Source organism: Texcoconibacillus texcoconensis (assembly GCF_014202575.1).
GTDB lineage: Bacteria > Bacillota > Bacilli > Bacillales > Salisediminibacteriaceae > Texcoconibacillus > Texcoconibacillus texcoconensis.
This window is the reverse complement of record NZ_JACHHB010000001.1, coordinates 346,029-403,699: the sequence shown is the minus strand read 5'-3', so window position 1 is coordinate 403,699 and position 57,671 is coordinate 346,029. Positions and strand designations below refer to the sequence as shown.

Below are 57,671 nucleotides of genomic sequence, written 5' to 3'. Positions count from 1 at the left end.
ATCAAGTTATTAAGAACAGTGGTCATCATTTTGATTGGTGTTGGGCTTTATGAATTATCGTCGTCCTCATCACAATTATTTGTGCGAGTTGGTGAACGATTTAATATTGAAGTTGACCAAATCCTTCTTCCGTTTCTCTCCAAATTAGTTAGGTTTGCTTTAATTGCTTTCATTATTAGTATCATTGCTAGTGAATGGGGATATGATGTCAGTGGTTTCGTTGCAGGGTTAGGTTTAGGTGGATTAGCTTTTGCACTAGCAGCACAAGATTCGATCAGTAATTTCTTCGGTGGAGTGATTATTATTACAGAAAAACCATTTACCTTAGGTGATTGGATTGAAGCACCGAGTGTGGAAGGGATTGTCGAAGATATTACGTTCCGAAGTACAAAAGTACGTACTTTCGCTGAAGGACTGGTAACAGTACCAAACTCAACACTTGCAAATGAATCGATTACAAACTGGACGAAAATGGGGAAAAGAAACATTACGTTTGATCTAGGTGTGACATATGATACACCTAAAGAAAAGTTAGAAGGTTGCGTCGAAAAAATAAAAGAATTATTAAAGACTCATGAAGCGATCGATCAAGAATTGATCATCGTTCGTTTTAATCATTTTCATGAGAGTAGCTTAAATATATTTTTATACTTTTTCACGAAAACAACAGCGTGGGAAGAGCATTTGCAAGTGAGAGAAGAGATCAATTTAAAGATATTGAAGATCCTAGAGGATGAAGGAGTTTCGGTTGCGTTTCCATCACGATCTATTTATTTGAATGATTCGAGACAACAAGAAACTGGCATTTCGGAATAAGAAGCTCTTACTTATAATAATAGGCTGTGCCGTAAGGGGGATTCCCTTTAGGCACAGCCTTTTTTAGTTTAAGACTGTCTTGTACTAGCGACTTCATTTTTAAAGGACGTATTTGCTGAAGTACTTCGATTACGAAGTTGTTTAATACCATCGGTTAGTTGATCATCAACAATACGAGCATCGTCAATATGCTTTTGAATGAGTTCCTTTGCTTCAGTGAAAATCTCTTGTGTTTGTTGAACGTAATTAGATACATCATGACTATACCCGTCCTGTTTTTCGATATATTTAAGCACGTTTTGGACTTCGTTTTGTACTTGTTCGGTTGATTGAAGGGCGGTTTCAATACTTTCAGATGTTTCACGACTTTTGGCGATACCGTTTTCGGCGACAGATAATGTACTTTTCGTGTCTTTTAATGCGCGTTCTGTCTCTGTTTGAATATGTTTGATCAAGTCATCAATTGATTTCGTGCTTTCTGCTGTGCTTTCTGCTAGTTTACGTACTTCATCAGCAACAACGGCAAACCCTTTACCGTGTTCGCCAGCGCGCGCTGCTTCTATGGAAGCGTTTAGGGCAAGTAAGTTCGTTTGTTCAGCAATGTCATTAATGACACGCACAATTCCTTCAATTTCTTTAGAACGTGAACCGAGTTGTTCCATACTATCTGATGTTTGTTTTGATTCTTCACCTATATGGTTAATCAGGTCTTGAACCTCTTTTACTGCCTCTTGACCTTCTTGGGATTTCTTTACCATTGTTTTTGCCGATTGAATCAACGATTGACCACTATTATTCATTGCAGATGCATTTTCATTTGATTGTTCTGAAATATCACTTACTTTTTCGAATTGTCCTTTTATTCTTTTCACGAGTTCATTAAGCATATCGTGTTGATCGTTTACATTTTCGTGTTGTGTGAGTGTGTGCGAAAGGTCGTCGGCGATCCTTTGCATAAACTCGTTTACTTGGTCGTTTTTTTCGGCTAACGCTTGTTCTAATTGACGAACTTGTGCTTTAAGTTGCTCGTTTTCTTGTTGTAACGTTGCACTGTTCTTCGTCGGTTTCTTAAATAGCATCACGGCCACCTCTACTTTTTGGAAATCATACATTAATTCGGACTTTATCACTACCGCTATAGTAACATAAATAGGGACTGATATATATAAATCACAAAAATGAACGATGTTATCGTCAAATCATGAATGATCATACCCGATAATTTTAGTATAATATAGTTGTCCATAAACGTGTCAGTGTCTTTGGAGACATTCGACCAACTTAGGATGGGGAATATGAATATAAAGGGGAGTTAGTCATTGAAAACAGAAGAAAATGTTGTAGTTTTTACAAGCTCAGGGTGTCCTTACTGTCAACAAGTTCTAGAAGCTTTAGAGGAGTGGGAAGTCAGTTTCGAAGAACGGAACGTAAGTCAGGATAAACGTTATTTTCAACAGTTGAGAGACCATAAATTACATGGAACACCTGCGACATTAAAAGGGGGAAGTGTCGTGCTTGGTTTCCAAAAAGAAAAGTTGCAGCGTTTATTAGAGGTGGCTGACCACCAATAATTTTAGGGGAGAAGTTCTTCTCCTCTATTGACTGCATCAAAGAAGGTGAAGTATGAGATATACATCGATTGATCATGTTCAACATGGTGAACGGCTAGCTAAGCATATTTATGCACAAGATGGTCGAGTTTTGCTAAATGAAGGTGTCACAATTACCGTTTCGTTAATAGCTAAGTTAAGAAACATGGGTGTAACAGCAATTTTCATACAAGATGAGCGATTTGCAGATGTAGAAATTGAGAATGTAGTATCCGAAAAAACGAAACAAGAGATGCTATCGACTCTGGCTGAATCTGTGAAATTCGTTCAAGAGGAAAAATCACTTAATGAAAAAGCTGTTTCGAGTGTAGCGAAAAAATTAATTGAAGAAGTTCTTCAAAATCAAGAACACCTTGTACATTTAAGTGATATTCGTACAGAGGATAATCAGCTGTTTGTCCATTGTGTTAATGTTTGTATCCTATCTGTCCTGATTGGTGTACAGGTAGGTTTATCTCATGAAAAATTGCACCAATTAGCCATTGGTGCATTATTTCATGATATTGGAAAAGTGGTTTCTTCACAACAAATCAAACAACCTTCTGGATACAATCAAAATATTGCTGACGAGGGTTATGATCACCATGCGTGGCATGGTTTTCAGTTTTTACGTAGGCTAAATGGAATTAGTACACTGTCTGCTCATATCGCCTTAACTCATCACGAACATATTGATGGTTCGGGGCAACCCCGAGGGTTAATAGGAACGGATATTCATTATTTAGCAAAGATTGTTGCCGTCACAAATAGTTACGACAGGCTCGTGACAAAAACAGGCGACGAGCAATCGTTGCTTCCGTATGACGCGAGTGAAAAAATCATGGGACTTGCTAATATTCATTATGATTACCAGGTTGTCTGGCGTTTCTTACGCTCTATTGCGTTGTACCCGACAGGGAGTCAAGTGAAATTAACTTCTGGGGAATATGGTGTGGTCGTCTCGCAACACCGCGGTTTGCCGCAAAGGCCTATTGTACGTACGTTTACAGAAAACCATAAGGATATCACGTTTGAAGAAATTGATTTAGCTAAACATCCGACGATTTTCATTGAACGCATGATCGTGTAGCGAGAGCTATGTCTCCTTATTTATCGGCATAACTTTTGTAACATCTCCAACAAAGAAACGACAGTTATAGTCGTTTCTTAAAAGGGTATAGTGTTATATAAGGGGGTTATGTCGATGAAGAAACGTGCTTTTTTCGTTATCATACCAATTGTGTTTTTGGCAACATTATTCATGTTTATTCGCTTAGATTTCATTTCTGCAGCTTCGACGTTTGATGTTGGTGTTTCTTCTAGTGAGCATGCTGTGGAAGTTGTTGATGAAAAAACGGATGCTGATATGATTGGTGCTCCTTTGTGGGATGAAGGTCGTTTAAATGGAAGTGACGTTACGCTGACACTCGGTGCGTCAAAGGATGATGTATTGAATAGGCGAGGAAGTCCAAATGAAACGGGAATGTATGCTGGTGGCATTTATATGGATTATCAAGATATTACTTACTTTATTAACCCCGAAACCGATCAAATGTCGGCAATGGCGATGAAACTTGAGGAAGACGAGGGGGAAGCATTGCGATCTTACTCAACACGATATGAGTCCTTACTACGTGAAAAAGGTATGAATGAAAAGGACGGATTATGGATGGAATCGTATCGTCATGGAGAGTTAGAATGGATTTTAGAGTCAGAAGATGAGTCAAGTCCACCAAAATGGGCATGGTTATTTGATAAATCCATTTCTTCACAAATAAATGTGTCGTAATTGATGTTCATCTGTGATGTAGGATAAGCTAATGTAAAAGGGCTTGTCCTTTTTGTTTAAAGAAATTTTTATTACATGGTGGTTACCGATTGCATTTTTTTCAACAACTCTCTATCATGTACCTTGAACCATTAAAGTTGTATATTAAAAGGAGGAGCAATCATGAACCAGATGGATGCTAATGAGATTATTAATTTTATTTCAAATAGTGAGAAAAAGACACCTGTGAAGGTACATATTAAAGGGAACTTAGAGAATATCGATTTCGGAAGTGAAACGCAATCGTTTATTCAAGGAAACACGGGTGTCCTTTTTGGTGAGTGGGAGCAAATTGAAGCGGCGATTAAAGATAACGAAAGTCAAATTGAAGATTATGTCGTAGAAAATGACCGTCGTCACTCTGCGATTCCTTTGCTCGATTTAAAAGGGATTAATGCGCGTATTGAACCAGGTGCGATCATCCGTGATCAAGTAACGATCGGTGACCGCGCAGTTATCATGCTCGGCGCTTCAATCAACATTGGTTCAGTGATCGGTGAAGGAACAATGATTGACATGAACGCAGTTCTTGGTGGAAGAGCAACAGTAGGTAAGAACTGTCACATTGGTGCTGGCGCAGTACTAGCAGGTGTAATCGAGCCACCATCTGCTCAACCAGTTGTTATTGAGGATGGCGTTGTCGTTGGTGCGAATGCTGTTATTCTTGAAGGGGTAACGGTCGGTGAAGGTGCTGTTGTTGCAGCAGGTGCGATCGTAACCGAAGATGTTCCAGCAAATGCCGTTGTTGCAGGTACACCAGCGAAAGTGATTAAGTATAACGATGAAAAAACACAAGAGAAAACAGAAATCAAACAAGAATTACGTAAACTTAACGACTAATAAATGATCATTGAGTGGGAGAAAGGAAGGGGAAACCGATGTCCGTGATGGATGAACAACAATTATTTGAATTAAGACGAGCTTTGCACCAAATCCCTGAATTAGGTTTTCAAGAAAAGAAAACGCAGGAACGCTTATTAACGGAGATAAGCAAGTTACCACAAACGCACTTAGAAGTTCAAACTTGGGAAACAGGGGTGCTCGTGCGTGTGCAAGGGTCAAATCCTACGGAGACGATCGGCTATCGAGCTGATATTGATGGATTGCCGATCAAAGAAGAAACCGGTTTTCCCTTTACTTCCCAACATGATGGGAAAATGCATGCGTGTGGACATGACTTTCATATGACGATCGCCATCGGAGTGTTGTCATTTTTTGCATCCCAACAGCCTGAAAACAATTTAGTATTCGTATTTCAACCAGCTGAAGAAGGTCCTGGTGGTGCCAAACCGATGCTAGAATCGGAATTATTTCAAGCTTGGCGTCCTGACAAAATGATTGCGCTTCATATCGCACCTGAGTATGAAGTAGGCACAATTGCAACTCGTCCTGGGCTGCTATTTGCAAATACAAGTGAGTTGTTTATTGATTTTTATGGGAAGGGTGGACATGCCGCAACCCCTCACCAGGCTAATGATATGGTTGTGGCTGCAAGTCACTTTGTGACACAACTACAAACGATTGTTTCGCGAAATGTGTCACCTCTAGACTCTGCAGTTGTTACAATCGGCACGATTTCAGGTGGGACGAAACAAAATATCATCGCAGAGCATGCTCGCGTTGAAGGAACAATACGGACGTTATCACAAACATCGATGCAACAAGTAAAAGAAAGAATCGAATCACTTCTAAGTGGAATGGAAGTCAGTTTCTCTTGTGAAACGAAACTTGATTATGGTGCGAATTACCTTCAAGTTTATAATCATGAAGAAGAGACGAATGCGTTTTTGCAATACTTAGAAGATCGTGGCGATGTTGATGTTGTCGTTTGTCGTGAAGCGATGACAGGCGAAGACTTTGGTTATTTCCTAGATGAAATTCCTGGATTGATGTTTTGGCTAGGGGTTCATTCGGAGTATGGTTTACACTCTTCAAAATTAGATCCACAAGAAGAAGCGATAAGTCAAGCTGTAAAGGTACTTACAGGATATCTATCTTGAATATGATGAAGCTGGTGTCAATGACGTTGTGAGAACGTGATAGACACCAGCTTTTTTGTAAATAGTAAAACGGGCGTTGAAGGTTTCAGTGGCATATTAATCGAGCCGATGTCGCTTTTGTGTATGAAATGTTGATTTTTGGTTAAGTTACAAAAGAAACGAACATTTCCATGAGGAGGATGATTACACATGGCGAGAGTCGGTGTAGAACAATCGCTTTCAGATGTCCAAGCAGCACTTCAAGAACGAGGGCATGATGTTGTTCCATTACAAAAACAAGGTGACGAAGAAGGCTGTGATTGTTGCGTACTAAGTGGACAAGACCAAAATGTGATGGGAATGCAGGATACATCCACTCAAAGTGCGGTCGTTAACGCAGACGGTATGAACGCTGAAGAAGTTTGTCAGCGAGTAGAACAATCATTACCACAATAAATTCATAGTCACAAAAAAGACTGGAAGCCTTACGAATACATGTTTCGTATAAAGGCAACCAGTCTTTGCTTTTGCGAATGTATTGATGTTATGAACGCTGATCTAATATAACGTGGTGTGGAAAAGGTATTTCGATACCATTTTTGTCTAGCGCTTCTTTGATCGCTTGTCTTAATTTACGTTCCACGGCCCATTGTTCCATATTTTCAGTTTTGGCGATGATTCGAATAATGACATCTGAATCGCCAAAATGTTGAACGCCGATGACATGAGGACCGTCGACGATTGTTTCATCATTTTCGGAAGCGGCATCACAAGCCGTTTGCATCACAGTGATGGCTTCATTAATGTTTTCTTTGTAAGCAATGCTAATGTCAACGAGTGCTTGCATCGTTCCACGAGAATGGTTACTCAAACTCGTAATTTCTCGGTTGGGAATAAAATGTACTGTGCCATTAAAACTTCTTATTCGTGTTGTACGTAGGCCGACTTCTTCGACAATCCCATCGACACCAGCTACTGTGATGTATTCATCGACTTCCAATTGTTTTTCTAGAAGGATGAAAAAACCTGTTACAACATCGCTAACAAGGCCCTGGGCACCAAAGCCGATAGCCAAACCGATGATACCGGCACCTGCGATGAGTGCGGTGACATCATAGTCAAACAAGCCGATAACGATCGTAATGAGGACGAACAGCAACGCATAACCAAAAACATTTTGCGCGAGTTTTTCCAACGTTTTATTACGACTGGTGGACATATTTCGCTGTTTTTGCATTCGTTCGAAGGATCGCGTGATCATTTTCTGAGCGATTCTTTTCACAATACCGTATACAATGAAAATAACGATGAGTTGTAAAAGAATTTTACCAAATTGCAACCCGATTGCAGTCCAATCAGGGCTATTAAACCATTGAGTCATACCTTTCTCTCCTTTGATAGTAACTGTGCTTGTTGTATGTTAACATAAAGCTAATTGTCGAACAAAGCTAGAGACATTTCGTTATGGTAAAAAATGTAATTAAGGGTCAATTTACCGCGGAATTTGAAAACTTTACGTTTTGAAAGCAATAAATTCGGGAATATTAATTTATGGTTAAGTGATCATTGAAAACAACTCATATACAACAAAACAATATAACAATATTATCATGATCTTGAAACGCTGATGATGATAACGATTTGACAGTTCATTTAGGAGGTATTACATATGGAAGATAAGCGCATGGTAGCTAAACAGGCCCCACGATTTGAAATGAATGCAGTGATGCCGAACAAAGAATTTGAAATAGTGAATTTAGAAGACCTAATGAAACAAGACAAATGGACCGTTTTATTTTTCTATCCGATGGATTTTACGTTCGTTTGCCCAACAGAGATTATAGCGATGAGTGATCGTTATGATGAGTTTGAAGATCTCGATACAGAAGTGATTGGTGTTTCTACAGATACCGTCCATACTCACTTAGCTTGGATTAATACTTCACGTGATAATAATGGATTAGGAGAGTTAAAGTATCCGCTAGCTGCTGATACAAACCATAGAGTTTCTCGTGAGTATGGTGTACTTATTGAAGAGGAAGGGGTCGCGCTTCGTGGGTTGTTTATTATTAGTCCGGAAGGTGAACTTATGTACTCTGTAGTCAATCATAACAACGTTGGACGTGATGTAGATGAAACATTGCGCGTTCTTCAAGCTCTACAATCAGGAGGGCTATGTCCGGCGAATTGGAAACCTGGACAAGATACACTATAATGTACGTCGGTGGTTTGATCCTAATCAATTGATCTCTATTGGTTAGGATTTTTGTATGGGCTGTTTCTAAAAAAGGGTTGAAGCTTTACACGCAAGGAAAACGTAAATTGCAAAAATACATCAACGTTGGTAAGATAAAAAATAATAAGAAACGTTGGTGGCGATAAATATGAATCAGCAATTTGCAGTTATTGGTTTAGGTCGATTTGGGGGAAGTATATGTACTTCTTTAAATGAACAAGGTATGGAAGTATTAGCGATTGATGTAGATGAAGAACGAGTATCGAAATACGCAAACGATGCGACACATGCGGTTATCTGTGATGCGACGGATGAAAAAGCGTTAAAAAGTATAGGGATTCGTAACTTTGATCATGTCATTGTTGCGATTGGTGATAATATACAATCCAGTATTTTAGCAACGCTGATGCTTGTTGAATTAGGTGTGAAACATATTACTGTAAAAGCACAAAATGATTATCACGAAAAAGTGTTAAATCGCATTGGTGCTCATCAAGTTGTCCATCCAGAGAGGGATATGGGTGTTCGTATTGCACATAATGTCGTTTCGAAAAATGTATTAGACTATTTAGAGCTCTCGGATGAATATAGCATTGTGGAGTTGCGTGCCGGTAATATCGTTGATGGGAAATCACTTGAAACGTTAGATGTTCGTGCAGAATACGGTTGTAATATTATGGCGATTAAACGTGATGAAGATGTTAATGTTTCCCCGCAAGCAGAAGAAAGGTTACAAAAAGGCGATGTTATTATTGTGATTGGTTCAGACAAAGATATCAATCGTTTAGAAAGTGCATTATTTGATGATACGAATGACGACGACTGACGTGATGGAAAAAGCTGACTTATAAAAGGACAACCTCCTTTTAAGTCAGCTTTTTTGTATGGTGAAGTTTAATTCAAATTAGACTTCCATAATAATAGGTAAAATCATTGGTTTACGTTTTGTTTTTTCGTATAAGAAAGGTCCAAGTAAGTCGGAAATTTCATTTTTAATTTCGGACCATTGTGTCATTTGACGATCCATTAATGTTTGTAAATGGCTATTAAGCATAGATTGAGCATCATGAATCAAATCACCAGATTCTCGCATGTAGACGAAGCCACGTGAAATGATATCTGGTCCTGATGCGACTTTAAAGTTTTTCATGTCGAGACTTACGACGACGACAACTAAACCTTCTTCGGATAAAATTCGACGGTCGCGAAGGACAATGTTACCGATATCTCCAATCCCGTTACCATCTACATAGATTGATCCGGAAGGTACTTTTCCAGATATTTTTGCTTCATCATGGTGTAATGCAAGAACATCACCATTATCCATAAGGAAGCAATGGTCCTCATCAACACCGCAATCTTGAGCAAGTTGTGCGTGCATTTTTAACATTCGAAACTCACCGTGAATCGGCATAAAATATTTTGGTTTCATTAATCTTAACATCATTTTTTGTTCTTCTTGTCCACCGTGACCTGATGTATGAATGTCATTGAGTGAACCGTGAATCACTTCTGCTCCAGCACGGAATAGCTGGTTGATCGTCTTACTAACACTCTGTGTGTTTCCTGGGATTGGTGATGATGAAAAAACGACGGTATCCCCAGGGATAATCTGAATTTGACGGTGTGTTCCGAACGCGATACGTGATAACGCGGCCATCGGTTCACCTTGACTTCCGGTACAAAGAATTGTCACTTGGTTATTTGGAAGTTTATTCAGTTGTGATGGTTCGATAAATGTGTTTTTTGGTGCCCGAATATAACCTAACTCTTGTCCAATTTTAATCGCTGCTTCCATACTACGACCGAAAACGGCGATTTTTCGTTGGGTTTTAACTGCAGCTTCAACGGCTTGTTGTAAACGGTGAATGTTTGAAGCGAAGGTTGCGAAAATGATTCGGCCTTCTACTTTTCGAAAGATTGAATCGATACTTTCACTGACCCGTCGTTCAGACATTGTAAATTCAGGAATTTCACTATTGGTACTATCGGAAAGTAAACATAAGACGCCTTCTTCACCGATTTTCGCCATTTTTGTTAAATTGGCTGGTTCACCTACAGGGGTGAAATCAAACTTGAAATCGCCTGTTTGAACAATGTTTCCAGAAGGTGTTTTTACGACAATGCCGTAAGAGTCTGGAATACTGTGAGTCGTTCGGAAGAATGTCACAGATGTTTTTTGGAATTTGATGATGTCATCTTCATGAATTTCGTGCAAAGCTGTTTGACGAAGTAATCCATGTTCCTCCAATTTGTTTCTTAGAAGGCCAAGTGATAAGCGACCACCATAAATCGGAATATTGACTTCACGGAGTAAATAAGGAATACCTCCGATATGGTCTTCATGACCGTGTGTAATAAAGAGCCCTTTAATTTTATCTTTATTTTTTACGAGATACGTGTAATCGGGTATAACGTAGTCAATACCGAGCAGTTCGTCTTCTGGAAATTTTATACCAGCATCAATTAATATGATTTCGTCTTGGAATTGAACGGCATACGTATTTTTACCGATTTCACCGAGGCCACCTAGAGCAAAGACCGCGGCTTGATGATTTTTCACATGTTTCATCGTTTATAAATTCTCCAATTTGAAATCTTCTTGTTTTTGTTCATATTCCAAAACTGAACCTGTTAACGCAGTAACGTACTCAATATTAATATCTCTATCTGCTAATTTTTTACGAGCATCTCTTTCACTTTCAGCCTCTAGGTAAAGCGATTCAGTTTCCTCGCGCACAGGCGCTTGGTCAAAGTTTGATTGATAAAATACTTTATAAATCATTGACATCTCTCCTTGTTGTTTATTTTATTTCACGTTAAATGAAAAGGGCTTATTTATCATTAACGGTCATTATAGGCGTCTTATGTATGACAAAATGAAATGTTTGTAATCGTGTCATAGTAGCTTTCACCATAGAAGGTACAAAATCATTGCAGTAACAAATCACAATCCTTCTTTCCAGATGTGAAAGAAGGACTGACGAAACTAATGCATATGAATTTTTCGGCAATAGTTCACGACAACGGTTTACTAATTTTTCTTTCCATCTCTTTAATATTTTAAACCCTCCTAATGACAGATTCAAGTCTGTCATTTTTTCATATGGAGAAATAAGTTGATTTTATTGTTTATTATTATGTTTGAGCATTGCTTTGACAAGTAAAGAAGCTTTCGTGTACGTTGAAACGAGAAAGTAAATACGTTTAGGTGTCAGTTTAACTTGATACTGAATATTGATAAGTTAGGGTGAGGGTAGAAGATGGACGAAATAAAAATTGTATTTCTAGATATCGACGGAACGATTCTAAATGAAGATAAACAAATACCTAACTCAACAAAACACGCAGTCTTTTCATTACAAGAAAAAGGGATTCATGTCGTAATCGCAACAGGACGAGCCCCGTTTATGTTTGAATGGATTCGTGAGGAACTAAACATCGATTCGTATGTCAGTTTTAATGGTTCTTATGCCGTGTATGATAATCAAGTTGTTTATGCGAAGCCTTTAGAAGGTGAGGCGCTCTTTCGTCTAGAACAGAAAGCTGAGCAGCAACACCATCCAATGGTATTCTTAGATGAAAAAGAAATGAAAGCAAATGATCAAGATCATTCTTGGATAAATGAAAGTATGAATGAGAGCTTAAAAATGGAACACCCACCTTACGATGCAACATTTCATCATGCGCGGTCAATTTACCAAGCGCTTTTATTTTGTGAACCAGAACATGAAGGTTTTTATTTTGGGGAAGAAAGAGAATTCGATTTTGTTCGTTGGCACGAAAAAGCTTTGGATATCTTACCACCGAGTGGGTCAAAAGCAAAAGGAATCGAAGTATTTATCGAACGTTTGGGAATTTCATCTTCAGAAATAGTAGCCTTCGGTGATGCATTAAACGACATCGAAATGATTAAATTTGCAGGTACAGGTGTCGCAATGGGAAATGCGATGGAAGAAGTGAAAGAGGTGGCTGACATCGTCACATATGATGTAAATGAGAATGGTATTTATGAAGGGGTGGTGAGGATCGGTTTGCTTTAAAGACTTAAGGGGCTGGTGGAAGAACAAAATGTTGAGTAAAGTCTGCCAACATTTTGTTCAAAGAGTGTCTGCCCCTGGACATTTGGGTGCATCTGACTAGGGTGTGTCAGTTGAGTTTGGATGAACAACAGCTTGTGGTGGAAGTGGTTCTTTATATGGGTCATCACTTTCGATGCGGTCGTAAAACATAATTCCATCTAAATGATCGATTTCGTGTTGGAAGACGATTGCAGGGAAACCGCGCAACCTTAATTTGACGTCTTCACCTTCGAGGGTACGGCCTGTAACGGTAATGCGAGCGTAACGGTGAACAATTCCTTTTACTGCACGGTCGACCGAAAGGCAGCCTTCGCCATCTTCTAAAAATGTCGTCTCCTTTGAATGGCTTCTAATTTTAGGGTTAAATAGTGCATATTCTATAAGGTTTCCTTTTTCATCGGTGGTACGTACAGCTATCATTCGTTTGCTGCAATTAATCTGAGGAGCTGCTAAGCCAACGCCAGGTCGAAGGCCATATTTTTCAGCTAATTCTTCATCTTGACTATGTATAAGAAACTCAAGCATTTGACGTAATGTTTCTTCCTCTTCTTTACTAGGTGGGAAGTTGACTTGTTCAGCTTTTTTTCGTAAAGTGGGGTGTCCTTCACGGATAACATCATCCATTTTAATCATGGAAACATCCTCCTTCTGTTCGTAAATATACATTTATTATCCTTAATCGTAGCCTTAACTCGAATAGAAAATAGCGTTGAGCTTTTTCAGACTACAAATCATGAATTCCTGTTAACTATCATATCCTAAAGCAAAAAAAATAGAAAGAAACGAGGGCAAATTTCCCTCGTTTCTTAGTGGGTTTTATTAACCTGCAAAGCGAGCGGCTCCAACAATCACAAGTAAAATGAAAAGAACGACGATTAACGCAAAACCTCTTCCTCCACCGTAACCGTACGAGGGAGCACCATATCCGTAAGCGGGGGCGCCATAACCGTACCCGTATCCGTGATCAAAACCATATCCGCAAGGGTCATAGCAGCAACCTACATCGTATCCGTAGTGCATGAGAAATCCTCCTTCATAGCATTTTTCGCTGATAACAGCGACGTAATAACATGCTATGCAGAAGCCGCTCAAGAGAGTGGATGAATACCTAATTCAATAAAAAGGGTTTAAGTTATTTTGCAAACGATTTGTTATGTTAAAATCATCTTGTAAAAATGTAAATTTTAAGATAATGTTTACTTGGTGACTAGCAAGTAATGTAATCAAGGGGAGGACACAAATGAAAGCGAATAAAAAAATATATGGAATCGTTGCGACTGCGTTTTTATTTACATTAACTGGATGTGGTAATGATCCAACAGAATCCATGTATGAACACCTTGAAGAAACTGTCTCTTTAGAGGCTGAATTTGCAGAACAACAACAACCTTTAGCTGAGGCAGAACAACATGAACAGGAATTGTATGAAGAGATGCTCGAGTTACCAACGATTGAAGAGATTGAGCCGATTGCAGATGAAGCCATTTCCTCATCTGAAGAGAGGTTAACAATGTTAGAAACAGAGCGTGAAAGTCTTGAGGGTGCATTTGAACAATTTCAAGAAGCGGAGACATATGTTGAGCAAATGGATGAAGAAGATCTTTTAGAACAGGCGGATGTACTCATTCACGCGATGGAAGAACGTTTTTCCGCATATGACGACCTCTATGAAGTTTATAAAGATTCAATTGAACTCGATCAACAGTTATATGAGATGATTCAAGAAGAAGAGTTAACGGTTGAAGAATTACAAGACCACCATGAAAAAGTAAATGAAGCATACGAAGAAGTAAATGAATTAAAAGATCAATTTAATGAATATACCGACCAGTATAATGAGGCAAAAGAATCTTTTTATGAAAAAGCAGGATTAGCAGTTACATATACATCTTGAACTACGTCAGCTTAACTGCAAATGAAATTTGAAAATGGTGATTCCTGCGAACACCATCATATTTATCAGTTATTTAGTAGGTTATCTGTGTCGTTCCTACTTATGAGCAACAATAAAACCTTAAAAAAGAAGCTATCATTGATTGAACGAATTAAAAAATGATGCTTTCCAAGCTAAAAAATAATGAGCGCATGTCATTTGGCATGCGCTCATTTATATGTCGTTGTAAATGTCCGACCAATATTGTGTATGTTTTTAATTAAGTATTATAACAGTTGGTTAGTAGATATATAACAGTTTCGAATGTTGTTTTCTTGGCATATACACTGCACCACTGTGAGAAAGTTGATTTATTGGAGTTTAAAACGTTGACGATTTAGTGAATGATCATGTAAACTGTACTCAGAAGTTAAAAGTGTACCATTGAAAAAACGATTTTTAGGTGCACAGTTTTTGAAAAAAAGTTTTTAAAGCGATATGATTAAACTGAAACATTACAGGGTATATAACAATTGTTGATGAAACTTGTCGATTTAGATCATGTAAATTTATCAATCAGGGTATTCTAACTGTGTAGATCCTGTAGATGTTTGAATCATCGCTGAAGCCAAATATAAGGCTTTCCTTCGACAATTTAGGAAGAGGTGAATGAAAAGATGGAAAAGAGTAAAACACTCGAACAAGTTGAAAATCAATTTGAAATGTTCCAAATAATGAATGAGGATGGAGAGATCGTTAACGAGGAAGCGATGCCTGAGCTTTCAGACGACGAATTAAAAGAGTTAATGAAGCGTATGGTGTACACACGAATTTGGGACCAACGCGCAATCTCGTTAAATCGTCAAGGGCGTCTAGGTTTCTATGCTCCTGTTGCTGGTCAAGAAGCTTCTATGATTGGCTCACAATATGCACTTGATGAGAAAGACTGGATTTTACCTGGTTATCGCGATATTCCGCAGATCGTATATCATGGGGTTTCATTAGAACAAGCATTTTTATGGTCGCGTGGACACTTCCAAGGTGGACAAATGCCAGAGGGCGTTAACGTCATGATGCCACAAATCATCATTGGTGCTCAGATCACGCAAACAGCAGGTGTAGCATTAGGTTTGAAGCGTAAGCAAAAAGATAACGTTGCGATCACTTACACAGGTGATGGTGGAGCATCTCAAGGTGACTTCTATGAAGGTATTAACTTTGCAGGTGCATACAATGCGCCAGGAATCTTCGTTGTACAAAATAACCAATTCGCAATTTCTGTTCCTGTAGAAAAACAATCAGCAGCAGAAACAATCGCTCAAAAAGCTGTGGCAGCAGGAATTCATGGTGTCCAAGTAGACGGAATGGATATTTTAGCTGTTTTAGCAGCGACACATGAAGCACGTAAGCGCGGTCTTGAAGGAAATGGTCCTTCATTAATCGAAACTGTTTGTTTCCGTTACGGTCCACATACAATGGCGGGTGACGATCCAACTCGTTATCGTTCGTCAGAAACTGAAGATGAGTGGGAAAAGAAAGACCCTCTTGTCCGTTTCCGTAAATACTTAGAAAACAAAGGACTTTGGTCCGAAGAAGCTGAAAATGAAACGGTTGAACAAGCGAAAGAAGATATTAAAGATGCGATCAAAAAAGCAGATGGGGCACCTAAACAGAAAGTGACAGACCTCATGGATTTAATGTACGAAGAAATGCCGCAGAACCTTAAAGAGCAATATGAAGAATTTGAAGCAAAGGAGTCGAAGTAAGCTATGGCGCAGATGACAATGATTCAAGCAATCACGGATGCGATGCGAAATGAATTAAAAAATGACGAGAATGTGCTTGTTTTTGGAGAAGACGTTGGTCAAAACGGAGGCGTCTTCCGTGCAACAGAGGGGTTACAACAAGAATTCGGAGAAGAGCGAGTATTTGACACACCCCTTGCTGAATCAGGTATTGGTGGTATGTCCGCAGGACTTAGTGTGACTGGTTTTCGTCCAGTAATGGAGATCCAATTCTTTGGTTTCGTTTTTGAAACGATGGACGCAGTTGTTGCACAAATGGCACGTATGCGTTATCGCTCAGGTGGTCACTACCATTCACCTGTGACGATTCGTTCCCCATTTGGCGGAGGTGTAAAAACACCAGAACTTCACGCAGATAGCTTAGAAGGTTTAATGGCGCAGTCACCTGGGGTTCATGTTGTTATTCCGTCTACGCCTTACGATGCAAAAGGATTATTAATCTCAGCAATTCGTGATAACGACCCGGTCGTATATCTTGAGCATATGAAGTTATACCGTTCTTTCCGTGAAGAAGTTCCTGAAGAAGAGTATACTATTCCTTTAGGAAAAGCAGACGTAAAACGTGAAGGTAAAGACTTAACAATTGTTACTTACGGTGCAATGGTTCATACATCACTAAAAGCAGCTGAGCAATTAGAAAAAGAAGGCTATGACGCTGAAGTCATTGACTTGCGTACTGTAAGTCCACTAGATGTTGATACGATCATCAATTCCGTAGAGAAAACAAACCGTGCAATCGTCGTACAAGAAGCGCAAAAACAAGCGGGTGTCGCAGCGAATGTTGTCGCTGAAATTAATGACCGCGCGATCCTAAGTTTGGAAGCGCCAGTAGTTCGTGTGACAGCACCGGATACTGTGTTCCCATTCGCAGCAGCAGAGGACGTATGGTTGCCGGATTATAAAGATGTTGTTGAAAAAGCAAAGCAAGTACTAGAATTTTAATTTAAAACGAACACTTATTTAAGAAACAACGTCGTTTAAAAGGGGCAAAGGAGTATCGAGATGATACGTTACTGTGCTCCTTTTGAACAGACACTACGAATATTTACGTTCTTAATTTAATCATGAACGTAGAAATGGAGGCGTTAATAGTGGCATCAAAAGATTTTAAACTCCCGGATATTGGTGAAGGTATTCACGAAGGTGAAATTGTTCAATGGAATGTTAAGGAAGGCGATGAAGTCAAGGAAGATGACGTGCTTTGTGAAGTTCAAAACGACAAAGCTGTTGTGGAGATTCCTTGCCCAGTAGACGGTAAAATTGAAAAGCTACACGTAGATGAAGGTACGACTGCGATTGTAGGCGATGTAATTATTACTTTTGATACAGATCAAGATATTCACCAAGAAGGTGAAGAAGAGGAAGAAACTGAAGATGTGAAACAAGACGAAGCTCCAGCAGCAGAAAAAGAAGAAGAGCCTGCGAAAACTGAACCTGTAGATACTACAGAGGTTGACGAGAATCGTCGTGTGATCGCAATGCCTTCTGTCCGTAAATACGCACGTGAAAAAGGCATCGATATTCGTAAAGTGAGTGGTAGCGGAGATAATGGTCGTGTATTAAAAGAAGATATCGACAACTTCGGAAAAGAAGGGACGACAGCTGAAGCTGAAACAGCTGAAACGCCAGAAGAAACTAGTGAACAAAAGGCACCTCAAGCTTATGTTCCAGCAAATGAAGAACTTGAAACACGTGAAAAAATGTCTGGTATCCGAAAAGCCATTTCAAAAGCAATGGTTAATTCCAAACAGACCGCACCTCATGTTACACTAATGGATGAAATTGACGTCACTGCTTTAGTGAGCCACCGTAAACAATTTAAACCAGTAGCAGAGGAAAAAGGAATTAAGTTGACATACTTACCTTACGTTGTCAAAGCATTAACATCTGCGTTGCGCGAATATCCAACACTAAATGCTTCTATTGATGACGCTACTGATGAAATTGTGTATAAGCATTACTTTAACGTAGGTATTGCTGCAGATACGGACAAAGGTCTTCTTGTACCTGTTGTTAAAAATGCAGACCGCAAATCTATCTTCAACATCTCAGCGGAAGTTAATGAATTGGCGACAAAAGCTCGTGATGGTTCACTAAGCGCTGATGAGATGAAAGGTGCTTCTACAACGATTACTAACATTGGTTCTGCTGGTGGTCAGTGGTTCACACCGGTTATCAACCACCCAGAGGTTGCCATCTTAGGATTGGGCCGAATTCAAGAAAAGGCTATTGTTCGTGATGGTGAAGTTGTTGTAGCTCCTGTTTTAGCGTTATCGTTAAGCTTTGACCATCGAATTATTGATGGGGCAACAGCTCAACACGCTTTAAATCACGTGAAGCGTTTGCTTCATGACCCACAATTATTAGTAATGGAGGCGTAATTTATGGTAGTAGGAGATTTTCCGGTTGAAGTCGATACGCTCGTCATTGGTTCAGGTCCAGGGGGATATGTTGCTGCAATTCGAGCAGCACAACTAGGACAAAAAGTAACGATCGTTGATAAGGGAACCTTAGGTGGTGTTTGTCTAAACGTAGGATGTATCCCATCCAAAGCACTTATCGAAGCGGGTCACCGTTATCACGATGCAAACAATTCCGCTGATATGGGTATCTCAGTTGGTGAAGTAAATCTTGATTTCGGAAAGGTTCAAGAGTGGAAGGGCTCTGTTGTTAACCAACTGACAAGCGGTGTTGAAGGTCTATTAAAAGGTAACAATGTAGATATTGTTCAAGGTGAAGCTTTCTTTGTTGATGATTCAACTGTACGTATTATGGATGAAAAATCTTCACAAACATATAAGTTTAACAACTGTATCGTTTCAACAGGTTCTCGCCCGATCGAGTTACCAACCTTTAAGTGGAGCGACCGCGTTCTTTCATCAACAGGCGCACTAGCGCTAGAGGAAGTTCCGGAAAAACTTGTTGTTATCGGTGGCGGTTACATTGGCGTTGAGCTAGGTTCTGCATATTCAAACCTAGGGTCTGAAGTGACGATCCTAGAAGGTGAGAAACGTATCTTATCTGGTTTTGAAAAGCAAATGAGTCAGCTTGTTTCAAAGCGCTTGAAGAAAAATAACGCAACGATCCATACTGAAGCGATGGCCAAAGGCGTTGAAGAAACAGAGAATGGCGTAAAAGTCACCTTTGAAGTAAAAGGTGAAACTCAAGAAGTTGAAGCCGATTACGTACTTGTTACTGTAGGTAGAAAGCCAAACACAGATGAACTTGGCTTAGAGCAAGCAGGTGTCGAGCTTGACGATAAAGGCCTTGTGAAAATCGATGACCAATGCCGCACTAGTGCTGAAAACATTTACGCAATTGGTGACATCGTGCCAGGTTTTCCATTAGCGCATAAAGCATCTTATGAAGGTAAGGTAGCGGCAGAAGCAATTTCTGGAGAAGCTTCAGCAATTGATTATACAGCGATCCCTGCGGTTGTATTCTCTGGTCCAGAATTAGCGAGCGTTGGTCTTACTGAAGAAGAGGCGAAAGAACAAGGTTACGATTATGTTGCTTCGAAGTTCCCATTTGCGGCAAATGGTCGTGCATTGTCCCTTAATGACTCTGAAGGCTTTATGAAGATGGTCACTCGTAAAGATGATGGTCTAGTATTAGGTGTACAAATTGCTGGTAAAAATGCTTCTGATATGATCTCAGAAGCGTGTGTAGCGATCGAAAGTGGTATGACAGCTGAAGATTTAGCTTTAACAATCCATGCACACCCATCTCTTGGAGAAATTACGATGGAAGCAGCAGAAGTTGCATTAGGTTTACCAATTCACATGGTAAAATAAGCGAAACAAAAGGAGCTAACACCGTTAAAGGTTAGCTCCTTTTTTCGTCTTCTAATTGAAATTCTTGCTTCAATACATTGATGATTGTTTGTGTCTTAATAACACCTTCCATCCTTTTTGCTTCTTTATTTTCTCTGTCGAGCACAAGAAGTGTAGGGAACGTATCAATATGAAAATGGTTAATTAGTCTGTCTTCAGAAGATGAGATGATGTTAACTTCAGGGATTTCATGGGGATAATTGTTTTGTAGGTTGATCAGTGCATCGTAATAATTGTTTTCTTTTTCTAAGTCATACTCGTGTGAAAAAAGCACTGTTGCTTTTTCTGAAGCTTGCTCATTAAGAAATGGATAATCATGTGAAATATCATCTTCATGAAAGCAGCCATCACTAAATATAAACGGAGAGATGATAAAAAAAATGAATAAATTTTTCATCGGCTTTCGGCAAGGGCTTTTACGTGACAAATAGTATGGGCGAGAGTTGAAAACGATTGTCAGTAATACTTTCCTGCCTTCTCCCCTTTCTGTTAGAGTATAGTACAAACTTCTAGCCAGCCACAATGATGTTTTATTAGTCATAGTTTATCATGAAAAGACGAAGATCACGGTTTCGTTATAGAATTGTTATATAAATGAAATGATTATAATACAATGATGATAAAAGCATCGTAGGGTCTGGATTCGGACATGCGTTCCGTTATTTCAGCCATATACGTCATTTTGAGGCGAAAGTCTGTTCCGTTAATTCTCTCTTTTGCATGTTATGAGGATGATTTTTTGCAAAAAGTGGAACCCATGTCCATAAAGCCTCAAAACAGCTTTTTTTAGCGAATAAGAGAATCAATGTCCAGATCGAACAAAACCATCAATGGATGTGACTGCATTTAGCAGACCTAGCGTTCTCAACGTTCATTTCTCCGAGTTACAAAAATCCGTTTTTAATAAAAAAGGTGACTCAGAGAAGAGTCACCCTAAATGATATTTATTCTTTTCGTGGTTTTCTTGGAGGGATTTTTTCTGTTCGCAATGCTTTCATTAAGCTAATAATCATAAATATCATGATGATCGTGAAAGGAAATGCAGCAATAATTGCTGCGGTTTGTAACCCTTCAAGTCCGCCAGACATGATAAGAATGGCTGCTGTTGAAGATTGAATAATCCCCCAAATAAACTTCACACTGTTAGGTGGGTGTAGACTCCCGTTTGTCGTTTGCATACCTAGAACAAATGTGGCAGAGTCAGCCGATGTAATAAAGAAAGATGCAATAAGTAAGATCGCAATTCCTGACATAATTGTACCTAGCGGATGGAAGTGCTGTAGCAATTCGAAGAGCGCCACTTCCTCACCGACCTCACCAATAACACCATGAATGTTTGTACCCAATTCACGCTCCAAATGAATAGCAGTTCCACCAAAAGCGGAGAACCAGAGGCCAGCGAAAATGGTTGGAACAGCAATGACACCTAGTATAAATTCTCTAATCGTGCGCCCTTTGGAAACACGAGCGATAAATGTTCCGACAAATGGTGCCCAAGCGATCCACCATGCCCAATAAAAGATCGTCCAGCCTTCGTACCAACCAGTGTCGAGACTGAATGAGTCAAGACGAAAACTCATGCCAATAAGGTTTTGTGCGTAGCTTCCAAGGGTCTGGGTGAAAGCATTCATAATGTAGTTTGTCGGACCTGAGAAAAGCATAAATAACATGAGAATAGCTGCAAGGTAAATATTAGCTTTACTTAAAATTTTAATACCGACGTTTAATCCTGTTTGTGCTGAGATCATGTAAAGAATCGTAATGATCACAATGATGATCATCTGTGTTGTCAACGTGTTTTCTAAACCTTCAAACATATAGCCTAAACCGCCGCCTACTTGCATGGCACCAAAGCCAAGAGAAGTGGCAACACCAAAAACAGTAGCAAATACAACAATGACATTTATCGTTGTACCGATGCCACCATGTATACGGTCACCAAGCAATGGTTCAAAAGCTGCGCTAAGGACTCCAGCTGATTTACGGCGAAATTTAAAATAAGCTAAAGCTAGTGCTACGACAGCATAAATTGCCCACGGGTGAATGCCCCAGTGGAAAAAGGAATATCGTAATGCTACTGCTGCTGCATCATCTTCTCCACGAATATTTTCTGCAGTTGGTGGGTCAAAAAAGTGCATAACAGGTTCAGCTGTACCCCAAAAGACAAGACCGATTCCCATTCCAGCAGTAAATAAGAATGAAAACCATGTTAAATAATTGTATTCAGGTTCATCGTCATCTTTTCCTAATTTAATCCGACCGATTGGACTAAAGACCAGGAAGATGGCGAACACAACAAACCCTGTTGCTGCTAATAAATAAAACCAACCAAATTGTTCGGTCAAAAATCCTTGAATAGCTCCCGTTGTATCCTCAAGATTGCCAGGAGCGAAGACGCCCCATAAAATAAATGCTAAGGCAATGAAAACGGAAATGAAAAAAACAGGAGTTAGTTTTTTCACGTTTTTGCCACCTTTCTTATGTAACTTCACGTAAAACGTTAAGATTCCATTTTTTTCGACACGCAACAACATTCATACGGTAACATATTCTTAACTCAATCTCAATAAAAGACACTAAATAGTCTATGTCACTTTTCGAAATGGGAAATTGTGTATGGCGTTTTCTTTGATGTGAAAGATCCATATATTCAGTATGTACTCTTACTCATTTACCATGCATGTAAAATTAGTGAAGTCATAGTTGGTTAGTTTCAGATGTAATGTGCGAGGTAAAAAGAAAATATGATAAAATACTCAAGGAAATAAGAAAGGTGAGATTTAAATGAATAGGATGCATTATTTGTTGTCTTTGTTTTTGGTTGTTTTGCTTTTAGGAGCGTGTTCTGATGGTGAAAGTGGAATGAATGAAAACAATCAAGAGAATGACACGATCGCTGAGAAGGAAGTAGAAGAGGAACATAGAGATGAAACATCCAAAGTTGAAGAGAATGACAATGAGCAAGGAAAAGAAGAATCTGAAGAAGAGCCCGACGAAAAAGAGGAGAAAGAACGGTTGTATGAATTGACAGATCAAGCAAGGATAGTGCCTATTGATGAAGCAGATGAAGAAGTCGTCTTATTGACAATTGATGATGCGCCTGACAATTATGCAGTGGAGATGGCTGAAGTCCTAAAAGAATACGACGCACCGGCCATTTTCTTTATTAATGGACATTTTATCAATGATGAAGAAGGGGAGAAAGAGTTAAAATCTCTACATGAGATGGGTTTTGAAATTGGTAATCATACGATGACACACGCCAACCTTGATCAAGATGGTTTATCTAGCAAAGAACAACGCAAAGAAATCGTTAACCTCAATGATAAAATTGAAGATATTATTGGGGAACGGCCAAGGTTTTTCCGTGCTCCCTTTGGTGCCAATACTGATACGTCGAATGAAGTCGTTAAAGAAGAAGGGATGCAGAGGATGAATTGGACGTATGGATACGATTATTTTGAAGAGTATATGGAAGCCGATGCTCTTGCAAGCAAAATGGTTGAAACAGAATTGCTAATTACCGGTGCGAATTTACTTATGCATGACCGTGAGTGGACACTTGAAGCTTTGCCGGATATTATCGAAGGGTTAAAAGAAAAGGGATATTCATTTGTAGATCCTGAAACGATTCAAGACAGCGAAGAAAATTCTTAAAAGGTAACATGGTAAAGGATGGTGAAAAAGAGCCGATGTTCGGTTCTTTTTTAGTTTGAAACTGAAATTAATCCATTTAAAAATCTGTTTATACCAACATAAGATCGTTGACGGTTTTCGACATGTTTTTTGTGTTGATTATGCTAAAGTGTATGGGGTGATGTTTCTACATAAAGGAGTCGATACTGTGAATGCGATCAATAAAATGGACTGTTTTGACCACCTTCGCTTACAGGTCGGTTTAGCATTTGATTATGCAAATAGTGAAGAAATTTTTATCAAAAGTGTAGCACGAACAATGTTTGAGGAAAGTAAAAAATGGTTTTTGGTTCACGTGTTTCAAGTTGGTGAGGTCGCGTTTGAAAATCTGCTTCCACAAGATGAGTCAATGGGATATTTAATGAATTATGAACGCTTTGGAGAAGGTTGCCTAAGTTTACACGCTATAAGAGGGGACATTGAAGTTCGCAACGAAAAAGAACATCAAGTCGTTTATTTACCTATTTATCACGGGCATCATCTGCAATATATTTTCGTATTATATGTAAATAAACAAGGGCCGAGCATTTGTGACGATGACCGGTCATTTTTTCAAGAAGTGACTCGTTTTATTGAAAAAAAATCTAAAGCTCTAAGAAAGAAGTTTTAAAAGCGATTTGAACGGGTATACCTTTTAAACATCAAGAAAAGGGGTGATGAACGTGTTTGAAGAACTTTACGAGGAAATGGAAAATGTGAATGTCCAGTTTGTTGGAATGAGCACAGAGACTGCTCGATATGATTTTGGGATTGTTTTTACGAACATGTTCTTTGGAAAACCTCTAGTCGTCTGCATGCAGACAGGTCGTTCAACCTTATTATGTTCCGACGAAGCAAATAGCGTCGAAGCAATTCAGCGAGCATTCCACATTGATGATTTTGGTGAAGCGACTCGTGTAGCGAAATATTTTCAAGAACGATTGCCAAGTATGCCATTAGCAACTCAATACTAAGTTTTGGAGGAGGACTGATTTAGAATCGATGAGGGGTTAACCTCATTATTCTAAGTCAGTTTTTTTGTGAAAAACTGTCTTCGAAAAAAGGATTCTTTTTCAACTAGTGTTCAAGTAACAACTTTTTTATGACCCATAACCCTCGGTATGAGTAAAATGTTTGTGGGAGAAGAGTTAGAATAAATTACCTTTCAAGCTTTACGAGAAAGTTTTGCTCAGTTAATGGCTCAAATTTTAATTGAGTATGGCGAATTAATTTCAGAATCAAGGGACAAGAATCGCTTTCAGTTAAAAGATAAAAGAAACCTACGTTTTGAATCTGTGTCACTCAAGATACCGTTCGATCAGAAAGAAACTCGCAAATTATGACGTGGACGGCTCATTTTTCGTCATGCGAAGGAGTGAAAGGCGGCGACTCCAGCGGGAAAAGCAACAATGGTTTTCTTGCGACGAGTAATCGCAGGAGCAGCTGAAGATCCCGCAGGGTGGGTTTCCCGAGGAAGCTGAAGCGTTGCCCGCCGAAAGCGTCCGTCTGTAACGGATTCGCATAGTACCTTATTCAAAATTTACAACCTTTTAGAAAACAGTAGAAAAGATAAAAGAAGGTTCTTCGTTAGAAAGCTCCCACAAATGGTTGACACAATCTAACCCTCGTCAAAATGATGTAAAAATTCTTGAATATGTTACACTGAAACTCTTTACCGATTAAATGTGTTATGCTATTATAAATATTGAGAAAACGCTTTCTTCTTGAGGAGGTTAAAAGATGACGGGGTGTATTGTTTGTAAAACGTGTGATCAAGTGATTGCCCATTATGAATCAGAGAAGGTTGCGAAATTGTACGCTGCATGTTGTGACCATTGTCAAAACGAAACAAATTCAAACTAAAATATTAAACGATTAGAGCCTGATTTCCCTAGAGCGAACAATGTGTTGTATAGATTTGTTTGCAAGATTCAGGCTCTTTTTTTTATGGAGAAAAAACAAAGCTTCCTTCTTCACTCTTGATAAAAAGGAAGGGATGCGCCTTTTGATAACCAGATCAGTTAACTTTTATTTTTTGTAATAAGCTGTTTTCTAAAAGCGGTGTGTATTTCAATAGCGGTTAAATAACAACAATCTATCATTTCAGACAAAAGGACTCCTTCCTCAAAAATTCGGTAGCATTTTTGAGGAAGGTGAATCGGACAAATTTCGTTAGAAATTAAGTGGTGGGACATTCATACAGAAAGTCCTGTTTTAAAAAAAATGGGTGGATTTTTTCTAATGTGTTACACTAAATCCCTTTACCAACTAAATGTGTTATGCTATTATGAAAAGTAAGAAAAGTAAACGCTTTCTTGAGGGGGTAAAAAAATGACAGGGTGTATTGTTTGTAAAACATGTGATCAAGTGATTGCTCATTATGAATCAGAGAAGGTTGCGAAATTGTACGCTGCCTGTTGTGATCATTGTCAAAACAAAACAAATTCAAAGTAAAATAGTAAACGATTAGAGTCTGATTCCCAGAGTGAACAATGTGTTGTAGAGTTGAACCTCTCAACTAAAATTTGTTTGCGGGTTCAGGCTCTTTTTTTTATCGAGAAAAGACTCCATTTATCATAATAAAAGAAAGTGATATGTGCCTTTTGTTAACCAATTCAGTTCACTACGGTTGCACTGATTTTTTAAGGGTCTCTCTTCACTTCATAAAAATGTTCACGAATGGGTCATTTAAATTTAGTAATCAGATGTTCGTGTTTTTCGTTTTACCTTATGAAATGAGAAAACCTTTTCCTATATTCATCAATTTGTTATCCTTTTTTTAAGTGATTAGCGTATATTATACATATACTATACCAAGTACACGTATTTCATTGAGTAGGAGGCATATGATGGGACAGAGTAACGAAATCCATTTTCCGATATCATCGGACTGGAGTACAGAAGAGGTCATTGATGTTGTGCAATTTTTTGAAGCGGTTGATCAAGCTTATGGAAAAGGGGTTGCAAAAGAAGACGTCCTTCATTTATACAGTAAATATAAAAAGGTCGTGCCATCGAAAGCGGAAGAAAAACAACATTTTCAACAGTATGAAAAGCAAGCGAATCAATCACCTTATCAAGTTGTAAAAAAAGCACGTGATGCAGGAGAAGCGGAAAAAATTAAGTTTTGAAGAGTGGGGACTTTAGTGGAAACCATCACGTGAACTACGCCACCTTAAATTCTAAGGAAATTTGGAGATAGAGGTTCTTGAGAACTCCAGTGTATTTACCAGTTATTGAACCAGGCTATATCGTAGTTTCTACAGGTGAAATCGTGGCAAAGCCTTTCTTGTCACAATCCTATATATTCAGTTTTCAAAGAACAACTTAAAAAGGCGATAAATGGGTGAAAAAGAGGGGGAGAACAATGACAAAGTTGAGTGAACAGGCTTCTTCATTAACCATTCGATCAGAGACGATTGAAGATTATACTGCAATTGCAAATTTGTACGCGGAGACGGGCGGTGTTGAAAGAGGGGCAGCAGTAGCTTTGCAAAGGTCTAATCCATATTATGACCCAAACCTTTCCATTGTAGCAGAATTAGATTATCAAATTGTTGCACATGTTCTCATTATACCGCAACTCTTTATTGTGAATGGTCAATGGGAACAAGGAGCAGTCATAGGACCAACTGCTGTTAGTGAACGTTTCAAAGAACAGGGGATCGTAGAGAATCTGATTCAATCTGCACACGACATTGTCCAGCGAAAAAGATGTACGTTTATTCTCGTACTAGAAGCAGAAGGGGAATATGGTCAATTAGGGTACCTGTCAAAAGTGTTCGGACATTCGCATGTCACAGTAGAGCGTCCAGCTGAACTTATTAATGAACGGTCACTTTCATTCCGTAAACCTAAATCGACTGATTTGCCACAATTGTCTGCGATGTGGGAGGAGACGTTTGCTGATGCGGGGTTAGCACTGTTCCCAGGAATTAACCTTACAGATTGGATAAGTCATGATAAACAAATGAATTCATTCGTTATTGAACAATGGGGGCAACCAATCGGTTATATTCGTTATAATGACAATGATATAGGTGATGTAAAGGCGTTGTGTGCTAAAAATGGTGAAGCGCTTAGTCTTATCATTGACGAATTGTTTGAAAGAAGCAACGCTCAACTGACTTCTCTGCGTTTGCCACTTCCTCAAAACCGTACAGAGTGGTTAGGTGATTTGAAATTTGAGGTAGATGTTCATGTTTTGAAATCAGGAATGATTTATCCGTTAACGGATGATGTTGAAGATTCAATTCAGCACTACATTGAAAATGTCCAAAATCGTAAAGAAAATCTAGGGGTCATTCAATGGCCGACTGCTTTTGATTTAATGAAAAGTTAAAAAGGAGGGGCTGTCCATCGTTTAATTAAACTGGACAGCCCTTTTATTATAGCTGTGTTTACTTAATTTTTTGAAAAGATTGTTGATAAAGTGGTTTTAATAACTGGAATGTTTCTGTGATATGTGCTGTTAAAGCTTTTCCATCCTTTAACACATCTTCCTTTCGATCAATTTGTTGACCAACTAAAAATTCAGCTTTTTTAACATCACGAAAGCGTTCTAGTGTCTTTTCATCTACTTGTCTTATAGGTGTTGAATCTTTTTGGGTATGGTCTAATGATACGACGAAAGATTCGGGAAGCTTTTGGATTTGTTCAAAATCATCGAGAAATTGTTGTGCAATAACTTGTTTATTTGGCAATTCGTAAATGAAAGCCAGCCAAATAAATAAGTGGTCGTCAAATAGTCCAACTTGAAAGTGAGGGTGTTTCTTATAACCTCGTTTATCATGGCAAAGCGATAACCAAGTATCATTTGGCGGGTTCACCTTTCTTCGTGCATGTTTTGCAATATGTAAAAACATTTCTTGCCCTAGTTCCATTGATAACTCATCAGCAAGCGTTTCCCCGAGTAAACGGAATTTTGGTTGTATTCGTTCGCGGATAGCATCCATACGCTCATCTAAACCTTCGATATAAAATGTGTCAAAATCGTGTTCTGTGAAGCCATTAAACGTCATCGTTAAGCTCCTTTCTTTTCTATGGTGATTGCTAACGTCAGTTTACCATAGAACGTCAAATGTCAAAACTTGTTTGCACGAAAACGTAAATAGAACTTAAAGTTTTAAAAAAAGCCTATTGTGGAAGAAAAAAATTATAAAAAGTATCGTTCTCTTGATGGCTATCATATGTTATAATTACAAAAACAAAGAAGTCTGAAAATTCCGCAAACTGTCCATGGGTGATTTTAACACTTTAAAAAGGGGTGAATGCGTGATGGAACAAGTGATTCAAACGTTCCAACGAAAAGATGGTGAGAGGCGTATTCCCGTGTTGAAAATGGAAATTGACTATGAATTGTTGACGTTACACGAAGCATTGCAATCAAATGATGAAACTCAAGTCGCAGAAAGCAAAGAAAAATTAGATTCACTACGAATTGAATTACTAAAACTTGAAGTATAGGGATAGATAGTGAACCGGAAACGGTTCACTTTTTTTGAAATTTAATTGGGGTGATGTATTATGAAATAACGAATGTTGACACTTTTTTTACATCGATCACCCATCTTTTTAAGCATATGTTCAGCAAAGCTAAGGCGCTTTAACCTTATCACAGTTTGCAGATGGTTTTCTAAATGAATTATACTTGGTTTAATCATGTTGGTTTTGAGGAGGAAGTTGAGTGAAAGATTATACATGGGACTACGTTTATGATAAAGCTGTACAACTTGTTCATGAAGCGGGTGACAGGATTCGTTCGTCTATGTCAGAGGTTCGTAAAGTTGAAACAAAATCCCACGTAAATGACCTTGTTACAGATATGGATCGGGCGATTGAAACTTTTTTTGCTGAACGTGTACAAGCAACATTTCCGACACACCATTTTCTGGGAGAAGAGGGTGCAGGGCATAATCTCGACGTGTCCTCGGGAACACTTTGGGTACTAGATCCGATTGATGGTACCGTTAATTTTGTTCACCAGCAATCGTTTTTCGCGATTTCATTAGCCGTTTTTCACGAAGGGACAGGAAAAATTGGGATCGTTTATGATGTCATGCGTGATGAGATATTTACAGCTCAACATGGTAAAGGAGCGTTTAGAAACAATGAGAAATTGCCACAACTAAAAAGTAGGCCTTTTTCTGAAACGATCCTAAGTTTTAATGCAGGTTGGATTTTGAAAGACCGGTCCTTAGAACAACTAATTGTAGATTGTAGAGGTGTACGTTCTTACGGTGTGGCAGCATTAGAGATGGCGTACGTGGCTTGCGGGAGGCTTGATGCTTATTTGAGTTACAATCTAGCCCCTTGGGATATTGCAGCGGGGATGATTATTCTCGAAGAAGTCGGGGGACGTTATATGACGCTCGAGGGAGAAGAGCTTACCCTTGATGGGAAAACCACTTTACTGGCGGCTGAACACGGTACATATGAGGGGGTTCTCGACCGGATGGCTAGGAGTCAGACCTATTGAAGGTCTGACTCCTTTGCTAAAGTGGCTTTCCTTAAACGAAAGCCAGTGCCGATAGCTAAGCAGGAGAAGATGATAGAAAATATCGTGATTGCAACACTGTGTTCTGCTAAGCCGATTCCAGTCCCGATGAGGCCGATGATTCCAGCACAAGCGAGTGTAAAAAAACGTCCATCAAATGATTTCATACACGCAACCTCCCTTTTCACCTAAAAGTTTACAAAAGAATTGCTAGAAATGAAAGAACATTTTTTTCAATAGAAAGCATGAAGATATGATACAATAGAAAAGTTGCGCTGGCCGTGACTCTCTCAGCGCTTGAAAAGGAGTCGATAAAATATGTCAAAAATTAATCACATTCGCAATATCGCAATTATTGCTCACGTAGACCATGGGAAAACAACGCTCGTTGATGAAATGCTTCATCAGTCGGGAACATTTCGTGAAAATGAACAAGTCGATGAACGAGCGATGGATACGAATGATTTAGAAAAGGAACGTGGTATTACCATTCTTGCGAAAAATACAGCATTAATGGTTGGTGATCATAAGATTAATATTCTTGATACACCAGGCCACGCAGACTTTGGTGGAGAAGTAGAACGAATTATGACACTTGTCGATGGTGTAATCCTAGTTGTTGACGCTTATGAAGGGTGTATGCCACAAACGCGATTTGTATTGAAAAAAGCGTTTGAACAAAATTTAACACCGATTGTTGTCGTTAATAAAATCGATAAGCCGCAAGCACGTCCTGAAGAAGTTGTAGATGAAGTGCTCGATTTATTTATTGAATTAGGCGCTGAAGAACATCAAATTGATTTTCCAGTCGTGTATGCTTCAGGAATCCAAGGTAAAGCATCCCTTGAACCTGAACTGCCTAATGACACGATCGACCCACTGTTCGATGTGATTATCAATGAAATACCTGCACCTGACCATGAAATTGAAGAACCATTACAATTTCAAATTGCTTTGTTAGATTACAATGATTATCTTGGAAGAATTGGTATCGGTCGAATCTTTCGAGGGAATGTGAGTGTAGGAGATCGGGTTTCACTGATTAAAAAAGACGGTTCTATTAAATCTTTCCGTATTTCAAAACTGTTTGGATTTAAAGGGTTACAACGCGTCGAAGTGGAACATGCTTCAGCTGGGGACCTTGTCGCTGTGGCAGGTCTTGACGACATTAATGTTGGTGAGACGGTATGTCCTGAAGGAGAAGAGGATGCCCTGCCACTTTTACGTATTGACGAACCGACATTACAAATGACGTTTTTAGTTAATAATAGTCCATTTGCTGGTCAAGAAGGCGACCATGTTACGAGTAGAAAAATTGAAGCGCGTCTTGACGAACAATTGGAAACCGACGTCAGTTTGCGTGTAGAAGAAACAGAATCACCGGATCGTTGGATCGTGTCTGGTCGTGGTGAATTACACTTATCGATTTTGATCGAGAACTTACGTCGAGAAGGTTTTGAATTACAAGTTTCAAAACCAGAAGTGATTAGAAAGGAAATCGATGGTGTCATTTCTGAGCCGTTTGAGAGCGTACAAATTGATGTTCCTGATGAGCATACTGGAGCAGTAATGGAAGGCCTAGGGGCACGCAAAGGCGAAATGATTGATATGATCCATCAAGAAAATGGACAAGTGCGTATGCACTTTATTGTTCCTTCTCGCGGTCTTGTTGGTTACCGAAATGAATTTTTATCACAGACTCGAGGATATGGAATGATTAACCATACATTTGATTGTTACAAGCCGGAAATTAAAGAACCAATCGGTGGGCGTAGACAAGGAGCGCTTATTGCAATGGAAACGGGGCAAGTGACGCCATATAGCTTGCAACAACTTGAAGATCGCGGTACGATGTTCGTTGAAACTGGTACAAAAGTTTACGAAGGAATGGTCGTTGGAGAACATACAAGAGATAATGACCTTTCGGTAAACGTTACGAAGGAAAAGCATGTAACAAATATCCGTTCAGCTACAAAGGATCAGACGGTAACGATTAAAAAACCTCGAATCCTTACGTTGGAGGAAGCGTTACAGTTTCTAGATGATGACGAGTATTGTGAAATTACACCAGAATCAATTCGCTTACGGAAAGAAATTTTAAACACGACAGAAAGGGAACGTGCAAGTAAGCGTAAGAAACTAAACAAGAGCTAAGCTGTTATAAAGGGGGGACGTAGTAATCATGGATGAAGAAAACCTACCCGAAGAGATTCCAGAACCAGATTTTACGTACTTTGCCGAATTGTTTGGCGCTCAAGATCCTGAACAGTTTGTGTTTGCATTTGCGATGCTTTACTTGATCGTCAATTTTTTAACGATTGTTGTATATAACTTAGGGTTTGCTCGTAAGTTACCGATTTTAAAAAATGTGATTATTTACGTTGTTTTACTATTCGGCAACATTTTTATCACATTCTTAGCCTTAACACTGCCAGTTATTGAATCGTTGTTTATCGCTGCTGTTGTCCTTGTTGTGTATAGGTTGCAGTTGAGGCGTCATAAAAGCGAAAAGCATGATGTACAAGGTTAGGTAAATAAAAGAGGCAGTCTCTATGCTGATCATAACACGCTTTATGCATGTTACAAACCAGTACGAGACTGCCTTTTACGTAGAATGAAAAAGTATACCAACATCATGTTTTGCTTCGATTATTTCACTATTAAAACCAATCATCTTCTGGTTCATCTTTTCCGTATTGTGTGAATTGCCCAGCGGATGTTCGTTCTTCCGTTTGCTTTCGAATCCGTTCGTGACAAACTGGACACATGTACGTATGAATAGGTCTATTCCGTAGTTTTTTAGCTAATGGTGAATCATCATCAATATTTTCAACGTTATCGCAAATTACACACTTTACTCTCATAGGTCACCTCACAAAGAAACGAGCTTCCCTTTTAGTATAACATGGAATCGTGTTATGTTCATTTTCTATTGAGGATTGAATTGAGGGAAAACTGATTGTAACTTTGATCATGATTTCGGGTTTTAATTCTTTTTGTTTCTAGGTATAGTAGTATTGAGAATATTAAAGGGGGATAATCTTATGGCGAACCGTGTAGAAACGACGTTGACGCAAGAACTCTTACCTTTGTTGCAACGCGACCGTTTTGTAACTGTAGCGACTGTGGATCATGAAACGGGAGGACCAAATATTTCGGCTATTTCGTGGGTTTATGCACCTAATGAAAAAACGATTCGATTTGCCATTGATAATCGGTCCCGTGTAATTGAAAATGTTCAAAACAACGATAGACTAGCTCTTGAATTAATCGGCAATGAATCTACATATTCAATTACTGGGAGAGCGAAAGTAGCTGTTAATACATTGGAAGATGTACCGTTGAAATTAGCGATGGTAGAAGTCATCGTCGAGGAAGTTCGAGATGTCATGTTTTATGGTTCGAGAATTAGTGCCGAACCAAAGTATGAAAAAACGTACGATAAAGAAGCCGCTGACAAATTAGACCAACAAGTTATGGAAGCGATAAAGTAATAAAGGAACGACGAAAGAGCCAAACACTTCAACAGTGCAAACGATGTTGAAAAGTGTTTGGCTCTTTGTTAATTATTGAACGATGTTCTTTTTGTTTCCTCGTCTAAGATTGTTTATTTGAACATATATATTAACTATGTAAGTCAAAATTATCGTTGTAAGTTTACGCATGGGGGAGGCGGAAAGGTGAAAACAATCTACGTTCTAGATACGAATGTACTTCTGCAAGATCCATTCGCAATGTTTGCATTTCATGAGCATGAAATCGTCATCCCTGCTGTGGTTTTGGAGGAGATCGATTCAAAAAAGCGGTACATGGATGAAATCGGACGAAATGCCAGGCAGGTGGCTCGCTTACTTGATACGCTTCGAGAAAGAGGGAAGATCCATGAGGGCGTTGTTTTAGACTCGGGTGGAAGAGTACGTGTTGAGCTCAATCATCGCTCGCTTGACGAACTTAACGATTATTTTATCGAGGTAACAAATGATCACCGGATATTGGCTGTCGCTTATAACATTCAGCGTGAGCAACGAGAGAGAAACGCTCACCCTGTTGTTCTCGTCAGTAAAGACGCACTTATGAGGGTGAAAGCGGATGTGTTAGGCTTAAAGAGCGAAGACTTTTTGAACGATCGCATCGTCCAGTTCGACCATATGTATAAAGGATATGAAGAGCGGTTTGTCACAGGAGAAAAGCTCGATTCATTATACGAAAAAAAGAGGATACCAACAAATGAAATTGTGACAGGCGATTTTCTTCCTCATCAATTTCTCGTTTTAAAAGATGCGACGGGAAGTTCAGCTTCTGCGATTGCAAAAGTGAATCAAGACGCAACAAAAGTTGAACTTTTAAAAAACAAAAGTTTAGAAGCTATTTGGGGGATCAAGCCACGAAATGTTCAGCAGCGGATGGCGATGGAGTTGTTACTTCGTGATGACCTTCCACTTGTTACACTAGTTGGAAAAGCAGGAACAGGTAAGACATTGCTTTCTTTAGCAGCGGGACTTTCTCAAACAGAAGACCATCATATGTATAATAAGTTGTTAGTGACGCGACCTGTTATACCAGTCGGAAAAGATATCGGCTTTTTACCAGGGGAAAAAGAAGAGAAGTTACGCCCTTGGATGCAACCGATTTATGATAACCTAGAATATCTGTTTAACACAAAAAGGTCTGAAGAACTAGAGAAGATATTAGCGGGTATGGGCTCGATTCAAGTTGAAGCACTCACATATATTCGAGGACGAAGTATACCAGATCAATTTATCATCATAGACGAAGCGCAAAACTTAACAAAGCATGAGGCAAAAACGATATTAACTCGTGTTGGAGAAGGAAGTAAAGTTGTATTAATGGGTGATCCTAAACAGATAGACCATCCGTATTTAGATGAATACTCAAACGGTTTAACTTATGTCGTTGAGCAGTTAAAGACGTTGTCACTATCAGGGCATGTGAAATTAGAGAAAGGAGAGCGTTCCTCATTTGCTCAATTAGCAGCTGATTGGCTGTAAGAGAAGAGAAACCTCTCCTTAGGTAGTTGCTACGCGATAAAAATGAACATTTGCTCATGACCTTTTTCTAAAGGAATGGAAACAAGTTTCTATGTATGGCTTTCCGGCGTGTTATTGATTTTCGTGTTTGACAATGAGCCTTTTGACATCAGTGATCGGTTCGTTAATATTACTTCCATCACCATAATAAAGGTGGATTGGCCCATCTTCTCGAAGAGCTTGTCCGTTTTTAGAAAAGCCAGCAATCATGTTACGGGCGACCTCTATTGAAACGTCAATCAATGTGCCGTCCTTTTTTTCAATTTGAACGTTCTTCGCGTCGGGGTGAGGAGTCGCACGATCAAAATAAACGTCTAAAGCCATGCCGTAGGATTTGTTTTCCATTTCCTTTTTATCCCCATATAACTTATTGTCATTGCTCGGTGAGTAAGCGCCTTCAATCCTTCCCGCACTCCACGCCTGAGCCATTTTTTGCGCTTCGTCTACATTTGTTTGTATATGCCCCTCTTGAAAAAATGTTTCTAAATTAATTTTACGTTCATCAAAAATCCAAACCCCAGGATCGATGGTAATTGTGTGAAGTGTGTCACCTGTAATTTCAACGATCATTTCCTCCATCTTTTCATTCCTCCTTTGTTGTTTTCTAGTATAAAGGGGATGAAACATTTTGTCACTGGGATAAACTAATGGTTGTAATCGTCATTCAGGGAGGATCGTTCAATGATTTGTCTTGACAGATTGATGTTGGAAGAGATGGTCCTAGAAGCAAAGAAGTGTTCTGTTGCGGGTGAAGTTGCTGACTACATCCCAGCATTAAAGAAAGCGAATAAAGACACATTAGCTATCGCGGTATTTGAGGGAGAAAATACATGTTCCATCGCTGGCGAAGTTGAAGAAAAATTTACATTGCAAAGTATTTCTAAAGTGTTATCACTGGCTGTAGCTCTAATGGACCGCGGTGAATCAACTGTATTTTCAAAAGTAGGGATGGAGCCTACAGGTGATCCATTTAATTCGATCATCAAGTTAGAACACTCACCGTCAAAACCGTTGAACCCGATGATCAATGCTGGTGCACTGGCAGTCACTTCATTAATTGTTGGGGACACGATGGAAGAAAAGTTAGGGCGCTTGCTAAGTTTTGTCCATGAATGTACAGGGAATCAGAATATAGGTTACGATGAAGAAATTGCACAATCGGAGTATGAAACGGCATTTTTAAATCGTTCACTCTGTTACTTTATGAAGCAACACGGTGTTATTGAAATTGAAGTCGAAGAATTATTATCTTTATATACAAAGCAATGTGCCATCGAAGTTACTTGTGAGGATTTAGCAAAGATTGGATATGTGATTGCCAATGAAGGAAAACATATTGAAACAGGACGCCAAGTGATTCCGCTTCATATAGCGAGAGTCCTAAAAACATTCATGGTTACTTGTGGAATGTACAATGCGTCTGGAGAATTCGCCATTCGTGTAGGGGTTCCTGCAAAAAGTGGTGTGTCTGGTGGTATGATGGCCGCTGTACCATATGGTCCTGGTATAGGAATATATGGTCCTGCTCTTGATGAAACGGGAAATAGTATTGCAGGTATGGCCTTGCTAGAAGCGCTTTCTAAACGTTATGATTTGTCTATTTTTTGAAAAACATGAGCAATTGAAAGTTCATCTGTTGCAATTTTAACCCTTAAAAGCTATCATGAATGCATAGGGACAGATGTGTTGAACGATAGGAGGGATAATAATGTCGTTAGAGACGATATCCGAACAAAGTGAAAAAGCTTATGCCCTTCTAAAAGAGGATGCGCAAAAAATTCTGAAACTGATTGAAGTACAGATGGAAAACCTGACCATGCCGCAATGTCCTCTTTACGAGGAAGTTTTAGATACACGAATGTTCGGTCTTTCCCGAGAAATTGATTTTGCCATTCGATTGAACTTGATTAGTGAAGAGGCTGGGAAAGAATTGCTTGATGAATTAGAACGCCAATTGTCCGCATTACATGAAGCATCCATGAAATCGTAAGTATGATTGATGAAAATGTAGGTGGTTTGAAAAAATATGGGAGCCAAGCACCAAGAGGGAAGCTTGGCTTTTGTAATAGCTAACAAGAATGGTGATGGTATACATGTGGGGAGAGATGGTCTTATTTTTCCTGTTTTGTTTAGTGACAATCCCGCCAATTACCCACCTATTTCATGAAATGGGTCATCTCTTAATGGCGAAAATCATGCTTGTTCCAGGTGGAAATGTTGTAATTGGGAAAGGGAAGGTTTTATTCTCTTTCTCTTTTTTTGAAACAACGTTTCACATTCATCAATGGTTTTTCTTGGGCGGGTCTACGACTTTTGCATCTGTAGATAAAATTCCTGTGTGGCGAAGGTGTTTGATCTATTTAGGGGGACCTTTAATGAATGGTCTATGCGCTTTTGCTTTACTAACACCAGGTTTCGGGTATGCAGAACATTGGACAACCGTTTGGTTTCAATGGCTGTTACTCATGAATATATGGGTCTGTATCGTTAACTTAATCCCTTTTCAACAGCGGGGGAAGAAGTCCGACGGTAAACTGTTCATCGAAACAATTCAGTCTGTCCTCTTGACAAAAATGAGATTTTGAACGAAAATTCTAAAAAATAGTATAGATCAATAGTATCTTGATCAAGTTTCTTTTTCATTCTTCATTATAAGAAAAAAAATAAAAAATGAGCTAAATGACAGGAAGGAGAAGAAGATGAATCGACTGAAAAACATTAAAAAACTACTCGTAGCAAATCGCGGCGAAATTGCAATTCGAATTTTTCGAGCTTGTACAGAGTTACATATTCGTACGGTGGCGATCTATTCCCAAGAGGATACAGGATCCTATCATCGTTACAAAGCAGATGAAGCATACCTTGTTGGAGAAGGAAAGAAACCGATCGACGCGTACCTAGATATTGAGGGGATTATCGAAATTGCAAAACGAAATGGTATTGATGCGATTCATCCAGGTTACGGCTTTCTGTCCGAAAACTTACATTTTGCACAAAGGTGTGAAGAAGAAGGGATCATTTTTGTCGGGCCAGAACTTGATCATTTAGATATGTTCGGTGATAAAGTGAAAGCAAGGGAACAAGCTGTCCTTGCTGATCTACCAGTGATCCCAGGAAGTGATGGTCCAGTATCTACCGTTGAAGAAGTAGAAGCATTCGCTGAACAAGCAGGTTACCCATTTATCATTAAAGCTGCTTTAGGTGGAGGCGGTCGTGGGATGCGGATCGTCCGTTCACAGGAAAGTTTGCAAGAATCATTTGAACGAGCTCGTTCTGAAGCAAAATCATCATTTGGTGACGATGAAGTTTACTTGGAAGCATTCATTGAAAACCCTAAGCACATCGAAGTGCAAATTCTTGGAGACAAAGAAGGAAACATCGTGCACTTATATGAACGAGATTGTTCCGTTCAACGAAGACACCAAAAAGTCGTTGAAGTAGCACCGAGCGTTTCTTTATCAAAGGAAACGAGAGAGGAAATATGTCAAGCCGCTGTTCAATTAGCGGAAAATATCGGCTATGTCAACGCAGGAACGGTAGAATTTCTTGTCAAACCAAATGGGGAATTTTATTTTATCGAGGTAAATCCTCGTGTCCAAGTTGAACATACGATTACGGAAATGGTTACAGGGATAGATATTGTACAATCACAAATCTTAATTGCTGATGGTAAGACTTTGCATGGTCCTGAGACGAGTATTCCGCAGCAAAAAGATATTATTCACCACGGTTACGCGATCCAATCTCGTGTGACAACAGAGGATCCTTCAAACGGATTTATGCCTGATACTGGAAAGATTATGGCGTATCGTTCAAGTGGGGGCTTTGGAGTCCGACTAGATGCAGGAAACGCTTTCCGAGGTGCGACAATATCTCCTCATTATGATTCCTTACTTGTTAAAGTGTCAACATGGGCATTGTCATTTGAAAATGCAGCTGCGAAAATGGTGAGAAACTTACGAGAGTTCCGTATTCGTGGCTTAAAAACAAATATCGCCTTTTTAGAAAATGTTGTTCAACATCAGCGTTTTTTAAGTGGAGAATATGACACGTCTTTCATTGACCAAAGTCCTGAACTGTTTGTTTTTCCAAAACGCTTGGATCGCGGAACGAAAATGCTTCGTTTTATTGGAGAGACAACGGTCAATGGCCACCCATCTATAGGGGAGGAGAAAAAACCAGTCTTTGATCAACCACGTGTTCCAAAATTAAAATATTCTGAACCAATTCCTGAAGGAACGAAACAAATTCTAGATGCACATGGAGCGAACGGATTAGTTGACTGGGTGAAGGAGAAAGATGATGTATTACTAACGGATACGACGTTTAGAGATGCTCATCAATCCTTATTAGCAACTCGACTTCGTACACAAGATTTAAAACAGATTGCTGAACCAACTGCAAGGCTGATGCCTAACCTTTTCTCAATGGAGATGTGGGGAGGAGCAACGTATGATGTAGCCATGCGCTTTTTACATGAAGATCCATGGGAGCGATTATTATCGTTGCGTCAACAGTCTCCAAATGTCCTGTTCCAAATGCTTTTAAGAGCTTCGAATGCTGTAGGCTATAAAAATTATCCGGATAATGTCATTGAAAAGTTCGTCTCACAATCTGCAGAAGCGGGGATCGATGTCTTTCGAATCTTTGATAGCTTAAACTGGGTTGATGGAATGCGTCCAGCTATTGACTACGTAAGGCAAACTGGCAAGATTGCGGAAGCGAGCATGTGCTATACAGGGGATATCCTCGATAAATCGAGAAATAAATACGACTTGAACTATTATGTAGATTTAGCGAAAGAATTAGAAGCCTCAGGTGCTCATATATTAGGAATTAAGGACATGGCTGGTTTAATGAAGCCAGAAGCTGCTTATCAGTTGATTTCGACGTTAAAAGAATCGGTCGACATCCCTATTCATTTACACACTCATGATACGAGTGGGAACGGGGTCTTTACCTATGCGCGAGCGGTCGATGCAGGTGTTGATATTGTTGATACGGCCGTAAGTTCAATGGCTGGACTAACTTCACAACCGAGTATGAATAGCCTTTACTATGCATTAGATGGGAAAGAAAGACAGCCAAAAGTTTCAATCGACAATGTCGAAAAATTAAATGCTTATTGGGAGGATACTCGCCAGTTTTATCAAGGTTTTGAAAGCGGGATGATGGCACCGCACACAGAAATTTATGAACACGAAATGCCTGGTGGTCAATATAGCAACTTGCAACAACAAGCGAAGGCTGTTGGACTGGGAGATCGTTGGGACGAAGTGAAGAAAATGTACCGTCGTGTCAACGATATGTTCGGAGATATCGTCAAGGTGACACCATCTTCAAAAGTGGTCGGAGATATGGCGTTATTTATGGTACAAAATGACCTGAATGAAGATGATATTTTTGAACGCGGTGAATCACTCGACTTTCCTGATTCTGTCGTTCACATGTTCCAAGGCTATTTAGGTCAACCTTATCAAGGTTTCCCGAAAGAACTGCAAAGAATTATTTTAAAAGGCAAACAGCCGCTTACTGAGCGTCCAGGAGAACTGTTAGATCCTGTAGATTTTAATGAACTAGAACAAACGCTTTTCCAGAAGTTAAAGCGTCAAGTTACGAGTCACGATTTGATTTCTTATGCTTTATACCCTGATGTATTTATGGATTTCCAATCGTTTAAAGAAGAGTATGGAAATGTTTCTGTTCTTGATACACCAACGTTCTTTTATGGTTTGCGCCTAGGTGAAGAGGTTGAAGTTGAAATTGAACAGGGTAAAACATTAATCGTTAAACTTATTTCGATTGGTGAAGCTCAAAAGGATGGCACGCGAATTGTATACTTTGAGTTAAATGGACAACCTCGTGAAGTACATGTGAAAGACGAGAGCGTTGAAAGTAGTGTACAAGCTAGACCAAAAGCGGATAAAACTAATCCGAATCATATTGGAGCAACAATGCCAGGAACAATTGTTAAGACGATTGTTTCAAAGGGAGATAAAGTACGAAAAGGTGACCATTTAATCATCACGGAATCGATGAAAATGGAAACGACTGTACAAGCCCCAAGAGATGGAGAGATCACAGAGGTGCATGTAGAAAATGCTGAAGCTGTCCAAGCTGGAGAGCTGTTGCTGGAAATTAAATAAGGGAAGCTGAATTCAAAGGGAGTTGAGTATCAACTCCCTTTGGTTTATAATGGATGAGTAACTTTTGATGTTAATTTGATGTTTAAGGGTACTTTACAAAGGGGACATCAAATAGCAAACGATAATTTAAGGGAGTTGATCTACATGGCACAAGCAAACGTAACAGAAGCATTAAACAGACAAGTCTCAAACTGGAATGTACTTTTCGTTAAGCTTCATAATTATCATTGGTTTGTTAAAGGACCTCACTTTTTCACTTTACATGAGAAATTTGAGGAACTGTACAACGAAGCTGCAGGACATATTGACGAGCTAGCAGAGCGTCAATTAACGATTGGTGGCGCTCCTCTTGCAACAATGCGTGAATTTTTAGAGGCTGCGACGATTAAAGAAGCAGAAGGGGAAAAAAGCGCAGAGGAAATGGTTCAAGACCTTTCAAGTGACTTTGAAAAGCTATCTGCTGAACTAGGTAAAGACATCGAAGCGTGTGAAGAAGCTGGGGACGATGCAACAGCTGATATGTTTATCGCTATTCGTCAATCAGTAGAAAAGCATAACTGGATGTTAAAAGCATTCTCAAGTAAATAATTCAAAACATGCAAAAAGACGGACTCTCTATAGGAGGGGCCGTCTTTTTTTGTTCGTATTTCATTCATCTAATTTGAACGAATAGCAATCATCGCAGTATAACTGAGGCAAGAAAACAATAAGCTGACAAATAGCGCATGAAACATCGTCATTGCTAAGTGGAAGGTAGTAAATAAAACGAGTACGCCACTAAGTGCTTGAATCGATATAAACAAAAATGCAAGAACACCTGAGTAAAATAGAGGTTTGTGATTACGGTGCTGCCTATATAACTGAATGAGCAAAATAAGAATGAGAGCCCATAACGTCATGGCGGCGACTCTGTGACCAAAATGAACGCCGACAAGCCCCTCTAAAACAGGAAACCATTCCCCATTACAAAGAGGAAAATCCATACAAGCACCGCCAGCACCGGTATGTTTTACATATGCTCCTGTATATACAACAATATATGTATAAATAAGAGAGCCGTAAATCAACCATTTTGTTCCTTTATTCATACTTGCCGACCAATAAGAACGAGGTCGATCATTTTCAAATACTAAAATCGCCAGTAATACAACGCTGGCTAATGAAATGAGTGAAACGCCAAAGTGTAAAGCCATCACTGCATCGGATTGACCCCAAACAACTGCAGCTGCACCTAGGAAACCTTGCAAAATAATTGCGAAAATAGCGAGAAATGCTAAAGGTTTCGTTTCTCGAAGATGTCCAATTGCTTTCCAAGCCCACATTGAAAAAGCGATAACAACGATTCCCATAATTGCTGATACGATTCGATGAGTGTATTCGATCCAAGTTTGAACGGTTCGTTCTTCAGGAAGGACTTCTCCGTAACAAAGAGGCCAAGTTTGTCCACAAGCGTCACCGGATTCGGTTTGAGTCACTAGAGCCCCCTGTAATAAAACAATTAACATACCAAGAGAGGTTACAATACCAAGAAATTTTAATCCTTTATTCAAAATGTGCACCGCCTTTAGTTTCACAATTTAATAGAGTTTTTTAGCATTATTAACGATAATATTCACATATATTTTATGGGCGGCATCGGAAAATGTCAATTTAGATGATTGACGAAAAACACGTTTATCACTATGATTATGGTGAGGAGTTTAGTTATATTTACATAATGCTAATGTAGTTTTGTGATGGAAATCATGGCATGATCAGCTATAATGATTGTGAAAATTCTATTTTTCTATTGTCACAAAATGATCACAATGGAATTTTTTAAATTAAGTGGGAGAAAAAGGAGTAGATTTGTAGACTTTTAAAACAATAATTATTATAATGTGGTAAAAGATTCCCACATTTAGGGGGTGGAAAAAGTGGAAAAGACGAGTACGGCTTCGGAAACGGCGAATTGGATTGAAGATTCAATAGAACACACTAATAAATCTGTAGCGAGAGCTTCGTGGAAAGACTATGTTGCAATTACGAAAACAGGTATTGTGATTTCAAATTTGATCACGGTTTTTGTTGGTCTCTTTCTTGCAGCTTATTATACGGGTACCTCACTTATCCAAGAGCCTTTAACTGCAATTGCAGCTTTGTTAGGTTCTACCTTGATTCTAGCAGGAGGGTGTAGTCTAAATAACTACATAGACCGAGACATTGATCCGATCATGGATCGGACCCAAGATCGTCCAACTGTAAGTGGAACGTTACTTCCAGACCAAGTATTGAAGTTTGGTTTGTCTATTTCAATTGCTGGGACTACGCTTTTAGCTCTAGCTTCTTTATCTGCAGCACTCATTGGTGTTGTTGGGTTGGTCGTATATGTCGTCCTTTATTCAATGTGGACAAAACGTACGACGACACTTAACACAATCGTAGGTAGTTTTGCAGGTGCCGCTCCTCCTCTCATTGGATGGGCAGCGATTGATCCTAGTTTACATCCATTGGCGTGGTCATTGTTTTTACTTATGTTTGTTTGGCAACCGCCACATTTTTTAGCACTTGCTATGAAACGTTCCGATGAGTATAAAGCTGCTGGTATTCCAATGTTGCCAGTTGTAGCAGGGTTTGCTGTGACGAAACGTCAAATCGTTTTATACACAGCAACAATCATTCCTGTGTCACTCTTATTAGTACCGTTTGGGACGGTTTATATGTTAGTGGCGCTCGTTATGGGGGGAGGTTGGCTAGCATTAGGTCTAGCTGGCTATAAAATGAACGATGATATAAAGTGGGCACGTTTGATGTTTGTATACTCACTTAACTACTTCATGATTTTGTTTATCGTAATGATCATCGTTCACATGTTTTAAATGTTAAAACGAGAAAAAAAAAGAAAGTGAGGTTTGTGAGGCATGAGAGGTGTTTGGCGACTACTATCGTTTTTGGCAATCATGTTATTTCTAGCCGGTTGCGGCCAAGAAAACCTATCTGCTTTGGATCCGCAAGGTCCTGTAGCAGATATGCAATTTGACTTGCTTATGTTAAGTTTGCTTGTCATGGTATTTGTAGTCCTCGTTGTTGTAGTAATCTTTATTTACGTTTTGATTAAGTATCGTGAACGACAAGGAGATACGCACATTCCAAAGCAAGTCGAAGGGAACCATCGTCTGGAAATTATTTGGACGACAATTCCTATTCTTTTACTATTGATCATTGCTGTACCAAACGTAGTATTGACGTTTGACTTAGCAGACACAGAACCAGAAGAAGACCAAGATGTCCTGGAAGTAACAGTGACAGGTCACCAATTCTGGTGGGAATTTGAGTATCCAGAGTATGATATTGAAGCAGGTCAAGACTTGTATATCCCAACGGACACACGAGTCGTATTTCAATTAGAAGCGAGTGATGTCATCCACTCATTCTGGGTACCAGCATTAGCAGGTAAACAAGACACTGTTCCTGGTATTACGAACGAGATGTGGCTTGAGGCAGAAGATGAAGGAATTTACCAAGGGCGTTGTACAGAATTTTGTGGCGAGTCTCACTGGTTAATGGACTTTAACGTCATTGCGGTTGACCCTGACACATTTGAAGCATGGGCAGATAGCATGGCGAATCCACCTCAAGAATTAACTGAACCACAGTCGGAAGTAGCAGCAGAAGGGCGAGCGATCTATGAAGAGAGCTGCTTAAGTTGTCACGCTACAGCTGGAGAAGGCGGGAACCCACAAGGGGGTCCTGATTTAACGAACTTCGGTGAGCGTAGTAATATTGCAGGCTTTTTAGAATTTAATGAAGATAACTTAGAAGAGTGGATTCGTGATCCACAAAAACTTAAGCCAGGAAACAGTATGCCAGGGTTTGATCATTTTGATGATGATGAGATGGAAGCACTGGTCGAATATATGATGGGGCTTAAAGTTCAAGATTAATTGATGATAAGTTAGGGGGTTAATAACGTGTCGAATCAGAAGTCTCAATCTAAAAGTACGTTATGGGACTGGCTGACAACTGTCGACCATAAAAAGGTAGGTATTTTATATCTACTAGGTGGTGCCTTCTTTTTTGTGATCGCCGGTATTCAAGCCATGTTGATGAGGATTCAATTGATGTTCCCGGAAGCATCATTTCTTCCTTATCAAAGTTTCAATGAAATGTTCACTATGCACGGCACAAACATGATCTTTTTAGCAGCGATGCCACTTTTATTTGGGTTTATGAACTATATTATTCCCTTACAAATTGGGGCACGAGATGTAGCATTTCCATTTTTAAATGCACTCGGTTTTTGGTTCTTTTTACTAGGTGGAATCTTCGTAAACTTAAGTTTCTTTTTAGGAGATGGGCCTCCTGATGCAGGGTGGACCTCGTATGTACCACTAGCGAGTGATCAATATGCAGGGTCAGGGCTCGACTTCTTTGTACTTGGTTTGCAGATTAGTGGTCTTGGAACGTTGATCGGGGGAATCAACTTTCTCGTCACGGTCATAAACATGCGTGCACCAGGTATGAGCATGATGCGTATGCCACTGTTTACATGGACATCATTCGTAGCGTCTATGTTGATTTTATTTGCTTTTCCAGCTTTAACAGTTGGGTATTTATTGTTAATGCTAGAACGATTGTTTGGGGCGAATTTCTTCATTCCTGATATGGGTGGTAACGTTGTTATTTGGCAACATTTATTCTGGATCTTTGGACACCCAGAAGTATACATTCTGATTTTACCATCTTTCGGTATTTTCTCAGAAGTCATCGCAACCTTTGCGAAAAAGCGCTTGTTCGGGTATACTGCGATGGTGTTTGCGACATTAGTCATCGGTTTCTTAGGTTTTATGGTGTGGGCACACCATATGTTTACAGTAGGTATGGGTCCAATTGCTAATGCCGTATTTGCGGTTGCAACAATGGCCATTGCCGTACCAACTGGTATTAAAATATTCAACTGGCTGTTCACTCTGTGGGGTGGGCGAATTAAGATCAATACCGCTAATTTATTTGCCTTGGCTTTCATTCCATCCTTCGTAATGGGTGGGGTAACTGGGGTAATGCTAGCAGTTAGTGCTGCAAACTATCAAATGCACGATACGTACTTTGTTGTTGCACACTTTCACTACGTAATTGTCGGTGGTGTTGTATTAGCGCTATTCAGTGCTGCCTTTTACTGGTGGCCACGAATGTTTGGATACAAGCTTAATGAGCCACTTGGAAAATGGTTTTTCTGGTTATTCTTGATTGGATTCCATTTGACATTTTTCTTCCAACACTTCCTCGGATTGATGGGGATGCCACGAAGAGTTGCGTCATACTTAGAAGGGCAAGGCTTTAGTGATATGAACTTTATTAGTTCAATCGGTGCGTTTATGATGGCTATAGGGTTTATTTTCTTCCTAGTTAATGTTTTCGTTTCGATCCGTTCTGGAAATCCAGGAGCAGACCCATGGGATGGTCGTACGTTAGAGTGGACGATTCCTTCTCCAACACCAGAATATAACTTTGCACAAACGCCACTCACTCGCGACCTTGATCCACTATGGTATGAAAAAATGCATGGTGACGGTCGTATGAAGGCTTCAGAACCATTAGGAGATATTCATATGCCAAATGCGACAATTTTACCGTTTTTGATGGCAGTTGGTCTGTTTGTATCTGCTTTTGGGTTTGTCTACCATAACCACTGGGTTGCGGCAGGCGGCATTGCTTTCACTTTCGCTTGTATGTTTGTCCGTTCTATAAAAGAAGATCACGGATATCATATTCATAAAGAAGAGATCCTATCTGACAAGGAGGTGGAATAATCATGGCTGATACACAATCTCAAGTTCATCAAGAAACTGAAATGATCCCGGATCACCCTGAAAAAGTGACTTTGGAAGGGAAAAATAAGTTTCTTGGGTTTTGGTTTTTTCTTGGAGGAGAAACGGTTTTATTTGCGAGTTTGATCGGGACATACCTCGGGTTACGAGGGGGAACAGCTGATGGACCAGGAGCGACAGATTTATTCCACCTACCACTTGTTTTTGTAATGACGATGATCCTTCTCACAAGTAGTTTAACGAGTGTATTTGCAGTATCTGCGATGCATAAAGGTAATATGAAAGGTGTACTAACTTGGATGTGGATTACCGTTCTGCTCGGTGCTACATTCCTTGGGTTTGAAATTTACGAGTTTTACGAGTATGTACACGAAGGCTTAGGCTTTACAACGAGTGCATTTAGTGGTGCCTTCTATACGTTAGTTGGTACACATGGTGCCCACGTTGCTTTCGGTATCGGATGGATCTTGACATTATTAATCCGTTACCGAAACACAGGACTTACGTTAACAAATGCACCAAAGTTTTATACAGCCATATTGTATTGGCACTTTATTGATGTTGTTTGGGTGTTTATCTTTACTGTTGTGTATCTCTTAGGAATTGGGGGTTAAGCCTATGTCAGAACATGTTGATCCGACTGCACCATTAAAAGGAGAGGTTTCGAAAAAGACAGAACGACAATTAGCGCGGGAAATGCGTAATCAGATCATTACGTTCGTATTTATGGTTTTTCTCGTTGCCCTTTCGTTTCTAGGAATTGCAAGCGAGGCGATTCCGAATGGTTTTGCTATCCCATTCTCTCTTCTAATTGCGGCAGTTATGGTTGTCATCCAGTTGTATTATTTCATGCACCTAAAGGATAAAGGAACATATTGGCCAAATGTGTTCATATGGACAGGTATATTTATTGCAGCACCAACGGTTGCATCTCTTATGTTACTACTCGGTGTCGTGAAATATTAATAGAACTTACAAAAAGATTTAAAAAGACCACCCTTTTAGTATCAATAACGATACTTTGCAAAGGGTGGTCTTTTTTACATGGTGAGGATTCATTGACAATAGCTAGTGAGTGGCTTGAATGATTAGAGAAGGGAACCTAAAGGATATTAGTCAAATTTTTAAGTTCACCTTAATAATCCCAGCTTCCCTTGCCGAAGTAAATAATATGACGAGAAGTGGACCGAGAATAAAACCTAATACACCGATTAACTGCATCCCGATAAATAGTGAAATTAATGTAGCTAAAGGTGATAAGCCAATTTGATTGCCCATAATTTTTGGTTCAACAGTTCGGCGAATCGTTAGGAGGATTCCGGCTAATACGAGCAACTGAACACCTAAAGCAATATCATCGGTCACAAGATGATAAATTGCCCACGGAGCCAGTATGGCGATTGAACCTATAATTGGAATAAAATCAATCAGCCATATAATAACCGACATAACTAGAGCAACTTCTGGCGCGATGATGTAGAGACCGATTAATGTAACAGCTAAAATAATTAAACTAACGAGAAACTGAGCTTTTAAAAAACCAAGAATGACAAAGGACATACGCGATACCATAAAGCGCACATTTTCAGCAGTTTTTTCTTTCATATAAGAAAAGAGTTTCGTTTTTAATCGAGGCATGTCCAATAAAAATAAGTACAATGCAATTAAATAAACGAGTAACGAGATGATATAAGAGGGAATGCTAACAATAAAAGAAGTGACCGTTCCAATAATATCACTGTTCTCAAAGTCATCTCTCACATCTATAAACCAATCTGTTACATGTTGGTCTATGTCTTCGAAAAAACCTTCTGGCAATTCAGGGAATCGCTCTTCCACATCGTCTTGAAAGTTCATCCAAGCATAGTTTGCTTCATTGATCATTCTAGGCATGTTATCAACAAGTGAATTGACTTGTGTTGTCAACTGTGTTGTTGCATAGAAGCTAGTTATACTAATAGCAAACAAAAATAGTGAGAAAACGAAAAATACAGAGATTTTTCTATTCAACTTTATCTTTTCTTGAAAAACTCGCACAGCAGGGGCGAGTATGATCGCGGTAAGTAGTGCTAATAATATTGGTAATGAAACAGGTAAAATAAAAAAGATGAAAAAGACTGCAACTAAGACGCCTATTAGGATGTATAGAATCTTTTTCCAGTTAATTGATGTCATGAGTAACCCCTTTCTAGCTGTTACGTTCACAATTACCATTATAAGTCGTGAAAAAAAAGAATGGTAGTCATTTCGTTAAAAATCTTTTAACGTGTTTCTAAAAGAAGTCTTCTCCTTCAACGTGTGAACGACGTGGCCAACAATAAGAGGGAGGTGGATTTCGGAGGGGAAGATTTTCTTTCTTGCTACAATCACAAGGAAAACAGCTTGTCAAAATTGATAAATGGTTTCCCGCTATGAAAACTTGTTTGAAATGTGGTTCAGAAAAAGTAATCAAATGATCAGAACGTATTTATCCATCTATTTGTCGGACTAAATCTTGACCGAGATTACAATTCAGCACTCATGATCAAAAAAGAAGCCATTCGTTTACGAAATTCATTTTAGAGAGAAAAAGCAACCCTTGTCTTCACGACAGGGTTGCGGCTATGAAATAGAATAGATTAATTGCTTATGTTTGTTTCAGCAACAGGTTTTAATTTCTCGGAAATCGATTCGAGTTTTTTGCTGCATTTATCAACGATTTTTTTCGGGAATTCTTCATCATATTCGACACCATGTGGGTAATAATGTTTACCTAGAACGGGCGTTAACAATTTAACAGTAGCCGATGGTGATGGTGTTTCCCCTTTTGTAGCATAGGCTTGGATACGGAAGTAATAAATATCTTGACGAACTTGGTCTTCTAGCTTGTAATCAAATGTGACTCGTTCATAATCCCATTGACCTGCATGAATAAAACCAGCTTTGGATAAAATGTCATCTAAAGCATCGAAGTTTACTTCCAATCCCGCGATTTGACTGTTTTCGAACTTCATCGTATTCCCTCCTCTATCATTACGCAAAACTTTTCTAGTTTATCATAGTATGAATGTTATTAATTTGCAAATGCTGTGAATCAAACGGATTTCCATCATTAAAGTTAGCATGCTATGTACAGATTTGGGTAACATAAAAAAGAATAAGCTAAAGGAGGTATTGAATCTTGAGTCATTTAAAAGACGTCATGACAACGAATGTGGAAACGTGTAAACCAGAGGATAATGTGTATGAAGTCGCAGTGAAAATGAAGGATCTAGAAGTAGGTGCAATTCCAATCTGTGAGGAAGACCGTTTATTAGGTATGCTAACAGATCGGGATATTGTCGTTCGTGGTGTTGCTGAAAAAAAACCCGGGTCTACATCAGTTAAAGAGGTTATGAGTGAGCATTTATTGACTGGGGAGCCTGATCAGACGATCGATGAAGCAGCGAAAATGATGGCTGAAAAGCAAATTCGTCGTTTACCAATCGTTGAACAAAACAATAAGCTCGTAGGCATCGTTGCACTAGGTGACTTAGCGGTCCAACAAACAACAACAGATGAAGCAAGTTTTGCTTTATCTGAAATTTCAGAGCGTCCTGAAGCGCATCACTAATTTTAGATAAAAGAAAATAAATGAGTGTAAGTGAGGTCGGATGATGATTTCCGACCTCGTTTTTTTGTTGTTAATAGAACACCTTTCGCATATAGATGTTAAAAACTTTCTAAATGGAAGGGATGACAGAGGGAAGTGAAGAAAACAAAATATAAGGATGATTGAAGGAGAGGGAAAATGAGAAAGTTTAATTTGGCACTAGCTTTCGGTGGTATGGTAACAGTATTTTTAATTGTAGGGGTCCTTTTTATTGAAAAATTCTCTAACTCTAATGGGGAAGGGGAAGGCGGATCAAAAAATGAACTTGTTTCCTTTGAGGAACGAGAACAAATTGAAGATCATGAAACAGCATTAAATGAACAAACAGATGGTGACAGCGGTGTACATAATGAAGATAGTGATGACAACGAAGGTAGTCGGATGATGCATGAATGGGTTGGTTCTTCAGAACAAGAAGTTATTGATGAATTTGGTGAACCCGAAAGGAAGGATCCATCAGCTTATGGGTATGATTGGTGGGTATATCCTGATAAACAAGCTTATCGGCAAATAGGGATTAATGATAATGGAAGAGTGGTCACCCTGTTAGCGACAGGGGAGGATCAAGAAAAAATGGAGCCTTTCACAGTAGGTACTTCGTATGAAGATATTAATGGTGAAATGAATTTTTCAAGAGAAGTACAATTGGAAGATGAATATGCGACTTATAAATTTGAATTGACTGAAGAGGAACAACGAGTACACCCACTTATTCAACATGATGATGTTTGGTTACAACTTCATTTTGATGCCCACGAACAAACGCTTTCGAGCGTTCGTTACTTGACGAGTGAGATGTTAATTAAACAACGTCCTTATGCGATCATTTATCGTGGCGAGTTATTAGAACCAGAACCAATTAGTGAGCAAGAATGGGAAGAGATTAATCGTGGTGCAGAAAAACAAATCTTTCATTTCACAAATGCATTACGTCATCAATATGGTCTTGAAGGGTTAGAGTGGCATGATGATACAGCTACGGTAGCCATGAAACATAGTCAAGATATGGAAGCCAATAATTATTTCTCTCACACTTCTCCTGGTCGTGGGGAATTACAAGACCGACTTGCAAACGAAGAAGTTGGTTACGAAATGGCGGCTGAAAATATCGCTGCTCAATACGTCGATGGCGCTGCTGCAGTAAATGGGTGGCTAAACAGTGAAGGACATCGTGTAAATTTACTTCACGATGAGTTTACCCATTTAGGGGTAGGTGCTTACAAGCAGCATTATACGCAAAATTTCATTATGCCTTGGTGAAATAGGCGCACATAAACGTAGGCATTGACGTAGGCTGTAATGAATGAAGGAACACGGAGGTGTGCCTATGGGCAAATCGTTGCATCCGTCAGTGCGTAAGTTTAAAGAATTTGTGAAAAACCACCCTAATGTCCTCCAAGATGTGAAAAACGGTGACAAAACGCTACAAGACCTTTATGAAGAGTGGATGATCTTAGGTGATAACGATCCGATATGGGAAAAATATAAACGCAACGAACAGCCACAAAATGACGATGGTGTTGATCAAGAAGAAAATGAAGAGGATGAAGAAGGTGAAGAGGATAAAGACGATAGTGACGACGAAAAAAATAAACAAGACTTGCAAGATTTATTAGGGATGATGAAAAATATAAACCTTAATGATGTTCAAAGCCACTTAGAGCAAATAGGGGGGATTGTTACATCTATCCAAGGAATCGTCGACCAATTCCGTCAAGGTTCCTCCTCATCTTCATCGCAGTCTAATACAACAAACACAAATTCCTCTTCTCAGTCCCAGTCACCTTTTTCATTTCAAAGGGATTAATCGGTATTTAAAGGTGTGATTTAATCATGCGTCAAGAAGTGGTGATTTACCTACAACAACACCCGGATTTACGAAGGTTTATCCGACAGCATCCATTTTGGTATCGTCGGTTGTCGCGAGATCCAGATCGTTTGCAAGAAATGACGATGGAAGCGCGGCGTTTTTATGGCAAGACGTTTTCGCAACGCATCGATCGATTGCAACAACAAATCGATTCTGCAGCGATGATGATGGAGATGGTTCGACATATGGGAAGCGCAGACTGATAAACGAACGGTTGTGATTTCTAATCAACCGTTCGTCGTCAGTCTCGTTTTTCTTTTGACGTATAACAAAGCTTTGAATCGGTGAAAGTAGAATTAACAAGTTGGATAAAGAAGGTGATGTGAAAAGTGTCACTTAAGAAATGTTTTTTACCGATGGTTGTTTTGTTATTGTTGTTTGTTGTGGCAACAGATACAAGTGAGTCCGAGAAAATCCTTATAGATGAAAAGGACGTCACTGTAATATATGAGCATGGAGACGGGCACCTCGCAATTGAATGGACACCTGAAACGAGGCAGTTTAAAAAACCTGGTCATAAAGAGGAGACTGTTTCAAAAAAAATAAATGTTTACGTTGATGGTGATTTTGTTGACACCTTTCATTCATCGAGTTTTCAATTAAGCAATCTCTCCCCGACTGTACATACGATCATGCTTATCGACCGAGAGACGGGAGAAGAACGGTCATTTAGTATCGATATTTAAATATGGGGGAGATGGATGTGGCGAGACAGAGAGACCTTATTATTTTGTACGATGGCAAAATATATGTTCCTTACGAAATCGACCAACGTGAAGAAATTTTACGTTCCTTAACACAAGTATCACAATGGCAACAAACAACACAAAGTGTTGATATTTATCAAATAACAACATCTTCACTATGGAGTGCAGTTCACCAAGGGTGGACGTTTACAAGCCTCCAATGGTTTTTAGAATCAATGTCTAGAAAAAAGATTCCAACTCCCTTGCAAAAATGGGTAAAGGAGACGATGGATCATGTCGGCAAGGTTACGATTGAAAAACGAAATGGTCAATGTGTGCTTGTATCGAGACTAGCACATCTTCCTCGTTCATTGGACTTCTTGACGCTTTCTTCTATTGACAAAGAGCGTGGTGTAAAGGTATATCAAATAGATCCCGACCATCGATTCGACATTAAGCGTAGCTTAGCACACCACGGATATCCTGTCACAGATCATTACTGGCGACAAACGGGACAACCGTTATCGGTTTCGTTGCACTCGCATGTCCGGCTTCGTCCTTATCAAGAAGAATCAGTCCAACGTTACGTGAAGGGGAATGAACGTGACCATCAAAATGGGATTATCGTTTTACCATGTGGTGCGGGAAAAACGATTGTCGCTATTGCCCTTATTGCACATATTCAAGAAGAAACGTTAATCTTGACGCCAAATGAAACGTCCATGAAGCAGTGGGAAAGGGAGTTACTGGCGAAAACGACGCTCAAGGAAGAGGACATTTCTTGCTATAGTCGTAACAATAAACGAGTTGCCCCAATCACGATTACAACGTATCAAATGATGACGTATCGTTCGCAGGAAGAAAAGCAGTGGGTTCACCTACCACTGTTTCAAGAGCGGGATTGGGGCTTTTTAATCTATGATGAAGTGCATATGTTGCCTGCGCCTCTTTTTCGAGCAACGGCAGATTTACAAGGGAAAAAACGGTTAGGGTTGACGGCTACGTTTGTCAGAGAAGATGGAAAAGAACGTGATCTATATGCCTTGCTCGGCCCGAAACGTGATGATCAGCCGTTACGCAATTTACAGCAGCAAGGGTGGTTAGCGAATCCGAATTGTTATACTTATACGGTTCAATTTGGGTATCAAACGAGAAGACGGTACGTCGAAGCAAATAAACAAGAACGGTTCAAAATGGCAAGTGTCAATCCTAAAAAAATAGAACTTCTCAAGTCTCTTTTAAGGGTTCATGAGGGTGATCAAGTTCTTGTGATTGGTCATTATCTTGAACAATTGCGTTATGCTGCGGAACAAGTGGATGCGCCTTTGATTACAGGACAAGTTCCTATTGTTGAGCGTGAGAAGTATTATGAAGATTTTCGGGGGCGCAAAGTGAGTACGCTGATCGTGAGTAAGGTAGCAAATGTGGCTGTTGACCTTCCGGATGCTGAGGTTGCGATTCAGTTGTCGGGTCATTATGGTTCAAGGCAAGAGGAAGCGCAAAGAATTGGCCGTATTTTGCGGAAAAAGAAGGATGATCATCCTGCTTATTTTTATTCAATTGTGACAGAGGGGACGGAAGAGGAAATGGCAGCTGTGAAGCGTCAACGGTTTATGGAAGAGCAAGGATATACCTATGAATGGTTAGGGTGGTCTCAATGAGGTGGATTGAAAAGACGCGAGAAGGTGTGGAGCAAGCTGTGCATCCTTATGTTCGTGTTGATGAGGTGCGCGAATGGGTCGAGGCGCTAACTGATGAAGAGCGTGATTTGTTACGTGCTTTACTTTTGAAAAATGGTCGTGGCTACAAGGAATGGATTCAAGCTGTTGCGGATGTTTCGAGGGGAACGAAGTTAGAAAAGATGCGATTTTTTGAAAAGTTGCAAGAGAAAAAGATCGTTGTTTCGGTTAGGTGGCGGAAAAATGAGCCTGCGTTAACGATACCTGATCCGGTTTTTTCTTTTCTTTGTTCTTCACTTATTGCGCCTAGTTACCAAACAGTGTGTGCGCAAAATATATCCATTTTAGAGCCTGTTTGTTATGGGCTTCAACCTTTTCTTATCGAAGAGCGTAGAAAGCTTGTGACGCCTCCTGTCATTGAACAGGAATGGACTCGTTTTATCAAGGCGGTGAAACATACGGCGGAACCTTTTTTTGCAGCTGGTGACGAGGATTTATCTTCTTACCAAAAGCAGGTTCGTTGGGCATGGTTGTTACGAAGTCGTTTTGACGAATGGTTTTATCAAGTACAGTTGAATTATTTATCGACGGATGAAGCGCTGCGTTCAAATGAATTGCTTGAACGTTTACTTGTCATGCAACAAGGAAGGGCAGTGTCTTATGAGGAAATGCTTAATCTGGTTAAAGGGTGTTCTTCATGGGAAAACAAATTCAAAACGCTTATTGACTTAGGTGTATGGGTGTTAGATGAAGAAGAAAGGTGGTTAACGTCATTTCATTCACTTTTATATCAAGAGAATATTCTAGAAATTGATTTTACAAAATTTTTAATTCAACCGTTCATGCCTTTAGAAAAACTGTTTTCAGTTTTATGTTGGGGAGAGGTTGTTGATTTGGACGTTTATTGGACAGTCGAATTTGAAGCGGAAAGGTTTCAAAATGAAAAGCCACTTTTCCCTCATTTTGACGGACTTGTCAAAACGTTAGAACCTTACATGATCGATAGAGACAAAACGGTGATGACTTGGCGCCGGTGGTTGCATTCTTCTCATTCAGTAAAAAAAGATCCGGATACTTGGTTAAATTATCAATTTCGAGATCAAGGCCAAGCCGAGCTCGTTATAAATCAGTGTGAAGATCGTGAACAGGTGATTCAAGTCGATAACAAAGTGTTTGTACGAACAGTATACCAACCACAGTTTGAAAAACAATTGAAAAAGGTAGGGTACAACTTGGAAGATGGCCAAGAGACAGAAGCGTATCACGGAGATGATAATGAGCATGATGAAGTAGTCACCGTGACATTTCCGATATTTCCTGAACGTGAAGATGTAAAACGCCTTCCTTTACAATGGTTCCATTTATTACCTTATGAAGAGGGGATGCTTGGAAAGTTATTAAAGCAAGCCAGGTCTTGGCGTTTGCCTATACGGGTACAAATGCATGGTCAAGTTCATATTATGGATGTTGTGACTGTTGAAAGGCGTGCATATCCACCTTATTTTCAAAATCATAAACAAGAAAAGGTTCTTTTTTGCGACATCGAAAAATTATCTCTCGTGAATCCATATGAACCTGCAGAGGGTTTGTTGGACGGATCGTCATTTGATTGAACCACTTTCATAATGAAGGGTTTTAACAAATATCATGAATGTAATCAGTTATCACGAGGGTGAACGTCTGTTTTGGAAACGAGTGATTGAAACGAAAGGCGGCGACTCCCTGAGGATAGAGCGCAGTCTGAAGATCCAATTCAGCGACGGTTTGTGGAGCTGAATTTAGCTGAAGACAAGCCCTCGGGAAAGCGTCCGCCTGCAGTGAAAATCACAATCGATGTTCGGAAATGATCGTTACATCATCTATTATGAAATTGATTTGATTAGTTAAGAGCGATAGATGTTAACAACACATTCGCCTTCTTATCATGTGCATGTTATACTGCGGTTGGAGGTGTTATTATGGATACAACCGCCACGCAAATTGATGTTGTAGAACAAGCCAACAACATAGCGGATATGGTTACGTCATCAGACGTATTTGATGAATATAAACAGGCGAAAGCTAATCTTCGTGATGATAAACAAGTGATGGAAAAAATCGCTCAGTTTCAAACGTTAAAGGAAAAGTACGAAGAGGTTCAACGCTTTGGGAAATACCACCCAGATTTTGATTCGATAAGTAAAGAAGTTCGAGAGAAAAAAAGAGAACTTGATACTTACCCATTAGTGGCAGAATTTAAGCGTGCTGAAAAAGAATTGGACGAGTTATTGACGGATATCAGTCAAAAAATTGCGTATGCTGTGTCACCATTTATTAAAGTTCCAACTGGAAATCCATTCTTTGATCAAGCAGGCTGTAGCGGCGGCTGTGGTAGCGGTGGAAGTTGTGGTTGTTCATAATTTGGGTCTTTGACTTCAGTTGCGCGTAGTCATAACAGATGCTAGACTGTAAAAAAGCAAGCTTGTAAAAAGGAGTAGCTGTGATGATCGGAGATCGCGTAGGAATAGCCGTATGGATCAAGTCTTTAAAACAGGTGAAGCAACTTCGGCGTTTTGGAAACATTCATTATGTTTCAAGACGTATGAAATACGT

The 57,671-nt window shown here is 39.4% G+C and carries 62 protein-coding genes and 1 pseudogene (2 of these 63 cut by a window edge); 48 read left to right on the top strand and 15 right to left on the bottom strand.

The window, feature by feature from the left end; all coding sequences use genetic code 11:
- Nucleotides 1-816, top strand: partial view of a mechanosensitive ion channel family protein gene (locus tag HNQ41_RS01955; protein WP_184662727.1) — the 3' portion only. 264 nt of this gene lie to the left of the window's left edge; 816 of the gene's 1,080 nt are visible here — the last part of the coding sequence; the start codon falls outside the window, past its left edge; the stop codon is at nt 814-816.
- A 68-nt stretch (nt 817-884) separates the two neighbouring features.
- On the opposite strand, the gene HNQ41_RS01950 is transcribed toward HNQ41_RS01955, so the two are convergent.
- On the bottom strand, nt 885-1,895 hold the full coding sequence (locus tag HNQ41_RS01950) for a methyl-accepting chemotaxis protein (RefSeq protein WP_184662726.1): 1,011 nt from the start codon (nt 1,893-1,895) through the stop codon (nt 885-887).
- Between the two features lie 240 nt (nt 1,896-2,135).
- Here HNQ41_RS01950 and HNQ41_RS01945 point away from each other — a divergent pair, with 240 nt between their 5' ends.
- The 6 genes from HNQ41_RS01945 to HNQ41_RS01920 all read left to right on the top strand — a co-directional run bounded on the left by HNQ41_RS01945 (nt 2,136) and on the right by HNQ41_RS01920 (nt 6,668).
- Complete coding sequence (locus HNQ41_RS01945; RefSeq protein ID WP_184662725.1) at nt 2,136-2,387, top strand: glutaredoxin family protein; 252 nt, start codon at nt 2,136-2,138, stop codon at nt 2,385-2,387.
- A 52-nt stretch (nt 2,388-2,439) separates the two neighbouring features.
- Nucleotides 2,440-3,495, top strand: a complete 1,056-nt coding sequence (locus tag HNQ41_RS01940; protein ID WP_184662724.1) for an HD-GYP domain-containing protein — start codon at nt 2,440-2,442, stop codon at nt 3,493-3,495.
- 114 nt (nt 3,496-3,609) lie between these two features.
- A complete protein-coding gene (locus HNQ41_RS01935) occupies nt 3,610-4,194 on the top strand; it encodes a hypothetical protein (protein WP_184662723.1) in 585 nt (194 codons plus the stop codon).
- Nucleotides 4,195-4,356: 162 nt separating this feature from the next.
- On the top strand, nt 4,357-5,073 hold the full coding sequence (gene dapD, locus HNQ41_RS01930) for a 2,3,4,5-tetrahydropyridine-2,6-dicarboxylate N-acetyltransferase (protein ID WP_184662722.1): 717 nt from the start codon (nt 4,357-4,359) through the stop codon (nt 5,071-5,073).
- Between the two features lie 47 nt (nt 5,074-5,120).
- Nucleotides 5,121-6,233 (top strand): N-acetyldiaminopimelate deacetylase, encoded by a 1,113-nt coding sequence (locus tag HNQ41_RS01925; RefSeq protein WP_184662776.1) that lies wholly within the window; start codon nt 5,121-5,123, stop codon nt 6,231-6,233.
- Between the two features lie 189 nt (nt 6,234-6,422).
- Nucleotides 6,423-6,668, top strand: coding sequence for a YkuS family protein (locus HNQ41_RS01920; RefSeq protein ID WP_184662721.1), 246 nt, complete (start codon nt 6,423-6,425; stop codon nt 6,666-6,668).
- Nucleotides 6,669-6,756: 88 nt separating this feature from the next.
- Here HNQ41_RS01920 and HNQ41_RS01915 read toward each other — a convergent pair whose 3' ends face one another.
- Nucleotides 6,757-7,593 (bottom strand): mechanosensitive ion channel family protein, encoded by an 837-nt coding sequence (locus tag HNQ41_RS01915; protein WP_184662720.1) that lies wholly within the window; start codon nt 7,591-7,593, stop codon nt 6,757-6,759.
- A 288-nt stretch (nt 7,594-7,881) separates the two neighbouring features.
- On the opposite strand from HNQ41_RS01915, the gene HNQ41_RS01910 reads away from it, so the two are divergent.
- Together HNQ41_RS01910 and HNQ41_RS01905 are read left to right on the top strand one after the other, a co-directional pair.
- Nucleotides 7,882-8,427 (top strand): peroxiredoxin, encoded by a 546-nt coding sequence (locus tag HNQ41_RS01910; RefSeq protein ID WP_184662719.1) that lies wholly within the window; start codon nt 7,882-7,884, stop codon nt 8,425-8,427.
- 169 nt (nt 8,428-8,596) lie between these two features.
- Nucleotides 8,597-9,274: a potassium channel family protein gene (locus tag HNQ41_RS01905; RefSeq protein WP_184662718.1), complete on the top strand. Its 678-nt coding sequence runs from the start codon at nt 8,597-8,599 to the stop codon at nt 9,272-9,274.
- A 78-nt stretch (nt 9,275-9,352) separates the two neighbouring features.
- Here the strand turns inward: HNQ41_RS01905 and rnjA are convergent, their stop codons facing one another.
- Together rnjA and HNQ41_RS01895 are read right to left on the bottom strand one after the other, a co-directional pair.
- Nucleotides 9,353-11,020: a ribonuclease J1 gene (rnjA, locus tag HNQ41_RS01900; protein ID WP_184662717.1), complete on the bottom strand. Its 1,668-nt coding sequence runs from the start codon at nt 11,018-11,020 to the stop codon at nt 9,353-9,355.
- Between the two features lie 3 nt (nt 11,021-11,023).
- A complete protein-coding gene (locus HNQ41_RS01895; RefSeq protein WP_184662716.1) occupies nt 11,024-11,233 on the bottom strand; it encodes a DNA-dependent RNA polymerase subunit epsilon in 210 nt (69 codons plus the stop codon).
- 478 nt (nt 11,234-11,711) lie between these two features.
- On the opposite strand from HNQ41_RS01895, the gene HNQ41_RS01890 reads away from it, so the two are divergent.
- Entirely contained in the window at nt 11,712-12,491 is a 780-nt protein-coding gene (locus HNQ41_RS01890; RefSeq protein WP_184662715.1) for a Cof-type HAD-IIB family hydrolase, read from the top strand.
- Between the two features lie 96 nt (nt 12,492-12,587).
- Here HNQ41_RS01890 and def read toward each other — a convergent pair whose 3' ends face one another.
- The gene (gene def / locus HNQ41_RS01885) at nt 12,588-13,163 is read right to left on the bottom strand and encodes a peptide deformylase (RefSeq protein WP_184662714.1); all 576 of its coding nucleotides are present in this window, start codon (nt 13,161-13,163) and stop codon (nt 12,588-12,590) included.
- 186 nt (nt 13,164-13,349) lie between these two features.
- Nucleotides 13,350-13,550: a YjcZ family sporulation protein gene (locus HNQ41_RS01880; RefSeq protein ID WP_184662713.1), complete on the bottom strand. Its 201-nt coding sequence runs from the start codon at nt 13,548-13,550 to the stop codon at nt 13,350-13,352.
- Nucleotides 13,551-13,770: 220 nt separating this feature from the next.
- Here HNQ41_RS01880 and HNQ41_RS01875 point away from each other — a divergent pair, with 220 nt between their 5' ends.
- The 5 genes from HNQ41_RS01875 to lpdA all read left to right on the top strand — a co-directional run bounded on the left by HNQ41_RS01875 (nt 13,771) and on the right by lpdA (nt 20,002).
- Complete coding sequence (locus HNQ41_RS01875) at nt 13,771-14,424, top strand: YkyA family protein (RefSeq protein ID WP_184662712.1); 654 nt, start codon at nt 13,771-13,773, stop codon at nt 14,422-14,424.
- Between the two features lie 656 nt (nt 14,425-15,080).
- Entirely contained in the window at nt 15,081-16,169 is a 1,089-nt protein-coding gene (gene pdhA, locus HNQ41_RS01870; RefSeq protein WP_184662711.1) for a pyruvate dehydrogenase (acetyl-transferring) E1 component subunit alpha, read from the top strand.
- A 3-nt stretch (nt 16,170-16,172) separates the two neighbouring features.
- The gene (locus HNQ41_RS01865) at nt 16,173-17,150 is read left to right on the top strand and encodes an alpha-ketoacid dehydrogenase subunit beta (RefSeq protein ID WP_184662710.1); all 978 of its coding nucleotides are present in this window, start codon (nt 16,173-16,175) and stop codon (nt 17,148-17,150) included.
- A gap of 149 nt (nt 17,151-17,299) precedes the next feature.
- Entirely contained in the window at nt 17,300-18,589 is a 1,290-nt protein-coding gene (locus tag HNQ41_RS01860) for a dihydrolipoamide acetyltransferase family protein (protein ID WP_343043310.1), read from the top strand.
- 3 nt (nt 18,590-18,592) lie between these two features.
- Complete coding sequence (gene lpdA, locus HNQ41_RS01855) at nt 18,593-20,002, top strand: dihydrolipoyl dehydrogenase (protein WP_184662708.1); 1,410 nt, start codon at nt 18,593-18,595, stop codon at nt 20,000-20,002.
- A gap of 31 nt (nt 20,003-20,033) precedes the next feature.
- Here the strand turns inward: lpdA and HNQ41_RS01850 are convergent, their stop codons facing one another.
- A complete protein-coding gene (locus tag HNQ41_RS01850; RefSeq protein WP_184662707.1) occupies nt 20,034-20,438 on the bottom strand; it encodes a hypothetical protein in 405 nt (134 codons plus the stop codon).
- Between the two features lie 547 nt (nt 20,439-20,985).
- The gene (locus tag HNQ41_RS01845; RefSeq protein WP_184662706.1) at nt 20,986-22,503 is read right to left on the bottom strand and encodes a glycine betaine uptake BCCT transporter; all 1,518 of its coding nucleotides are present in this window, start codon (nt 22,501-22,503) and stop codon (nt 20,986-20,988) included.
- Nucleotides 22,504-22,825: 322 nt separating this feature from the next.
- Here HNQ41_RS01845 and HNQ41_RS01840 point away from each other — a divergent pair, with 322 nt between their 5' ends.
- The 7 genes from HNQ41_RS01840 (at nt 22,826) to HNQ41_RS01810 (ending at nt 28,058) form a co-directional block, all read left to right on the top strand.
- Nucleotides 22,826-23,698 carry a polysaccharide deacetylase family protein gene (locus HNQ41_RS01840; protein ID WP_184662705.1) on the top strand — a complete coding sequence of 291 codons (873 nt, stop codon included), beginning with the start codon at nt 22,826-22,828 and terminating at the stop codon, nt 23,696-23,698.
- 187 nt (nt 23,699-23,885) lie between these two features.
- Nucleotides 23,886-24,347, top strand: a complete 462-nt coding sequence (locus tag HNQ41_RS01835; RefSeq protein ID WP_184662704.1) for a hypothetical protein — start codon at nt 23,886-23,888, stop codon at nt 24,345-24,347.
- A gap of 46 nt (nt 24,348-24,393) precedes the next feature.
- Nucleotides 24,394-24,690, top strand: coding sequence for a DUF3055 domain-containing protein (locus tag HNQ41_RS01830; protein WP_184662703.1), 297 nt, complete (start codon nt 24,394-24,396; stop codon nt 24,688-24,690).
- A gap of 766 nt (nt 24,691-25,456) precedes the next feature.
- Nucleotides 25,457-25,579 carry a GapA-binding peptide SR1P gene (locus HNQ41_RS01825; protein WP_184662702.1) on the top strand — a complete coding sequence of 41 codons (123 nt, stop codon included), beginning with the start codon at nt 25,457-25,459 and terminating at the stop codon, nt 25,577-25,579.
- Between the two features lie 468 nt (nt 25,580-26,047).
- Nucleotides 26,048-26,170: a GapA-binding peptide SR1P gene (locus HNQ41_RS01820; RefSeq protein WP_184662701.1), complete on the top strand. Its 123-nt coding sequence runs from the start codon at nt 26,048-26,050 to the stop codon at nt 26,168-26,170.
- Between the two features lie 395 nt (nt 26,171-26,565).
- Nucleotides 26,566-26,847 (top strand): UPF0223 family protein, encoded by a 282-nt coding sequence (locus tag HNQ41_RS01815; protein ID WP_184662700.1) that lies wholly within the window; start codon nt 26,566-26,568, stop codon nt 26,845-26,847.
- Nucleotides 26,848-27,083: 236 nt separating this feature from the next.
- Nucleotides 27,084-28,058 (top strand): GNAT family N-acetyltransferase, encoded by a 975-nt coding sequence (locus HNQ41_RS01810; protein WP_184662699.1) that lies wholly within the window; start codon nt 27,084-27,086, stop codon nt 28,056-28,058.
- 58 nt (nt 28,059-28,116) lie between these two features.
- On the opposite strand, the gene HNQ41_RS01805 is transcribed toward HNQ41_RS01810, so the two are convergent.
- The gene (locus HNQ41_RS01805) at nt 28,117-28,737 is read right to left on the bottom strand and encodes a YktB family protein (protein WP_184662698.1); all 621 of its coding nucleotides are present in this window, start codon (nt 28,735-28,737) and stop codon (nt 28,117-28,119) included.
- Between the two features lie 256 nt (nt 28,738-28,993).
- On the opposite strand from HNQ41_RS01805, the gene HNQ41_RS01800 reads away from it, so the two are divergent.
- Together HNQ41_RS01800 and HNQ41_RS01795 are read left to right on the top strand one after the other, a co-directional pair.
- Nucleotides 28,994-29,182, top strand: coding sequence for a hypothetical protein (locus HNQ41_RS01800; protein ID WP_184662697.1), 189 nt, complete (start codon nt 28,994-28,996; stop codon nt 29,180-29,182).
- A 220-nt stretch (nt 29,183-29,402) separates the two neighbouring features.
- Nucleotides 29,403-30,194: an inositol monophosphatase family protein gene (locus tag HNQ41_RS01795; protein ID WP_184662696.1), complete on the top strand. Its 792-nt coding sequence runs from the start codon at nt 29,403-29,405 to the stop codon at nt 30,192-30,194.
- Here the strand turns inward: HNQ41_RS01795 and HNQ41_RS01790 are convergent.
- A complete protein-coding gene (locus tag HNQ41_RS01790) occupies nt 30,188-30,379 on the bottom strand; it encodes a DUF5325 family protein (RefSeq protein WP_184662695.1) in 192 nt (63 codons plus the stop codon). The two genes, HNQ41_RS01795 and HNQ41_RS01790, sit on opposite strands and share 7 nt — an antisense overlap.
- 151 nt (nt 30,380-30,530) lie before the next feature.
- Between HNQ41_RS01790 and typA the strand changes: the two genes are divergently transcribed.
- Both typA and HNQ41_RS01780 read left to right on the top strand, forming a co-directional pair.
- A complete protein-coding gene (gene typA / locus HNQ41_RS01785; protein ID WP_184662694.1) occupies nt 30,531-32,366 on the top strand; it encodes a translational GTPase TypA in 1,836 nt (611 codons plus the stop codon).
- A gap of 28 nt (nt 32,367-32,394) precedes the next feature.
- Nucleotides 32,395-32,742, top strand: coding sequence for a YlaH-like family protein (locus HNQ41_RS01780; RefSeq protein ID WP_184662693.1), 348 nt, complete (start codon nt 32,395-32,397; stop codon nt 32,740-32,742).
- A 130-nt stretch (nt 32,743-32,872) separates the two neighbouring features.
- On the opposite strand, the gene HNQ41_RS01775 is transcribed toward HNQ41_RS01780, so the two are convergent.
- Nucleotides 32,873-33,076, bottom strand: coding sequence for a YlaI family protein (locus tag HNQ41_RS01775; RefSeq protein ID WP_184662692.1), 204 nt, complete (start codon nt 33,074-33,076; stop codon nt 32,873-32,875).
- 180 nt (nt 33,077-33,256) lie between these two features.
- On the opposite strand from HNQ41_RS01775, the gene HNQ41_RS01770 reads away from it, so the two are divergent.
- A complete protein-coding gene (locus HNQ41_RS01770; protein WP_184662691.1) occupies nt 33,257-33,706 on the top strand; it encodes a pyridoxamine 5'-phosphate oxidase family protein in 450 nt (149 codons plus the stop codon).
- 186 nt (nt 33,707-33,892) lie between these two features.
- Nucleotides 33,893-35,221 carry a PhoH family protein gene (locus HNQ41_RS01765; protein ID WP_184662690.1) on the top strand — a complete coding sequence of 443 codons (1,329 nt, stop codon included), beginning with the start codon at nt 33,893-33,895 and terminating at the stop codon, nt 35,219-35,221.
- 111 nt (nt 35,222-35,332) lie between these two features.
- On the opposite strand, the gene HNQ41_RS01760 is transcribed toward HNQ41_RS01765, so the two are convergent.
- Nucleotides 35,333-35,839: a peptidyl-prolyl cis-trans isomerase gene (locus HNQ41_RS01760; RefSeq protein WP_184662689.1), complete on the bottom strand. Its 507-nt coding sequence runs from the start codon at nt 35,837-35,839 to the stop codon at nt 35,333-35,335.
- Nucleotides 35,840-35,941: 102 nt separating this feature from the next.
- Between HNQ41_RS01760 and glsA the strand changes: the two genes are divergently transcribed.
- The 5 genes from glsA (at nt 35,942) to HNQ41_RS01735 (ending at nt 41,994) form a co-directional block, all read left to right on the top strand.
- Complete coding sequence (glsA, locus tag HNQ41_RS01755) at nt 35,942-36,868, top strand: glutaminase A (protein ID WP_184662688.1); 927 nt, start codon at nt 35,942-35,944, stop codon at nt 36,866-36,868.
- A 100-nt stretch (nt 36,869-36,968) separates the two neighbouring features.
- Nucleotides 36,969-37,250 carry an Fpa/YlaN family protein gene (locus HNQ41_RS01750; protein WP_184662687.1) on the top strand — a complete coding sequence of 94 codons (282 nt, stop codon included), beginning with the start codon at nt 36,969-36,971 and terminating at the stop codon, nt 37,248-37,250.
- 88 nt (nt 37,251-37,338) lie between these two features.
- Complete coding sequence (locus tag HNQ41_RS16730; RefSeq protein ID WP_343043309.1) at nt 37,339-37,845, top strand: M50 family metallopeptidase; 507 nt, start codon at nt 37,339-37,341, stop codon at nt 37,843-37,845.
- A gap of 114 nt (nt 37,846-37,959) precedes the next feature.
- Nucleotides 37,960-41,406, top strand: coding sequence for a pyruvate carboxylase (gene pyc / locus HNQ41_RS01740; RefSeq protein WP_184662685.1), 3,447 nt, complete (start codon nt 37,960-37,962; stop codon nt 41,404-41,406).
- A 144-nt stretch (nt 41,407-41,550) separates the two neighbouring features.
- Complete coding sequence (locus HNQ41_RS01735) at nt 41,551-41,994, top strand: Dps family protein (RefSeq protein ID WP_184662684.1); 444 nt, start codon at nt 41,551-41,553, stop codon at nt 41,992-41,994.
- A gap of 68 nt (nt 41,995-42,062) precedes the next feature.
- Here the strand turns inward: HNQ41_RS01735 and HNQ41_RS01730 are convergent, their stop codons facing one another.
- A complete protein-coding gene (locus tag HNQ41_RS01730) occupies nt 42,063-42,965 on the bottom strand; it encodes a COX15/CtaA family protein (RefSeq protein ID WP_343043308.1) in 903 nt (300 codons plus the stop codon).
- A 357-nt stretch (nt 42,966-43,322) separates the two neighbouring features.
- Here HNQ41_RS01730 and cyoE point away from each other — a divergent pair, with 357 nt between their 5' ends.
- From cyoE to HNQ41_RS01705, 5 genes are read left to right on the top strand one after another with little or no spacing between them, the layout of a single operon-like run.
- On the top strand, nt 43,323-44,264 hold the full coding sequence (gene cyoE, locus HNQ41_RS01725; protein ID WP_184662682.1) for a heme o synthase: 942 nt from the start codon (nt 43,323-43,325) through the stop codon (nt 44,262-44,264).
- 42 nt (nt 44,265-44,306) lie between these two features.
- Nucleotides 44,307-45,329: a cytochrome c oxidase subunit II gene (gene coxB / locus HNQ41_RS01720; RefSeq protein ID WP_184662681.1), complete on the top strand. Its 1,023-nt coding sequence runs from the start codon at nt 44,307-44,309 to the stop codon at nt 45,327-45,329.
- 27 nt (nt 45,330-45,356) lie between these two features.
- Nucleotides 45,357-47,195: a cytochrome c oxidase subunit I gene (gene ctaD / locus HNQ41_RS01715; RefSeq protein ID WP_184662680.1), complete on the top strand. Its 1,839-nt coding sequence runs from the start codon at nt 45,357-45,359 to the stop codon at nt 47,193-47,195.
- Between the two features lie 2 nt (nt 47,196-47,197).
- Nucleotides 47,198-47,827, top strand: a complete 630-nt coding sequence (locus HNQ41_RS01710; protein ID WP_184662679.1) for a cytochrome (ubi)quinol oxidase subunit III — start codon at nt 47,198-47,200, stop codon at nt 47,825-47,827.
- 4 nt (nt 47,828-47,831) lie between these two features.
- Nucleotides 47,832-48,179: a cytochrome C oxidase subunit IV family protein gene (locus HNQ41_RS01705; protein ID WP_184662678.1), complete on the top strand. Its 348-nt coding sequence runs from the start codon at nt 47,832-47,834 to the stop codon at nt 48,177-48,179.
- 150 nt (nt 48,180-48,329) lie between these two features.
- Here the strand turns inward: HNQ41_RS01705 and ytvI are convergent, their stop codons facing one another.
- Nucleotides 48,330-49,388 (bottom strand): sporulation integral membrane protein YtvI, encoded by a 1,059-nt coding sequence (gene ytvI / locus HNQ41_RS01700; RefSeq protein ID WP_184662677.1) that lies wholly within the window; start codon nt 49,386-49,388, stop codon nt 48,330-48,332.
- A 185-nt stretch (nt 49,389-49,573) separates the two neighbouring features.
- On the opposite strand from ytvI, the pseudogene HNQ41_RS16575 reads away from it, so the two are divergent.
- Nucleotides 49,574-49,775, top strand: a pseudogene (locus HNQ41_RS16575) (zinc ribbon domain-containing protein); the annotation flags it as partial.
- 56 nt (nt 49,776-49,831) lie between these two features.
- On the opposite strand, the gene HNQ41_RS01695 reads toward HNQ41_RS16575, so the two are convergent.
- Nucleotides 49,832-50,206 (bottom strand): YugN family protein, encoded by a 375-nt coding sequence (locus tag HNQ41_RS01695; RefSeq protein ID WP_184662676.1) that lies wholly within the window; start codon nt 50,204-50,206, stop codon nt 49,832-49,834.
- 167 nt (nt 50,207-50,373) lie between these two features.
- On the opposite strand from HNQ41_RS01695, the gene HNQ41_RS01690 reads away from it, so the two are divergent.
- The 9 genes from HNQ41_RS01690 to HNQ41_RS01650 form a co-directional block, all read left to right on the top strand.
- A complete protein-coding gene (locus tag HNQ41_RS01690; protein ID WP_184662675.1) occupies nt 50,374-50,805 on the top strand; it encodes a CBS domain-containing protein in 432 nt (143 codons plus the stop codon).
- 177 nt (nt 50,806-50,982) lie between these two features.
- Nucleotides 50,983-52,104 carry a CAP domain-containing protein gene (locus tag HNQ41_RS01685; protein WP_184662674.1) on the top strand — a complete coding sequence of 374 codons (1,122 nt, stop codon included), beginning with the start codon at nt 50,983-50,985 and terminating at the stop codon, nt 52,102-52,104.
- A gap of 67 nt (nt 52,105-52,171) precedes the next feature.
- Entirely contained in the window at nt 52,172-52,651 is a 480-nt protein-coding gene (gene ylbD, locus HNQ41_RS01680; protein WP_184662673.1) for a YlbD family protein, read from the top strand.
- A 26-nt stretch (nt 52,652-52,677) separates the two neighbouring features.
- Complete coding sequence (locus HNQ41_RS01675; protein ID WP_184662672.1) at nt 52,678-52,917, top strand: YlbE-like family protein; 240 nt, start codon at nt 52,678-52,680, stop codon at nt 52,915-52,917.
- Nucleotides 52,918-53,043: 126 nt separating this feature from the next.
- The gene (locus tag HNQ41_RS01670; protein WP_184662671.1) at nt 53,044-53,400 is read left to right on the top strand and encodes a hypothetical protein; all 357 of its coding nucleotides are present in this window, start codon (nt 53,044-53,046) and stop codon (nt 53,398-53,400) included.
- Nucleotides 53,401-53,417: 17 nt separating this feature from the next.
- On the top strand, nt 53,418-55,061 hold the full coding sequence (locus tag HNQ41_RS01665; protein WP_184662670.1) for a DNA repair helicase XPB: 1,644 nt from the start codon (nt 53,418-53,420) through the stop codon (nt 55,059-55,061).
- Nucleotides 55,058-56,692, top strand: a complete 1,635-nt coding sequence (locus tag HNQ41_RS01660) for a hypothetical protein (RefSeq protein WP_184662669.1) — start codon at nt 55,058-55,060, stop codon at nt 56,690-56,692. The genes HNQ41_RS01665 and HNQ41_RS01660 overlap by 4 nt, the downstream gene beginning before the upstream one ends.
- A 342-nt stretch (nt 56,693-57,034) precedes the next feature.
- Entirely contained in the window at nt 57,035-57,478 is a 444-nt protein-coding gene (locus HNQ41_RS01655; RefSeq protein WP_425506942.1) for a YlbF/YmcA family competence regulator, read from the top strand.
- Nucleotides 57,479-57,561: 83 nt separating this feature from the next.
- A protein-coding gene (locus tag HNQ41_RS01650; protein ID WP_184662667.1) for a YlbG family protein crosses the window boundary here: on the top strand, nt 57,562-57,671 show its beginning. The gene runs 166 nt beyond the window's last position; 110 of the gene's 276 nt are visible here — the first part of the coding sequence; the start codon lies at nt 57,562-57,564; its stop codon lies off the right edge, out of view.

Coding starts and splice junctions, on each gene's coding strand:
- HNQ41_RS01895 (WP_184662716.1), bottom strand. CDS start 11,233: ATGATTTATAAAGTATTTTATCAATCAAACTTTGACCAAGCGCCTGTG.
- HNQ41_RS01705 (WP_184662678.1), top strand. CDS start 47,832: ATGTCAGAACATGTTGATCCGACTGCACCATTAAAAGGAGAGGTTTCG.
- HNQ41_RS01805 (WP_184662698.1), bottom strand. CDS start 28,737: ATGACGTTTAATGGCTTCACAGAACACGATTTTGACACATTTTATATC.
- HNQ41_RS01675 (WP_184662672.1), top strand. CDS start 52,678: ATGCGTCAAGAAGTGGTGATTTACCTACAACAACACCCGGATTTACGA.
- typA (WP_184662694.1), top strand. CDS start 30,531: ATGTCAAAAATTAATCACATTCGCAATATCGCAATTATTGCTCACGTA.
- HNQ41_RS01830 (WP_184662703.1), top strand. CDS start 24,394: ATGAACGTGTTTGAAGAACTTTACGAGGAAATGGAAAATGTGAATGTC.
- HNQ41_RS01935 (WP_184662723.1), top strand. CDS start 3,610: ATGAAGAAACGTGCTTTTTTCGTTATCATACCAATTGTGTTTTTGGCA.
- HNQ41_RS01925 (WP_184662776.1), top strand. CDS start 5,121: ATGGATGAACAACAATTATTTGAATTAAGACGAGCTTTGCACCAAATC.
- HNQ41_RS01800 (WP_184662697.1), top strand. CDS start 28,994: ATGGAACAAGTGATTCAAACGTTCCAACGAAAAGATGGTGAGAGGCGT.
- HNQ41_RS01875 (WP_184662712.1), top strand. CDS start 13,771: ATGAAAGCGAATAAAAAAATATATGGAATCGTTGCGACTGCGTTTTTA.
- HNQ41_RS01770 (WP_184662691.1), top strand. CDS start 33,257: ATGGCGAACCGTGTAGAAACGACGTTGACGCAAGAACTCTTACCTTTG.
- HNQ41_RS01775 (WP_184662692.1), bottom strand. CDS start 33,076: ATGAGAGTAAAGTGTGTAATTTGCGATAACGTTGAAAATATTGATGAT.
- HNQ41_RS01710 (WP_184662679.1), top strand. CDS start 47,198: ATGGCTGATACACAATCTCAAGTTCATCAAGAAACTGAAATGATCCCG.
- HNQ41_RS01750 (WP_184662687.1), top strand. CDS start 36,969: ATGTCGTTAGAGACGATATCCGAACAAAGTGAAAAAGCTTATGCCCTT.
- HNQ41_RS01890 (WP_184662715.1), top strand. CDS start 11,712: ATGGACGAAATAAAAATTGTATTTCTAGATATCGACGGAACGATTCTA.
- HNQ41_RS01910 (WP_184662719.1), top strand. CDS start 7,882: ATGGAAGATAAGCGCATGGTAGCTAAACAGGCCCCACGATTTGAAATG.
- dapD (WP_184662722.1), top strand. CDS start 4,357: ATGAACCAGATGGATGCTAATGAGATTATTAATTTTATTTCAAATAGT.
- HNQ41_RS01940 (WP_184662724.1), top strand. CDS start 2,440: ATGAGATATACATCGATTGATCATGTTCAACATGGTGAACGGCTAGCT.
- HNQ41_RS01780 (WP_184662693.1), top strand. CDS start 32,395: ATGGATGAAGAAAACCTACCCGAAGAGATTCCAGAACCAGATTTTACG.
- HNQ41_RS01850 (WP_184662707.1), bottom strand. CDS start 20,438: ATGAAAAATTTATTCATTTTTTTTATCATCTCTCCGTTTATATTTAGT.
- HNQ41_RS01815 (WP_184662700.1), top strand. CDS start 26,566: ATGGGACAGAGTAACGAAATCCATTTTCCGATATCATCGGACTGGAGT.
- HNQ41_RS01840 (WP_184662705.1), top strand. CDS start 22,826: ATGAATAGGATGCATTATTTGTTGTCTTTGTTTTTGGTTGTTTTGCTT.
- HNQ41_RS01760 (WP_184662689.1), bottom strand. CDS start 35,839: ATGGAGGAAATGATCGTTGAAATTACAGGTGACACACTTCACACAATT.
- pyc (WP_184662685.1), top strand. CDS start 37,960: ATGAATCGACTGAAAAACATTAAAAAACTACTCGTAGCAAATCGCGGC.
- HNQ41_RS01695 (WP_184662676.1), bottom strand. CDS start 50,206: ATGAAGTTCGAAAACAGTCAAATCGCGGGATTGGAAGTAAACTTCGAT.
- HNQ41_RS01920 (WP_184662721.1), top strand. CDS start 6,423: ATGGCGAGAGTCGGTGTAGAACAATCGCTTTCAGATGTCCAAGCAGCA.
- ylbD (WP_184662673.1), top strand. CDS start 52,172: ATGGGCAAATCGTTGCATCCGTCAGTGCGTAAGTTTAAAGAATTTGTG.
- HNQ41_RS01905 (WP_184662718.1), top strand. CDS start 8,597: ATGAATCAGCAATTTGCAGTTATTGGTTTAGGTCGATTTGGGGGAAGT.
- lpdA (WP_184662708.1), top strand. CDS start 18,593: ATGGTAGTAGGAGATTTTCCGGTTGAAGTCGATACGCTCGTCATTGGT.
- HNQ41_RS01880 (WP_184662713.1), bottom strand. CDS start 13,550: ATGCACTACGGATACGATGTAGGTTGCTGCTATGACCCTTGCGGATAT.
- HNQ41_RS01735 (WP_184662684.1), top strand. CDS start 41,551: ATGGCACAAGCAAACGTAACAGAAGCATTAAACAGACAAGTCTCAAAC.
- HNQ41_RS01790 (WP_184662695.1), bottom strand. CDS start 30,379: ATGAAATCATTTGATGGACGTTTTTTTACACTCGCTTGTGCTGGAATC.
- HNQ41_RS01950 (WP_184662726.1), bottom strand. CDS start 1,895: ATGCTATTTAAGAAACCGACGAAGAACAGTGCAACGTTACAACAAGAA.
- def (WP_184662714.1), bottom strand. CDS start 13,163: ATGATTAAAATGGATGATGTTATCCGTGAAGGACACCCCACTTTACGA.
- HNQ41_RS01820 (WP_184662701.1), top strand. CDS start 26,048: ATGACAGGGTGTATTGTTTGTAAAACATGTGATCAAGTGATTGCTCAT.
- coxB (WP_184662681.1), top strand. CDS start 44,307: ATGAGAGGTGTTTGGCGACTACTATCGTTTTTGGCAATCATGTTATTT.
- HNQ41_RS01660 (WP_184662669.1), top strand. CDS start 55,058: ATGAGGTGGATTGAAAAGACGCGAGAAGGTGTGGAGCAAGCTGTGCAT.
- HNQ41_RS01865 (WP_184662710.1), top strand. CDS start 16,173: ATGGCGCAGATGACAATGATTCAAGCAATCACGGATGCGATGCGAAAT.
- HNQ41_RS16730 (WP_343043309.1), top strand. CDS start 37,339: ATGGTGATGGTATACATGTGGGGAGAGATGGTCTTATTTTTCCTGTTT.
- glsA (WP_184662688.1), top strand. CDS start 35,942: ATGATTTGTCTTGACAGATTGATGTTGGAAGAGATGGTCCTAGAAGCA.
- HNQ41_RS01810 (WP_184662699.1), top strand. CDS start 27,084: ATGACAAAGTTGAGTGAACAGGCTTCTTCATTAACCATTCGATCAGAG.
- pdhA (WP_184662711.1), top strand. CDS start 15,081: ATGGAAAAGAGTAAAACACTCGAACAAGTTGAAAATCAATTTGAAATG.
- ytvI (WP_184662677.1), bottom strand. CDS start 49,388: ATGACATCAATTAACTGGAAAAAGATTCTATACATCCTAATAGGCGTC.
- HNQ41_RS01685 (WP_184662674.1), top strand. CDS start 50,983: ATGAGAAAGTTTAATTTGGCACTAGCTTTCGGTGGTATGGTAACAGTA.
- rnjA (WP_184662717.1), bottom strand. CDS start 11,020: ATGAAACATGTGAAAAATCATCAAGCCGCGGTCTTTGCTCTAGGTGGC.
- HNQ41_RS01915 (WP_184662720.1), bottom strand. CDS start 7,593: ATGACTCAATGGTTTAATAGCCCTGATTGGACTGCAATCGGGTTGCAA.
- HNQ41_RS01825 (WP_184662702.1), top strand. CDS start 25,457: ATGACGGGGTGTATTGTTTGTAAAACGTGTGATCAAGTGATTGCCCAT.